This is a genomic window from Enterococcus malodoratus ATCC 43197 (genome assembly GCF_000407185.1).
In the GTDB taxonomy this organism is placed as follows: Bacteria; Bacillota; Bacilli; order Lactobacillales; family Enterococcaceae; genus Enterococcus_A; species Enterococcus_A malodoratus.
Genome location: NZ_KE136483.1, coordinates 576716 through 634386, shown reverse-complemented (window position 1 = coordinate 634386; position 57671 = coordinate 576716). Strand labels below are relative to the sequence as shown.

The 57671-nt window shown below is 38.9% G+C and carries 60 protein-coding genes and 1 pseudogene (1 of these 61 cut by a window edge); 16 read left to right on the top strand and 45 right to left on the bottom strand.

The window, feature by feature from the left end; all coding sequences use genetic code 11:
- Positions 1–614: the start of a beta-glucoside-specific PTS transporter subunit IIABC gene (locus I585_RS18480; RefSeq protein ID WP_010740508.1), read on the bottom strand. The gene continues 1246 nt to the left of window position 1, outside the view; the window shows 614 of its 1860 coding nt (coding positions 1–614); the start codon lies at positions 612–614; the stop codon falls past the left edge of the window.
- Positions 611–1462, bottom strand: a complete 852-nt coding sequence (locus I585_RS18475; protein WP_010740509.1) for a PRD domain-containing protein — start codon at positions 1460–1462, stop codon at positions 611–613. Before I585_RS18475 ends, I585_RS18480 begins: the two co-directional genes overlap by 4 nt.
- 389 nt (positions 1463–1851) lie before the next feature.
- On the opposite strand from I585_RS18475, the gene I585_RS18470 reads away from it, so the two are divergent.
- From I585_RS18470 to I585_RS18460, 3 genes are all read left to right on the top strand, one after another.
- On the top strand, positions 1852–2379 hold the full coding sequence (locus tag I585_RS18470; protein WP_034709531.1) for a PadR family transcriptional regulator: 528 nt from the start codon (positions 1852–1854) through the stop codon (positions 2377–2379).
- 122 nt (positions 2380–2501) lie between these two features.
- Positions 2502–3854: a DUF6056 family protein gene (locus I585_RS18465; RefSeq protein WP_257007095.1), complete on the top strand. Its 1353-nt coding sequence runs from the start codon at positions 2502–2504 to the stop codon at positions 3852–3854.
- A 113-nt stretch (positions 3855–3967) separates the two neighbouring features.
- Positions 3968–5176, top strand: coding sequence for an MFS transporter (locus I585_RS18460; protein WP_071879477.1), 1209 nt, complete (start codon positions 3968–3970; stop codon positions 5174–5176).
- Positions 5177–5230: 54 nt separating this feature from the next.
- On the opposite strand, the gene I585_RS23010 is transcribed toward I585_RS18460, so the two are convergent.
- From I585_RS23010 to I585_RS23950, 13 genes and pseudogenes are all read right to left on the bottom strand, one after another.
- Positions 5231–6079 (bottom strand): PRD domain-containing protein, encoded by an 849-nt coding sequence (locus tag I585_RS23010; RefSeq protein WP_172463176.1) that lies wholly within the window; start codon positions 6077–6079, stop codon positions 5231–5233.
- Between the two features lie 82 nt (positions 6080–6161).
- Positions 6162–8021: a glucose PTS transporter subunit IIA gene (locus I585_RS18450; protein ID WP_010740514.1), complete on the bottom strand. Its 1860-nt coding sequence runs from the start codon at positions 8019–8021 to the stop codon at positions 6162–6164.
- Positions 8022–8304: 283 nt separating this feature from the next.
- Complete coding sequence (locus I585_RS18445; protein WP_010740515.1) at positions 8305–9042, bottom strand: MurR/RpiR family transcriptional regulator; 738 nt, start codon at positions 9040–9042, stop codon at positions 8305–8307.
- Between the two features lie 97 nt (positions 9043–9139).
- The gene (locus I585_RS18440; RefSeq protein WP_010740516.1) at positions 9140–10585 is read right to left on the bottom strand and encodes a glycoside hydrolase family 1 protein; all 1446 of its coding nucleotides are present in this window, start codon (positions 10583–10585) and stop codon (positions 9140–9142) included.
- A 166-nt stretch (positions 10586–10751) separates the two neighbouring features.
- Positions 10752–11462, bottom strand: a complete 711-nt coding sequence (locus tag I585_RS18435) for a glucosamine-6-phosphate deaminase (protein ID WP_010740517.1) — start codon at positions 11460–11462, stop codon at positions 10752–10754.
- 74 nt (positions 11463–11536) lie between these two features.
- Positions 11537–12346, bottom strand: a complete 810-nt coding sequence (locus I585_RS18430) for an RnfABCDGE type electron transport complex subunit B (protein WP_010740518.1) — start codon at positions 12344–12346, stop codon at positions 11537–11539.
- A gap of 13 nt (positions 12347–12359) precedes the next feature.
- Positions 12360–12950 carry an electron transport complex protein RnfA gene (locus tag I585_RS18425; protein WP_010740519.1) on the bottom strand — a complete coding sequence of 197 codons (591 nt, stop codon included), beginning with the start codon at positions 12948–12950 and terminating at the stop codon, positions 12360–12362.
- Entirely contained in the window at positions 12950–13627 is a 678-nt protein-coding gene (gene rsxE / locus I585_RS18420) for an electron transport complex subunit RsxE (protein WP_010740520.1), read from the bottom strand. Before rsxE ends, I585_RS18425 begins: the two co-directional genes overlap by 1 nt.
- A gap of 13 nt (positions 13628–13640) precedes the next feature.
- On the bottom strand, positions 13641–14204 hold the full coding sequence (locus tag I585_RS18415; RefSeq protein WP_010740521.1) for an RnfABCDGE type electron transport complex subunit G: 564 nt from the start codon (positions 14202–14204) through the stop codon (positions 13641–13643).
- On the bottom strand, positions 14201–15142 hold the full coding sequence (locus I585_RS18410) for an RnfABCDGE type electron transport complex subunit D (RefSeq protein WP_010740522.1): 942 nt from the start codon (positions 15140–15142) through the stop codon (positions 14201–14203). The genes I585_RS18415 and I585_RS18410 overlap by 4 nt, the downstream gene beginning before the upstream one ends.
- Entirely contained in the window at positions 15139–16464 is a 1326-nt protein-coding gene (rsxC, locus tag I585_RS18405; protein WP_010740523.1) for an electron transport complex subunit RsxC, read from the bottom strand. The genes I585_RS18410 and rsxC overlap by 4 nt, the downstream gene beginning before the upstream one ends.
- A 399-nt stretch (positions 16465–16863) precedes the next feature.
- Positions 16864–17328: a WxL domain-containing protein gene (locus I585_RS23955; RefSeq protein ID WP_306453776.1), complete on the bottom strand. Its 465-nt coding sequence runs from the start codon at positions 17326–17328 to the stop codon at positions 16864–16866.
- Positions 17329–17406: 78 nt separating this feature from the next.
- A pseudogene (locus I585_RS23950) lies at positions 17407–18239 on the bottom strand (adhesive domain-containing protein); the annotation flags it as partial.
- A gap of 360 nt (positions 18240–18599) precedes the next feature.
- Here I585_RS23950 and I585_RS18395 point away from each other — a divergent pair.
- The 3 genes from I585_RS18395 to I585_RS18385 all read left to right on the top strand — a co-directional run bounded on the left by I585_RS18395 (position 18600) and on the right by I585_RS18385 (position 20833).
- The gene (locus I585_RS18395; protein WP_010740526.1) at positions 18600–19028 is read left to right on the top strand and encodes an LPXTG cell wall anchor domain-containing protein; all 429 of its coding nucleotides are present in this window, start codon (positions 18600–18602) and stop codon (positions 19026–19028) included.
- Positions 19028–19654, top strand: coding sequence for a WxL domain-containing protein (locus tag I585_RS18390; RefSeq protein WP_010740527.1), 627 nt, complete (start codon positions 19028–19030; stop codon positions 19652–19654). The genes I585_RS18395 and I585_RS18390 overlap by 1 nt, the downstream gene beginning before the upstream one ends.
- A 162-nt stretch (positions 19655–19816) precedes the next feature.
- Positions 19817–20833: a WxLIP family cell surface protein gene (locus I585_RS18385; protein WP_010740528.1), complete on the top strand. Its 1017-nt coding sequence runs from the start codon at positions 19817–19819 to the stop codon at positions 20831–20833.
- Positions 20834–20887: 54 nt separating this feature from the next.
- On the opposite strand, the gene I585_RS18380 is transcribed toward I585_RS18385, so the two are convergent.
- Positions 20888–22279, bottom strand: a complete 1392-nt coding sequence (locus I585_RS18380; protein ID WP_010740529.1) for an MATE family efflux transporter — start codon at positions 22277–22279, stop codon at positions 20888–20890.
- 228 nt (positions 22280–22507) lie between these two features.
- Here I585_RS18380 and I585_RS18375 point away from each other — a divergent pair, with 228 nt between their 5' ends.
- The 6 genes from I585_RS18375 (at position 22508) to I585_RS18350 (ending at position 26496) form a co-directional block, all read left to right on the top strand.
- Positions 22508–23032, top strand: coding sequence for a PadR family transcriptional regulator (locus tag I585_RS18375; RefSeq protein WP_010740530.1), 525 nt, complete (start codon positions 22508–22510; stop codon positions 23030–23032).
- Between the two features lie 30 nt (positions 23033–23062).
- Positions 23063–23878: a helix-turn-helix domain-containing protein gene (locus tag I585_RS18370; protein ID WP_010740531.1), complete on the top strand. Its 816-nt coding sequence runs from the start codon at positions 23063–23065 to the stop codon at positions 23876–23878.
- A gap of 57 nt (positions 23879–23935) precedes the next feature.
- Entirely contained in the window at positions 23936–24352 is a 417-nt protein-coding gene (locus I585_RS18365) for a VOC family protein (RefSeq protein WP_244266021.1), read from the top strand.
- Between the two features lie 127 nt (positions 24353–24479).
- Positions 24480–25100, top strand: coding sequence for a TetR/AcrR family transcriptional regulator (locus I585_RS18360; RefSeq protein ID WP_010740533.1), 621 nt, complete (start codon positions 24480–24482; stop codon positions 25098–25100).
- Between the two features lie 14 nt (positions 25101–25114).
- Entirely contained in the window at positions 25115–25915 is an 801-nt protein-coding gene (locus tag I585_RS18355) for a M23 family metallopeptidase (RefSeq protein ID WP_010740534.1), read from the top strand.
- An 11-nt stretch (positions 25916–25926) separates the two neighbouring features.
- Entirely contained in the window at positions 25927–26496 is a 570-nt protein-coding gene (locus I585_RS18350; protein ID WP_010740535.1) for a YdeI/OmpD-associated family protein, read from the top strand.
- Between the two features lie 76 nt (positions 26497–26572).
- On the opposite strand, the gene I585_RS18345 is transcribed toward I585_RS18350, so the two are convergent.
- Positions 26573–26956, bottom strand: a complete 384-nt coding sequence (locus I585_RS18345; protein WP_010740536.1) for a hypothetical protein — start codon at positions 26954–26956, stop codon at positions 26573–26575.
- A gap of 294 nt (positions 26957–27250) precedes the next feature.
- Here I585_RS18345 and I585_RS18340 point away from each other — a divergent pair, with 294 nt between their 5' ends.
- Positions 27251–27664, top strand: coding sequence for a GNAT family N-acetyltransferase (locus I585_RS18340; protein ID WP_010740537.1), 414 nt, complete (start codon positions 27251–27253; stop codon positions 27662–27664).
- Between the two features lie 523 nt (positions 27665–28187).
- Here the strand turns inward: I585_RS18340 and I585_RS18335 are convergent.
- The 15 genes from I585_RS18335 to I585_RS18270 all read right to left on the bottom strand — a co-directional run bounded on the left by I585_RS18335 (position 28188) and on the right by I585_RS18270 (position 41640).
- Positions 28188–28796 carry a DUF3267 domain-containing protein gene (locus I585_RS18335; RefSeq protein ID WP_010740539.1) on the bottom strand — a complete coding sequence of 203 codons (609 nt, stop codon included), beginning with the start codon at positions 28794–28796 and terminating at the stop codon, positions 28188–28190.
- Positions 28797–29365: 569 nt separating this feature from the next.
- Positions 29366–29575, bottom strand: a complete 210-nt coding sequence (locus tag I585_RS18330) for a helix-turn-helix transcriptional regulator (RefSeq protein ID WP_010740540.1) — start codon at positions 29573–29575, stop codon at positions 29366–29368.
- Between the two features lie 9 nt (positions 29576–29584).
- Positions 29585–29920, bottom strand: coding sequence for a DUF6442 family protein (locus tag I585_RS18325; protein WP_010740541.1), 336 nt, complete (start codon positions 29918–29920; stop codon positions 29585–29587).
- Positions 29921–29997: 77 nt separating this feature from the next.
- On the bottom strand, positions 29998–30738 hold the full coding sequence (locus I585_RS18320; protein ID WP_010740542.1) for an ABC transporter permease: 741 nt from the start codon (positions 30736–30738) through the stop codon (positions 29998–30000).
- Positions 30735–31589, bottom strand: a complete 855-nt coding sequence (locus I585_RS18315) for an ABC transporter ATP-binding protein (protein WP_010740543.1) — start codon at positions 31587–31589, stop codon at positions 30735–30737. Before I585_RS18315 ends, I585_RS18320 begins: the two co-directional genes overlap by 4 nt.
- A gap of 58 nt (positions 31590–31647) precedes the next feature.
- Positions 31648–31833 carry a DUF6440 family protein gene (locus tag I585_RS18310; RefSeq protein WP_010740544.1) on the bottom strand — a complete coding sequence of 62 codons (186 nt, stop codon included), beginning with the start codon at positions 31831–31833 and terminating at the stop codon, positions 31648–31650.
- 138 nt (positions 31834–31971) lie between these two features.
- Complete coding sequence (locus I585_RS18305; RefSeq protein ID WP_010740545.1) at positions 31972–32349, bottom strand: DUF3021 domain-containing protein; 378 nt, start codon at positions 32347–32349, stop codon at positions 31972–31974.
- A 48-nt stretch (positions 32350–32397) separates the two neighbouring features.
- A complete protein-coding gene (locus I585_RS18300; protein WP_010740546.1) occupies positions 32398–32853 on the bottom strand; it encodes a LytTR family DNA-binding domain-containing protein in 456 nt (151 codons plus the stop codon).
- Positions 32854–33034: 181 nt separating this feature from the next.
- Complete coding sequence (locus tag I585_RS18295; protein ID WP_010740547.1) at positions 33035–33754, bottom strand: hypothetical protein; 720 nt, start codon at positions 33752–33754, stop codon at positions 33035–33037.
- A gap of 454 nt (positions 33755–34208) precedes the next feature.
- Positions 34209–35363 (bottom strand): oxidoreductase, encoded by a 1155-nt coding sequence (locus tag I585_RS18290; protein WP_010740548.1) that lies wholly within the window; start codon positions 35361–35363, stop codon positions 34209–34211.
- Positions 35364–35382: 19 nt separating this feature from the next.
- A complete protein-coding gene (locus I585_RS18285; protein WP_276327152.1) occupies positions 35383–35922 on the bottom strand; it encodes an SDR family NAD(P)-dependent oxidoreductase in 540 nt (179 codons plus the stop codon).
- Positions 35900–36181 (bottom strand): SDR family NAD(P)-dependent oxidoreductase, encoded by a 282-nt coding sequence (locus I585_RS23905; RefSeq protein WP_010740550.1) that lies wholly within the window; start codon positions 36179–36181, stop codon positions 35900–35902. Before I585_RS23905 ends, I585_RS18285 begins: the two co-directional genes overlap by 23 nt.
- Positions 36182–36196: 15 nt before the next feature.
- Positions 36197–36946: an SDR family NAD(P)-dependent oxidoreductase gene (locus I585_RS18280; RefSeq protein ID WP_010740551.1), complete on the bottom strand. Its 750-nt coding sequence runs from the start codon at positions 36944–36946 to the stop codon at positions 36197–36199.
- Between the two features lie 322 nt (positions 36947–37268).
- Positions 37269–38972 (bottom strand): InlB B-repeat-containing protein, encoded by a 1704-nt coding sequence (locus tag I585_RS22770; RefSeq protein WP_010740552.1) that lies wholly within the window; start codon positions 38970–38972, stop codon positions 37269–37271.
- Between the two features lie 394 nt (positions 38973–39366).
- On the bottom strand, positions 39367–41640 hold the full coding sequence (locus I585_RS18270) for an AAA family ATPase (protein ID WP_016249956.1): 2274 nt from the start codon (positions 41638–41640) through the stop codon (positions 39367–39369).
- 303 nt (positions 41641–41943) lie between these two features.
- On the opposite strand from I585_RS18270, the gene I585_RS18260 reads away from it, so the two are divergent.
- Positions 41944–43134 (top strand): IS256 family transposase, encoded by a 1191-nt coding sequence (locus tag I585_RS18260; RefSeq protein WP_010739124.1) that lies wholly within the window; start codon positions 41944–41946, stop codon positions 43132–43134.
- A gap of 37 nt (positions 43135–43171) precedes the next feature.
- Here the strand turns inward: I585_RS18260 and I585_RS22760 are convergent, their stop codons facing one another.
- The 6 genes from I585_RS22760 to I585_RS18220 all read right to left on the bottom strand — a co-directional run bounded on the left by I585_RS22760 (position 43172) and on the right by I585_RS18220 (position 48463).
- Positions 43172–43678: an ABC-three component system middle component 1 gene (locus I585_RS22760; protein WP_010740555.1), complete on the bottom strand. Its 507-nt coding sequence runs from the start codon at positions 43676–43678 to the stop codon at positions 43172–43174.
- Positions 43675–45366, bottom strand: coding sequence for a hypothetical protein (locus tag I585_RS18250; protein WP_010740556.1), 1692 nt, complete (start codon positions 45364–45366; stop codon positions 43675–43677). Before I585_RS18250 ends, I585_RS22760 begins: the two co-directional genes overlap by 4 nt.
- Positions 45367–45426: 60 nt before the next feature.
- Complete coding sequence (locus I585_RS18245) at positions 45427–45678, bottom strand: helix-turn-helix domain-containing protein (protein WP_034709405.1); 252 nt, start codon at positions 45676–45678, stop codon at positions 45427–45429.
- 518 nt (positions 45679–46196) lie between these two features.
- Positions 46197–46904, bottom strand: coding sequence for a hypothetical protein (locus I585_RS18235; protein WP_010740558.1), 708 nt, complete (start codon positions 46902–46904; stop codon positions 46197–46199).
- Between the two features lie 235 nt (positions 46905–47139).
- Positions 47140–48042, bottom strand: a complete 903-nt coding sequence (locus I585_RS22755) for a hypothetical protein (RefSeq protein WP_010740559.1) — start codon at positions 48040–48042, stop codon at positions 47140–47142.
- A 145-nt stretch (positions 48043–48187) separates the two neighbouring features.
- Positions 48188–48463: a MerR family transcriptional regulator gene (locus I585_RS18220; protein ID WP_010740560.1), complete on the bottom strand. Its 276-nt coding sequence runs from the start codon at positions 48461–48463 to the stop codon at positions 48188–48190.
- Between the two features lie 195 nt (positions 48464–48658).
- On the opposite strand from I585_RS18220, the gene I585_RS18215 reads away from it, so the two are divergent.
- Both I585_RS18215 and I585_RS18210 read left to right on the top strand, forming a co-directional pair.
- A complete protein-coding gene (locus I585_RS18215) occupies positions 48659–49393 on the top strand; it encodes a helix-turn-helix domain-containing protein (protein ID WP_010740561.1) in 735 nt (244 codons plus the stop codon).
- Positions 49394–49457: 64 nt separating this feature from the next.
- Positions 49458–50621 carry a site-specific integrase gene (locus I585_RS18210; RefSeq protein WP_010740562.1) on the top strand — a complete coding sequence of 388 codons (1164 nt, stop codon included), beginning with the start codon at positions 49458–49460 and terminating at the stop codon, positions 50619–50621.
- A 96-nt stretch (positions 50622–50717) separates the two neighbouring features.
- Here I585_RS18210 and sufB read toward each other — a convergent pair whose 3' ends face one another.
- The 7 genes from sufB to I585_RS18175 all read right to left on the bottom strand — a co-directional run bounded on the left by sufB (position 50718) and on the right by I585_RS18175 (position 57581).
- Positions 50718–52112, bottom strand: coding sequence for a Fe-S cluster assembly protein SufB (gene sufB / locus I585_RS18205; protein ID WP_010740563.1), 1395 nt, complete (start codon positions 52110–52112; stop codon positions 50718–50720).
- A gap of 211 nt (positions 52113–52323) precedes the next feature.
- The gene (sufU, locus tag I585_RS18200) at positions 52324–52797 is read right to left on the bottom strand and encodes a Fe-S cluster assembly sulfur transfer protein SufU (RefSeq protein WP_010740564.1); all 474 of its coding nucleotides are present in this window, start codon (positions 52795–52797) and stop codon (positions 52324–52326) included.
- Positions 52784–54019, bottom strand: a complete 1236-nt coding sequence (locus tag I585_RS18195) for a cysteine desulfurase (protein WP_010740565.1) — start codon at positions 54017–54019, stop codon at positions 52784–52786. Before I585_RS18195 ends, sufU begins: the two co-directional genes overlap by 14 nt.
- Positions 54019–55296, bottom strand: a complete 1278-nt coding sequence (sufD, locus tag I585_RS18190; RefSeq protein WP_010740566.1) for a Fe-S cluster assembly protein SufD — start codon at positions 55294–55296, stop codon at positions 54019–54021. Before sufD ends, I585_RS18195 begins: the two co-directional genes overlap by 1 nt.
- Positions 55297–55309: 13 nt before the next feature.
- The gene (gene sufC, locus I585_RS18185) at positions 55310–56080 is read right to left on the bottom strand and encodes a Fe-S cluster assembly ATPase SufC (protein WP_010740567.1); all 771 of its coding nucleotides are present in this window, start codon (positions 56078–56080) and stop codon (positions 55310–55312) included.
- A 139-nt stretch (positions 56081–56219) separates the two neighbouring features.
- A complete protein-coding gene (locus I585_RS18180; RefSeq protein WP_010740568.1) occupies positions 56220–56642 on the bottom strand; it encodes a GFA family protein in 423 nt (140 codons plus the stop codon).
- Positions 56643–56810: 168 nt separating this feature from the next.
- Positions 56811–57581, bottom strand: coding sequence for a DeoR/GlpR family DNA-binding transcription regulator (locus tag I585_RS18175; RefSeq protein ID WP_010740569.1), 771 nt, complete (start codon positions 57579–57581; stop codon positions 56811–56813).
- Between the last annotated feature and the right edge of the window lie 90 nt (positions 57582–57671).

The window sequence follows — 57671 nt, the reverse complement described above, 5'->3', positions numbered from 1 at the left end:
GTTGGAAGGTTATAACCAAACAATTCCAACCCTTTTGCTCCATCGATATTAGTGGAAAGTAATCCCACCGCCAAAGCCATTGCCACATATTCGTTGAGTTTCATCCGTTTTGCCGCAGATGCCGCAATAAAAACTGGTAAGAAATGGAACACTCCACCACGTAATGTATCAAAAATCATATAAGTCGAACTGTCTTTCGAAACCAAGCCTGTTAATGAAATAATCGCCATGATCCCGGCGATCATTCCTGCTGCCAGCAAGACTTCAATAATCGAAGTCATCGTTTCTGAGATCATAACCAAGATCGATGAAGCAATTCCCTTGATTCCCTTTGCCCGTGGTTTTTCAATCTCTTCACCATCTGGTTTCAAACCAAGCATCGCCATAAATTCATTGTAGACATCCGTAACATGTGTTCCGACAATGATTTGATACGCCACTTCATTCGAAACAACGTCAATCACGCCGTCTAAATTCTTAATTTCTTCGGTTTTCGCTAAATCACGATCCTTTAGGGTCAGACGTAAGCGAGTCACACAATGCGCGACCGCTTTGATATTATCTTTACCGCCGACTAATTCAATCAGCTGTTTATTTAATTTTTCATAACTCATTTTTTGTCCTCCATTCTTTCTGTGACACGATTAATATGAAGCATCAGATAGGTTTCCTCATTAACTGAGATTTCTAAGTTAAACTGCGTTTGCACATAGATTTTCATTTTTTGAACTGCTTTAAATGAATCTGGATATAATTGACAGACTTGCTTATACAGTTCTAAGGTTTCTGAACCATCATTGAATATCTCGCCATCAATAATTCGCTGAACAAAATATTGTAAATGTGTCGTGAAGCGCATGTAATTCGTCGATTCTTCGTCCAAGGTTACATTGAAATGATGCTCTACGATTGAGACTAAATCCCCCAGTGTGCGCATCTCCAGTACATGATCCTTCTTGCTGTCGCGGCTTTCTTCCATATTGACGAAATGTAAACAAAGCGATACGGCCTCATCTTCAGGAAGCTGCAGCCCTTTTTGTTCCTCGATCATTTTTAGGGCTTTGAGTCCTACTTTGAAATAATCAGGATAAAAACGTTTTGTATCCCAAATTAAAGGGCTTTTGATGAACTGCTGCTTTTCTACTCGCTTCAGCAAAAATTCCAAGTGGTCAAGAAGAGCCAAACTTAGATAATCACTTGCTTTGATGCCTAATGTTTCCTCTCCATAGGAAATAATATTACTGATCAAAAGAATGTCATTGGGATCTGAATGAGATAATAAATAGCTGAAATGATCCAGCATATCAAAGGAATCGAGAATGTACATTTTTTCGACTTCCTCTTCCGCGATTTGCTGCCCTTTTTTCTTTTTGAAACCAATTCCTTTTGAAACGACGAAGACCTCATTTCCTCCCCGTTTCACCAATGCAACGTTATTATTTAAGATTTGGCTGATCTTCATTTTTTCCTCCTTTCCAGAAAAAAAACCCAAGAAAGTATACAAAGGGACCTTGGTCTCCTACTATACTTTCTTGAGTTCTGCCTGATTATTTTCAGTAACATACTCACAATCACCGCTCCAGCGCAGTGATCGGTCTTTTCTCTTATTTATTTTATAGTCCCATTCTAAGTGATGACCATATGAATGTCAACGCTTTCTTAAAATATTGTCATTTTCTCCTTTTTTATAAGACTTTAAAAAAATTAAAATACACTGTTATTTAAAGTAGCGACTGTCTTTCCTATTCGACACAACTAGCAAAAGTATCAAACAATGATACAATGGATACGAAGAAAATTGTAATCCAAGGTCACTTTATGAAAGTCATCCTTAAAAGAAAGGATCCGATGATGAATACTATCAGTTATGTTGTTTTAGCGATGCTTGTTCGATCGCCATTAACAGGTTATGATTTGAAACGTTTCTTGAATCTTTTTTGGGAGGCCCATCACAGTCAAATCTATCCAACCTTAAAAGAATTACGAAAACAAGAATTGATCGAAATTGTTGATATTCCAGATGGCAAGCGGAAAATCTATGACATTACTCCCGCGGGAAAAGATTTGGTAAAAGAGTGGGTCTTCACGAAAAGTCATGCTCCCTCGCAAAAGGACGAATTTTTGGCGAAAGTTTTTACGATTTCCGCCTTAGATCGAGATACATCGAAATTTTTGATTATGGAACGAAAACAGTACTATCAGGAACAACTAAACGAGTACTCAAAAGTCCTCAATAGTCTAAGCAACCTGAATAAAGAGGAACGTCGCAAAAATTTTGGTCGTGAATTAATTCTAGAACGGAAAATTCGGCTATGCAAAGAAGAACTTTCTTGGTGTGATTGGTCAGAAGCAAAAATCGAAGAATACTTCGCAGAATAATATATACTAAAGCAGATTTTTTATGATCTGCTTTTTCTGTTTTAAAATTGGTTTTACAGCACTTTTATTTTCATTATAATAGAATTGATAAATAAATAATATTTTAAAAAGGTTGGCTAAATATGAACTTTAATCAAAGTAAAAACAGACGAGGAATACTTATGGTCGTTGGTTTAGTATTCTTAGTGTGTTTAATTTTTAATTTGAATATCCACTTGACGGGTTTTAAGGATGATGGAGCTTTGTTCCTCAATCCTCTAAAAAATAAATTTGACGGTAATTTTCTTTCCTTTCTGATTTATCGTTACAACACATGGAGTTCCAGAATCGTCATTGAAATCTTTACTTTGATTGGCGTCACTGTGCCGATTGTCTGGAAACTATTGAACGCTGTCATGATGCTGATTGCTGCAATCTTACCTGCTTTTTTGGTTAAACAGTATAAAGATATTCGTTGGACTGATCTGGTTTTATCCGCTTCACTATTTTTTACTTTTCCAATATCCTTTTTTAGTGAAACAGGCTGGGTCGCCACGTCAACAAACTACCTATGGGTCTATTCCTTAGGCTTGGTCTCAATATACCCAATTGTGCAGTATATTCGAAAAGAACATGTTCCACAATGGCTCTATATCTTAAGTGCCTTCACCACATTTTATGCCTCGAATCAGGAGCAAATGGCTTTATTAATCTTGGGCTTTTTATTGATTTTCGGAGGATATCTATTCACCCAAAAGCGTTCTTTTAAACCACTTTTGCCAACGCTAGGGATTAATATCTTTAGTCTGATTTTTGTCTTCACTGCTAAAGGAAATGATATTCGTTATGAGCATGAACTAAAAAACTGGTTTCCGGATTTTGAACAACTTTCTTATTTTAAAAGGATTGAGTTAGGATACTCTTCTACCCTGCGTCATTTATTTTTTGATAATCAAATCACTATTTTGCTTTTTACACTGCTATTGTTTGTTTTCACTATTACTCGATTTATTTATAGTAAAAAGTTCTCGCTTGTCGGGGTCGTTGGCTTATTTCCATTCATAATCTCACTTTTCTTTAGTCTAAATAGTTTCATCAATAATGGTAGAGTCGTACAAATACTAAATATGTTTAATCAATATGGAACAACATTTAGCATTTATGATCCTAAGACTTGGATTCCTGATATTATTTTGTCCATTATTCTTTTCACCATTTTACTGTCAATTATCTATTTGTTGGATTATCAAGTAGCAGCTTACCTGCCAATACTCTTTATCTGTGCAGCAATAGCCTCCAGATTGATTATGGGATTTTCCCCAACTATTTGGGCATCAGCGACTCGTACCTATCTTTTCACTTATGGATTATTTATGATCGCTTTTCTATATATTTATACTCATAGTAAAGTTTTCAACGTGAGTAAGTTAGGGATGGTCTTAGTGACCACGGTTCTTGCTTTATATTCACTTTTTACTGCATTTGGGACACTTTAATAAAATTGGCGCACATCTTTCGTTAACGTTAGATGTGCTTTTTTTTGCAAAAATATATGTAAATTTATTTATGTAAATATTGACATAAATTCAATTCATGATTAAACTATTGAATGGAAAGTGGTGACCTAATGGAAAATTTAAATGAGAACATCGTTACGGAAAAGGAAAATGGTAAGGCCGCGTATGTCGTTGCTTTTGCCTGCATGATCGCCTTTATGGGGATCGGATTGGTGGATCCAATTTTGAATTCGATCGCCAGATCTTTACAAGCAACCCCTGCTCAAACAACACTATTATTTACAAGTTATATGATGGTGACGGGAATCGTCATGTTGTTTACTGGTTTTGTCTCTAGCCGAATTGGCATGAAGAAGACTCTGATGGTTGGACTATTTATTATTATTTTATTTGCACTTTTTGCTGGATTATCCAATACGATTGACGCGTTGATTTATTTTCGCGCTGGTTGGGGCCTGGGGAATGCTTTATTTATTTCTACAGCTTTATCAGCGATCGTCAGTGTTTTGATCGGTCAAACTGAAAAATCCATCATGCTTTATGAAGCAGCGATGGGGTTAGGGATGTCGATTGGACCCTTAGTGGGTGGGTCTCTTGGCTCGATTTCTTGGCGCTTGCCATTTGCTGGTGTTTCCGTTCTGATGCTGATCTCCTTCTTATCAATCTTAATTATGTTCAAAGAACCAAAGGGGGAAAAAGAAAAAGTGGCCTTTTTCGCAGGAGTCAAAGCGCTGAAAAATCATAAACTGCGCTCTATTGGCTTAATTGCATTGCTTTATAACTTTGGTTTCTTTACCCTGCTGGCTTATGCCCCATTCCTATTGCCAAACTTTTCAGAAATGGAAATTGGGATGACCTTCTTTGGCTGGGGAATTTTACTGGCGATCTCTTCGATTTTCTTGGCAACACGTTTTGAAAGAAAAATCGGGACCTTTTATACCTTGATGATTGGTTTTATCGGTTTCGTGATCTGCTTATTACTGATGGGAATTAATGCGGATCAGCCGACACTTGTTGCAGCTGCCTTAATTGTTGCTGGATTCTTCCAAGGAATCATCAACACTTTGATGACAACTATTGCTATGGAAATTCCTGGGATCAAACGCAATATCGCTTCATCAACATATAGTTTTGTGCGTTTCTTCGGCGGATCGTTAGCACCATTTGTTGCTGGATTAATTGGTGCGAAATTCGGCGGAAACTATACCTTTTACTTTGCTAGTGCGATGGTCTTTATCGGAATCGTATTGGTGGTTGTTCATTCGCAGTATTTTGAAACAGCGGAAGAGGAAGAAGTTTAAGAAACTAGATTAAAAAAGCCCATCTGATCCTATTGCTGATCAGATGGGCTTTTTCTATCCCTTTTTTATTTGTCGAATCCTTTCAATATGCATGGTTAAATAAACTTCTTCCTGTAAGGAGGCGTTCAGTGTATGATTCTTTTTTAACGCGGTGATGATTTTTTCCGCACATTGAAAAGAATCTTGATATTGGTGGATGATGAGACGGACCATTTCTTCACTCATATCCATCATATCGATTCCCTTTACCTGGCGAATCAAAAAATACTGCAAATGAGAAACCAGCCGTGAAAAAACGATTGAATTTTCATCAAGTGTAATTTGAAAGTGGTATTGGATGATCGCAATGATATCGGAAATGATTTTGGTAAAATTCATCGCTTGCTGAATAGAATCAAAGTTATTTCCATTGTTGATAAAATGCATGGCGATAGCGGTAGCTTCTGTGTCTTCTAATCGAATGGCTAATTCTTGATAGATACGGCTCACAGCATGCTCTCCGATACTAACTTCCATCGGATAAAGCTGCTTGATATTCCAATGCAGTGGACTGACTACTGAGATATTTTTCTTTTTTCTGTCAACCGCCGAAAAGATATGATCCGCTAATGAAATCAGCATACCCACGCCAAAATCTGTTTGAAGTTGTTCTTTTGCCTTCTTCAAAATACTGTCGCTTACAATAATATAATCCAGCGGTATTTCATTGACTAATGCTTTCACCCGATCAATTTCACTTTCCTCCTGATTCTTTAACAGAAAAGTCCGTTCAATTAAAGATTTATTGACCTTATTTCCAGGATAGGACTTAAACCCGATACCATTTCCCATGACGACCATTTGTTGGCCTGACTCGTTATCAACTAACACAACATTGTTATTGAATTTCTGTCTAATTATCATCCGCTTTCCTCCACTGCCAATACTCCGAATAACGACCTCATCTACTTTTTTCGGTAATGCTACCCGTTTAAAAAGATTCAACTTATCTAATAATACTGAATAGATCATTCTCCAAATTGATCGTTTCTGTTCGTTGATTTTTATCAACCGATTTAAACTGCTCTGAATTCGTCAAAACCACAAGAACCACATCATTCAATTGGTTAGAGCGGATTTTTGCTTTATCGAAAGTCAAAATTGTTTGGCCTTTTTCGATTTTGTCTCCTTGTTTGACCTTCAAATTAAACCCTTTTCCATCAAGTGTGACCGTGTCTAATCCCACATGGATCAGTATCTCCGCTCCTGTAGCCAGTGATTCAAGACCGATCGCATGTTTTGTCGGAAAGACGGCTTTCACCTCGGCATCAAAAGGTGCGTAAATCGTTCCATCAAGAGATGAAATAGCAATCGTTTTACCTAAAATCTCATTCGAAAAAGTCGCATCAGAAATCGATTCTAATGGAACGATCTCACCAATGACAGGTGATTGAATCGTGACATCGCCAATCCTTAAATCAATCGGAGTAGTTTGCTCGGTTTTTCCCGTCCGTTCTTCTGGTTCTTCTTTTTCATTGAAGCGATTCATCAAGATGAACGTCAAGACCGCCGATACAACAATCGTGACAATCATTCCTACAATGATCCCGAAGAAGCCTTTTCCCATAAATGCGGGTAGTGACAGCAAACCTGGCATAACGAAACCATAACAAACGCCACCCATGACGTTACTTACCGCAGCACCTACTCCACCTCCTATACAACCGGCGATCAGTGCACCGCGATACTTAATCAATACACCATAAATCGCTGGTTCAGTGATACCTAGGTATGCGGGAACTACCGCTGAAAGTGCCACCTGTTTTTCTTCCGTTTGTTTCGCTCGGAAATAGATAACTAATGTTGCGGTTGCTTGCGCGATCGTACTCATCAGCGCCATCGCCAACAATTGTGAGCCTCCAAAGCTGGAAATTTCTTGTTGCATGATTGGATTCAATGCATGATGCATCCCTCCTAAAACAAGCAGTGCCCGAGTACTTCCAATGATCAGACCAGATAGCAATGGTGAAAAATCAATCAGCCACTTGACGCCAAGTGCAACATATTCCCCGGTATAATACCCTAGCGGAGCGAGCAGACACATAGCGATCGGAGCCGTAATAACCAATGAGAGCAACGATGAAAAGACCATATTAACCATTTCCGGGATCTTAGCATCAAAGAAACGCTTCACGTGTTTCAGCAACCAAACGGAGAAGATGATTGGCAATACCGAAGCGCTGTAATCGACCACCGCGATTGGGACAAAGCCAAAAATTCGAATAATTTGCTGTCCATCAGCGATGGCAAATGGATACATCAATAAACCGGCTAATGCTAGCGCCATATATTCATTTGTCTTAAACTTTTTGGCCGAACTCACCGCTAATAGAAATGGAAAGAAATAAAACATACAATCAGATAATCCATTAAAAAAGATGATTGTATCTCCATTTCCGTTTGCCCAGCCAAAATTGATCACCATGAAGATCAATCCCTTGAGCAGACCTCCCGCAATAATCGGTGGCAATGCAGGCGTTAAAATCGACGACAAGGTATTCAAAACATTGGAAATGCCTCCCTTCTTTTTTTCCTCGACCCCGACATTTTCTTCATTATTCATCGGTACTAGTTCATTAAATTCATTCGCCACTTTAAGAACTTTTCCACCCAAAATAATTTGAAATTGATTACCTTGCTGCTGTGTTCCTAGAACACCTGCCAATTCGTTGAGTGCGGTTCGATTCGCTTTACTCTCGTCTTTCAATTGAAGGCGCAGTCTCGTCATACAATTTGCATACGAGTGAATGTTTTGAGCCCCTCCTACTTCTTTCAAAATGGCTTCGGCCAATTCTCGATTATTCATTTTTTCCTCCTTATCCTAAACTAAAAGTTACTTTCATACGCTTCTTGGATTTTGTTCTAAGGGATCTGTTTAGTTTTTACGCGGATTTTTTCCACATTCAAGACTGATCTCCCTCAATAAAAGTGTATAAAAATAGCCCGAAGAGAGTGTCCGAAAACACTTCTTCAGGCTTTGCCAGCTTTACCTGTAACGAATCCTACTAAATTAACATTTAATAGAGCGAGTTTTGCTTCTTAAAACTTTTTACTATTTTGTTAAACGGTCAAAGATAGATTGTTGAGATTTATTTTCCCATCACCTTGAGCATCTTTTTCGCCAGTGCTTCAATAATATAAATGCTGGGAATCTGAGTCGTCATATCGATTAAATATTCGTAAGTATCAATCATCTTATTTTCTTGCTGAACATAGTAGGCCAAGTTATAATCAGAAACTTTCGCTAACGGATTATTGCGGCTGTTCGTGATCGAAACTATTTTTGCCTCATTAGCCTTAATTAAAGGAATGCTTTTTAATAGAAATTCCCCCGATACAGAGAAAAAGAGAAAAACAGTTCCCGACGATACTGGCGGATTTAACGGAAACATCGGATTATCGACATTTACCGCAAACTTCCCAACTGATGAGAAATAGCGAGCAGCATAAACTGCCATTACTCCCGAATTTCCTGAACCAACGCAGATAATCATTTTTGCATCAGCAAGAACTTGTGCAACATTATCTAGTTTCTTCTGAAATTCTGCTTCCTTGGCACGTGCGAAAAAGGCTTCCGCTATGGAGATATCATTGATCGGCATCGTGTCATTTTCTTTATGTTCCTTTTTAAAAAGCAATTTGAACTCTGTAAACCCATTACATCCGACCTTCTTGGCAAAACGGGTGATCGTAGCTGTCGATACATGCGTCTCATTAGACAATTCTCGGATTGTCATGTAAGGAATCTTACTAGAATTTTCAAGAATAAAGTGATAGATCAGATAATCTAAATCATTAAACGTTGTCAGTTGTTCTACCGAAAACATAAACATCTCCTCCAGTACAATTTCACCTTAAATTGTACTGGTTGATGCCAATGAATGCAATCTGCAAAAGAACGGTTGATACAAACCAAGATGCTTTTTAAAGTCTAGCGCCATTTTCTTGAATCGTTTTTTGGAACCATGCAAAGCTGTCCTTTTTCAGGCGTTTCTTACTGCCATTGCCATAGTCATCGATATCGACATAGATGAATCCGTAACGCTTACTCATTTCATTGGAAGAACAGCTGACAATATCGATTGGACCCCAAGCATAGTAGCCACGAACATCTACGCCATCATAAATGGCCTCTTTAACTTGTCTTAAATGCTCTTCGTAGTAATAGCGACGGTAGTCATCATGAACGCCATCTGATTCCAATGTGTCAAACGCCCCTATCCCATTTTCTGTGATATAGATTGGGCATTGGTACCGGTCGTAATAATCATTCAAGGTGATCCGCAGACCGATGGGATCAACGGCCCAGCCCCAAGGACTCGCCTCTAAATTCGGATTAGGTAAAATAGAGCGATTATTATCGTTGGATTCTTTAGAAACAAGATTCGTGTAATAATAAGAAAAAGAAAGGAAATCCGCAGTGTTTTTAAGCGCTTCTTCATCTCCATCGTAGAACTTAATATCATATCCTTGTTCTTCAAAGAATCGGAAAGCATAATTTGGATACTTTCCTCGTAATAACACATCCGTGAAGAAATATTCCATTTGCGCATGCAGCATCGTTCCTAATGCATCTTCCGGTTTCGTCGAAGCAGGATAGACTTTGTCTGCAAAAACCATCATTCCAATCTCAAAATCGGGATTTATCGACTGTGCCGCTTCTTTCACTTTCGCACTGGCGACCATCATATTATGTAAGCCTTGATATTTAGCTTCCATTAAGTTTTCAACACCATCTTCAGTAACACCGATATTACAAAATGATTCGTACGTAATCAGATTGATTTGATTCACAACGATCCAATACTTCACTTTGTCTTTATAACGCTCCAACACCGCTTTACAATACTTAACAAAATGATTGATGACTTCCCGTGAATACCAGCCTTGATAATGAGTCGTTAGGTAAATTGGCATCTCATAATGAGAGAGCGTGATCATTGGTTCCATTCCATTTGCGAGAATCTCGTCAAATAACTGATCGTAGAATTTTAACCCTGCTTCATTCGGCTCTTCCTCGATCCCATTAGGAAAAATACGCGACCAATTAATTGATGTACGAAACGTATTTAAGCCCAGTTCCTTCAATAGTTTTAAATCATCTTTATACGTGTGATAAAAATCAATCCCGCGCAATTTTGGAAAACTTTGAATCTTTCCATCATTGATTTGTTTGACAGCTTTTTCAATAAATTCTGAAGTTATCTCGCCTTCCATTCTTTCTTCAGGAGGAATATCTGATACATACTCATTAATATCGGAAACATTTAAACCTTTCTCACCAACATCGTAAGCACCCTCCGATTGATTGGCAGCAATCGCGTCACCCCATAAAAAGTTTTTTGGAAACTCGCGTTTATTTTTTTTCATCCTTCTCGCTCCTTTCTTGATTAACTAAAGTATAGCTAGCGAGAGGGCAATATGTAATCCCTTTAGCGCTTTCAGTCACAGGAAACACAGGATGATTCTTGTGACAACTCTGATACATGTTGTGACAACAAAAAAGAGTGCAGTGAATCCACTGCACTCTCGAAAACTATTTTAATTTACTTGCCGCTTCTTGATCTAAAATCACTGTCAAATTAGGATGCAGGCGCAGAATAGATGCTGGTACATCTTCTGTGATTGGTCCTTCTAAAGCCTGTTTGATAATCTCCGCCTTCTTTTCACCATTGGCGATCAGGACTAATTTTTTGGCAGCCAAAACGGTTTGAGCGCCAAAAGTTACCATCTCTTCTCCTGGTGTATGCGGACTCGACTCATCAATCAACTTGTACAGTTCATCTCCTGGTTTGATCGGAACGCGATAAACGCCGTAATCAAAGGACGTGAACTCCGGCATATTGCCGCAAAAATGACCGTCACCGCCGATCCCCATCAACACAAGATCTAAACCGCCATCTTCAGCGATTTGGCGATCATAATCTTGATAGTTCCCTGCATCTAGTACTTCGATATTTTCTTCTACGATTCCCAACGGGTTGAACAACTCTTCGGTTAATGCTTGCATTGTCAGTCCGTATTCTTGATCCTTCAAAGTAATCTCATCAAAGTTATAAAAATGCGCCAAGCTTTGGTCGAAGAATACTTGGTTTAAGCGTTCTGCTAAAATCTCATAGGCACGTTTCGGTGAAGAACCTGCTGTTAGAGCTAAGTTTACACGTCGATTTTCGGCCCATCTCATTAAAACGATATCCGCTGTAATTTGGCTCAAAGTTTCATAATTTTCTGTTACCAATAATTTCATTTTTACACCTGCCCTTTTCTTTTAATGATAGCACAAAAAAATGAAAGGGCTTCCTGTTTTTTTGAAATAGGAGACTAAGAAACTTTTTCTTTTACCGGCATTTTTAAGATACAATTCTGCGGACAGACCTCTACGCAATCGCCGCAATCAATACACAGATCCGGGTCAATAACCGCCACATTATTTTCAATCTTGATAGCTTTTTGCGGACAAGCCTTCACACAACGATTGCAGGTAATACAACCGACATGACAGATTTTCCGCACGCCTCCGCCTTTGTCCTGATTCGAACAGGCGACAATTGATGTATTTTCTGCTGGCAGCATCTTGATCAAATTTTTTGGACAGGCGGTGATACATTTTAGGCAGCCAACACATTTGTCTGGATCGACTTTGGCGACGCCGTCGACAATGTGCAACGCATCATATTCACATACCGCTTCACAATCGCCGAAACCCATACAGCCAAAACGACAATCCTGCGGACCGCCAAATAGTTGATTTGCTCCATAACACGTCGTGGTTCCTGCATAATCCATTTTGCTATTAGTAAATTCACAGGTGCCATTACAGCGCACGAACGCTGCGACTTTCTCCACCTCGCCGACCTCCACACCCAAAATCTCCGACAAGGCTTGACGGGTCGTTGCACCGCCTGGAGTACAATTGGTTGCACCGGCATTTCCCTCAGCCATTGCTTTGGCATAGCCGTCGCAACCGGAAAAGCCGCAAGCTCCGCAGTTGATCCCTGGCAACGCTTCTCGTAATGCTTCTTCTTTTTCATCAACAGGTTTATGGAAAATGATCGTCGCGAGTGAAAGAATGACACCAGCGATCAATCCCATTGCACTAACGATGCCGATGGGTATCATGATTTCTGTCATTAATTTCACCCCCCTACTGGAATAATCCTTCTGCCAAACCGGCAAAACCTAGAAACGATAATGAAACAATTGCTGCAGCGATCAACGTAATCGGCAATCCTTGGAGCGACTCAGGAATATCATTACCCTCTAAGCGCCCACGTACGCCGGCGAAAATTACCATCGCTAATAGAAATCCGATCCCCGCCGCGAATGAATTGACCATTGATTGCATAAAGGAATAGTTTTTTGAAAAATTTAAAATCGTTACACCTAATACCGCACAATTTGTGGTGATCAACGGCAAATAAATACCTAAAGCATTATATAGTGGTGTCATATAGCGTTTCATGACAACCTCCACCAACTGTACCAAGGCCGCAATCGTCAGAATGAAGACGATTGTCTGCAAGTAATCCAAACCTAACGGCACCAGCAGCGAATCATAGATCGGATAAGTCACCAAGGTTGCCAATACCATTACAAATGTAACTGCCAGCGACATTCCGACTGCCGTATCCAATTTTTTTGATACTCCCAGGAACGGACAAATACCTAAAAACTGAGATAAAACAAAATTATCCGTTAAAATACCAGCAACTAAAATAGTTACAAAAATCTGCATTACTGATCACCCGCCTTTTCATCACAGACGATCGTACAGGCTTCCGCAATCGGACAAGCGTTACAATCAATTTCCTTAGTTTTGCGGTCGCTTAATTTATTGGCCAGCATGACCAGCATCCCAAAGATAAAGAAGCCTCCTGGCGGCAACAGCATGATTGTCATTGGCGGAATCACACCTGCTGTTATTGGAAAACCTAAAAACGTACCGCTTCCCAACAGCTCGCGAATCCCTCCCATACAGAGCAGCGTCATCGTGAAACCGACACCCATCCCTAGTCCGTCTAAGGCTGAATGAAGAACTGTATGATCCTTGGCATAGGCCTCCGCTCGGCCAAGAATGATACAATTCACCACGATCAACGGCAAGTAGATCCCTAATGTCGCATCTAGCGCTGGTGCTAAAGCCTTCACAACTAATTGAACGACTGTTACAAACCCAGCGATGATAGTGATAAACGCCGGAATTCTGACTCGATCAGGAATCACTTTCCGCAGAAGGGAGATCATGACATTGGAACCTAAGAGCACTACTGTCGCAGCAATCCCCATCCCTAGTCCATTCAAGGCAGAAGTAGTTACCGCCAAAGTAGGACAAGTCCCCAGAGTTAACCGCAGAACCGGGTTTTCGGTGATTATTCCCTTGCTGAAAATGCGCGATGCTTTTTCTTTTTCCATCTCTTCTCCCCCCTTATTTCTCTGATTTAGCAACTTGTTCAAATAGGACAAGTGCTTCTTTGACTGACGCAGCAACCGCATTGGAAGATTTGGTGGCTCCGGTAACAGCTTCGACCTGATTTTCGCCCGATGGGTCATTCTTCACAACTTCTAATGATTCATTGAGACCTGCAAACTGGTCAACAAAATCCTTTTTCGTAACATTTTGTCCGAGTCCTGGTGTTTCGTTCGAAGCATCCAAAACATCTACCCCGACGATTTTTCCTTCCTTGACTGCACTCATGACACTGACCTCGCTGCCATACCCATAGGCTTTAGTCACGAAAAGATACCCTAATGTCTTGCCCGATGAATCCAGTGCCTTATAGCCCTGATTTTCTCCGGATACTTTGACCTCTTTGAAATCTTCTGCCTTGATCAACTGACTCATCACACTTTGAGTCTGATCCCACTCCTGTTTTGCGATGCGCTCTTTAAACACGGAGCGTGTCCCGGCAACTGCAAAGGTAATTACCAAACAAATAATAAACAGGCAAAGGGCATCTGTAAAAATAACTTTGGAGCTGGCTCGTCTCATTTCACCTTCGCCCCCTCACCAAAGACCTTTGGAATCGTCAAATTCTCAATATGAGGAACAAGAATATTCATCAATAGAATGGCGTAAGAAACTCCTTCCGGCAGTGCCGCAAAGAAACGAATCAGAACAGTGATGATTCCACAGCCAATCCCAAAAATAATCTTGCCATTTCTTGTAATAGGAGATGTCGTATAGTCGGTCGCCATAAAAATCGCTCCCAGCAATAATCCGCCAGACATCATTTGATACAATGGATCGCCTCCCAACAAGGTGGAAAAGAGAACCACTGTGCCGATAAAGCAAAGGGGAATGATCGGTGAAATTACCTTTCTGGCTACTAAATAGACGCCGCCGAGAAGCAAAGCCAAGGCGCATGTTTCACCTAAACTACCTGCTCTGATTCCTAAAAACATATCTAGCAATGAAGGAATTTTTTGCCCTGTTTGAGATGCTGAAAAATAAGTGGCTGAAGAGATGACATCCGGCCGAAACATATAATAGTTTAGCGGCGGCTGCCAAGTACTCATTTGAGACGCAAAGGACATCATCAGAATAATACGGGCCGTAATCGCCGGATTGACGAAATTTTGACCGACACCGCCGAAAAACTCCTTCACGATCACAATGGCGATCACACCGCCTAAAATAGCCATCCAAAAAGGCAATGTAACCGGCAGATTCAAGGCTAGTAAAATCCCTGTAACAACAGCCGTCAAATTATGGATCGAGTCTGGCCGTTTTAAAATTTTTCTTGTTAAATACTCGCTGATGACACATGCGGCCACAGTAACAATGATCAAGATAAGAGCACGAAAACCAAATATAATAGTAGAAGCAATGATTGCCGGAACCAACGCGATGATCACATCCAGCATGATACTCCGGCTGCTGCGGCCGCAATGGAGATGCGGCGAGATGGAAACAGGTAATTTGTTCATTTGGCAGCCTCCCTTTCTAACTGTTTTGCTCGTTTCATGGACTGAACCAGTCGGCGGCCAGCAGGACAGACGAAGGCGCAGCAGCCGCATTCCATACAAGCGGATACATTTAGCTTCTGCAGACCAGCGACATCATTGTTTCGTGTACAGCGTTCGATCTGGACCGGCAGCAAGGACATCGGACAAGCTTCCACACAACGACCGCAGCGAATACATGGCGATTCTTCCGGCAAACGCTGCGCCTTTGATAAAATCGTAATGGCGTTCGTCTGCTTCGTGATCGGCAGCTCCGTTGAAAATTGCGAGATTCCCATCATCGGTCCGCCCAAAATTATCTTGCTCGGTTCATCAATCAACCCGCCGCAGAATTTTATAACATCTCCGATCGGTGTCCCTACAGGAACGACCACATTTTTCGGCTGAGCGATATTTCCGTCTACCGTTATCCTTTTATGCGTTAAAGGCATGCCGATTTCGATATACCGCTGCAAAAGCGAGATTGTCGAGATATTCATAATCAAACAGCCGACTTCAGACGGTAATTTTCCTGGCGGAATCTTGCGTCCAGTTGTCGCATAGACCAGCATTTTTTCCGCTCCTTGCGGGTAAAGCGAAGGAATCTCCATCACATCGATCGTCGGATCGAGATCTGCCAGTTCATTTAGATGATCCCGCAGTCTTCTCAGACCTTTTGGTTTATTGCTTTCGATCCCAACAACACCATGTGCGATATTCAAATGCTTCATTACAGCCTGCATCCCGGCAATAATTCGATCAGGATACTCCAAACTTTCTCGATAATCCGATGTAATAAAGGGTTCACATTCCGCGCCATTAATCACTAAGGTATCGATCGGCGCCTCCTCGCTGACATTCAATTTCACGTGCATCGGAAAACCTGCCCCGCCGATCCCAACGATCCCGCTTTCACGTGCGGCCTTCAAAAGGTCTTCCTTTGAATGGATTTCGATCGGACTTGGTTCCGGAAATTCAACCGGCAGGCCATCGCTTGCGATATGAATCGCATCGCAAGTTTGACCATTTGCCAGCAAGATAGGCTTGATCCCCTTCACCTTGCCGGAAACAGATGCATGAATCGGTGCCGAAACAAATGCTTCTGAATCAGCGATGACTTGACCGACGGTGACAACGTCCCCTTTCTTAACCGTTGGTTTGCAGATCCCTCCAATATGTTGCTGCATTGGAATGGTAACCAATTTAGGCGGCTCCATAAAAACGCTTTCAAATTCTGCCGTGTTTTTATTATGAGGGACTTTGACACCTCCTTTAAATTTTGCGATTGCTTTCGTTAATGTATCCATAGACAAACCTCCCCTGTGATCAAACGGACTCGTTCATGTTAATTATCCATTTGAGACCACTTGTTTTCAATGCCAGCAACCAAATCTACGACCCTAAATACTCGAAAAAAGAAAAATAAAAGACCTGCTTATCCACTTGCTCCTTTGGATTGAGTGATTCAATTGAGATAATTCTAGCGATTCAGAATAATTAATTCACAAAGTATTTCGTTCGTTACTGATCCAATTTAATCAGTAAACTCCTATATTTATGATAGCATAGTGAAAAACAAATGTAATTAACTTTCACAAAGTTCGTCAAAAAAAGCGCCTAGTTTTGAACCGACCTCCAAAAGACAGATTTTTAGTCTACCTTTTGAGGATCACCTCATTTCCTAGGCGCTTTTTCTTAAGCTTGTTTTATGGTGTATTTGAAATCGTCCATTGCAACGTGGTTTTATAATTTCCTATTTGTTTCGGTGTGTTTTTTGGAACGAAAAGTTGAAATTGATTTAACGGCATCTCTACATAACCTGGGGCGGTCGTATTGGAAAGATTCACTAATACTAGCTGTTCATTTGGTATCATATGGATCATTTGATTTGCGATCGAAGAATAGTTTTGAAAATTGGTGCTTAAGGCTCCTAAAGCAATATCAAGTCTGGCATTAGACAAGTTCTTTTGTCCGCTTGTCCAGTTATTTGATTGTGCGACTTTTAATTGCCAGGCCTTTGCCGTAGTACGTGTATCATCAATTCGAATCGTCCCAGTTTGCAGAGGATTGGCACTGTTTCCACCAACATATGCATTCCAGGTTTCATCGGCCTTTGTTTGGATTGGATGTGTACCAAAGTTTAAGTTGCCCGGCAGCAGTTCACTCTTCATAGCTAGGGAACCAGCGGAGAAATAAATATTCGTATTGCCGCCAAAGTTGCTTAATAGTTGAATCGTCAGATCGTCTGTCTGTACGATCCCGCCACGAATCGCGGCCGTATAATCTTGCGCCAAACCCGCTGGACTTGTCACAAATGTCGGGATTGAGACATTGGTCGAACCTAAGATCGATGCGGAAACTAGATTTGTACTGATCACTGAATTGGGATTACCTAAAGAAGTAATCAAACCGTCTACACTCGATAGTACAGATGTGAGAATTGCACCGATTAATCCAAGCGGCAGTGTATTAAGAATATTTTTCAAATCCGTCAATCGATTGGATAAGGTGCTAGTTAAGATCGGTAATAATCCCTGACTGATATTTACTCCTAACAAGGTAGCCGATAGCTGTTCTGTCGCAATCGGCAGATTATGATTGCCATAGTTTTCATTTTTCAAATTATTGATCGCCTGATTGAGACTATTCAAGGGCGCCTGTAACGAAGGATTTAATGGCAGTAATGTAGTTATCGTAGTTACTAAGGTTGACAGCAGACCTAAAACACCTGAGAGCGGCAGATCCGCTAATGGGATTGTGACGGTCGTGGTAACGGTGCTGTCCCATTAGGTGTTACTTTTCCTGAAAGCGGCGATGGAACTGAGATCAACGCATATTTTTTCCCGGTCTTGATCAATCCAACACCCGTTGTAGTCCCATTGACGGTAAACGTCACTGGTTTTTGACTGACATTTAAGTACGGTGCCGCTGCCGTGGTCCCACTATTGTTATTCACCTGTGTATTAGCAAATAAATCAATTGAAACCGCACTGACTATAATATTAGAACTTGTTAGAAAAAGAAAAAATGCGAATACTGTAATCCAGATTTTTTGAAGCAAACGAGACCGCGTTTTCTTCATTTTACTTCCCCCTTCATTCTCCGTTATTTTGAACCTGTCAAAAATTTCCAGCACGAGAAAATAATAGATTAACACTATTTCAAACGAACAAAAAATAACTTTTTTTGGTGAGCAAACAGCACCTATTCCCGCTGAAGATCGCTGTATTCCATTGCCTTCTCTACCCATTAAACATGGAATTGGAAAATGTGAAAAATGTTTTGCTTAACTGTGAAGAAAGCGTGAGCAATTTTATGGCAATTTTTTTTAACAGCGCTATATAATGCCGACATAAGCTTCAAACTCTTTTCTGCGCAGGAAAGAAATGCTTTGTTTTGAATTTGAAAACGTTCCGCTGAGGACGGGGAAAGGAGGAGGCAATTGAAGAAACAGATTGTAATCCTTTTGAGTTTTCTGTCGCTCTTCGTTGTTCTTTCTTCACAAACCGAAGCTACCGTCACTGATGGCAAGGTGCAATATTATTTTGAAAGCAGTACCGCCAACACGGAAAATTCTACCAGCAGTACAAGTTCCGAATCACAAACAACCAATAGTTCTACAACAACGAACAGCACAAATGATTCAAGTACCACAATGGAATCTGATACAGGCAAAGGAACGTCAGGCAATAATTATTCTAACGGTTCTCCTGGTTCACCTTCCAACAGCGGTAAAATATCAAGTTCTGGTATTTCCCGCTATTTGCAAACAAATGATCAACGAAATCTATTCTTAAGCATCATTGGAGTACTGATTGTCGCAATTGCTCTTTTAGGATGGCGAATCGCCAAAAATAGGAGGAAAAACTAATGAAAAAACAATTTGCTTTGTTAATTGCTGGACTTTTTGCTGGTAGTATCTTCGCCTTTTCAACAAGTGCGCATGCAGTGGATACTACTGGTACTGTCGACTATACCGATGGCGGTATTACTTTTGACCCGCAGGTTCCTGGAAATGCCAGTGCTTCATTACCTAAAAACTTGAATTTTGGTTCACACGCGATTCAAACAAAGGTTGATGAAACTTGGACGGCTACAAGCGATGGGGTACAAACATCCCCTGCAACTACTGGTCAAGTCGCAATCAGCGATAACCGCGGCAGCACATCGACTGGCTGGTCTGTAAAAGTAAATGAACCAACTCAGTTCACCGCAAATTCAACTCCTTTGACTGGTGCCGCTCTAAGCTTTACAGCAGGCACACTGACAAATAATGTTAACTCTGCACCAACAGGGACTCGTGTCGCTAATGGAGCAAAAACAACATTGCTAGTGAACCAATCTGTGTCCGTTCTTACCGCACAAGCGAATGAAGGTGCTGGTGAAACAGCCTTGCCAATTACAAAATTCGAATTAGCTGTGCCAAAAGATACGGCTAAACAACAAGCACAATACCAAACAACTCTAGTTTGGACATTCTCTGCAACACCAAGCTAAAAAAATTAGGACGGAATCTCATCGGCAGCTGCGCTTACTGAGAAAGCGACCCCAAGCTGTTTGACTATGATTCTGTCCTTTGACTGATATACAGGGGAAAGAAAATTGAGAGAGACTCTTCCATTACGCGGAAAAATACAATTGAAGTGAAGGAGATAGAAAATGCTGAAGAATTTATTGAAACCATTTATACGAGGAGTGTTTTTCATTCTGGCTTTTTCATTTTTACCGATTGTCGCTCATGGAGAGTCGTTAGATAGTTTCGATGCGGTGATTCATCCTTCGGAACATCAAATTGATAAAAATCAACTTTATTATGATTTAACATACCAACCAAATGAATCCGATCGATTGACCGTTACCTTGACTAATCGGACAGATAAACCGATCAAGTTGAAAACAGCCTTCAATCGCGCGATCACTAACAGTTTGGGCGTTATTGAGTATTCAGGTATGAATCAGGATAAGAGTGATTTTGGTCCAAATATCACTGATTACGTCAAACTCAGTGACAAGGAAATTGATTTGGCTGCAAATGAGTCAAAGGACATTTACCTAGATATTAAGATGCCGGATAAAGAATTTGAGGGAGTTCTAGCCGGCGGTCTTTATATGGAACAAGTCTCGACAGAAAAAGTCGAGGGCAACATCAAAAATATCTTCTCACGGGAAATCGCGGTTTTGCTCCATAACAATACCAACGAAGTCAAACCAGATTTGAAGATTACGAAGGCTAAGGCTACACAGGCCAATAGCCGCAATGCGATAAACGTAACGGTTGATAATCAAAAAGCGACCTATGTCAAAGATGTAACGATTGATTATCAAGTCGAAAAAGACGGCAAAACGATTGCCAAGGATACAAAGAAACAGTTGACATTAGCACCGAGCTCACGCATGCCTTACTTGATTCAGATGGATAACACAGAATTTACACCAGGCACATACACGGTCAAAATGAATATTAGTGCCGGGGGACAAAAATGGAACGCTAGTCCATCATTCAAAATCAATCAAGCAAAAGCCAAAGATTACAATGAGAAGGATGTCTCGATTAAAGAGAAATCAACGAATCCTTGGATCTGGGTCGGCATCGCAGTGATCATCGTTCTGCTAGCTGTGGTAATCTTCATGTATAACCGAAACAGAAACTTGAAGAAGAAATTAGATGACAAATAAGAAACTAAAAAAAACGGAGTTCCTCTCTTTCGAGGAACTCCGTTTCGTTTTGCTTTAAAGTGAATCTGGAGATTCTGAAACAACCGCTAATGTTTGCTGCTGCTTTTCCGATAACTCTTTTTGCAGACGAAGCGCCATTAGCACTGTGATCGCTACAGACAAAAGATCAGCAATCGGTTGTGCATACAGAATCCCTTTCAACGGCCAGAAGATCGGCAGAAGAAAGACTACTGGGACAAAACAAACTCCCTGACGACACGCGCCTAGAAAGAAGCCTTCTTTCGCCTTTCCCAACGCTAGAAAAAGTGAAGAATAGACCGTATAAAAGCCGAAAAGTGTGAAGGTCAAACCACTGGCTTGCAAAGCAGTTTGACCAGTCCGGATCAACTCTGCATCTCCTCTAGTAAACTGCGAAATGATCTCTGTCGGAAACAGAACCAGCAGCAGACCAAAAAGTCCGCAAAATACCGTTGACCAAATAACTGAAAGTCGAATCGCCGCTTGTAATCGCTCAAACTTTCGAGCCCCATAACTATAACCTGCCAATGGTTGAAATCCTTTAATAAAGCCGAATACCATCAAGCTGCCCAATGAAGTCACCCGAGTCACGGCACCCATTCCCGCAATCACAGAATCCCCATAGCCCCGCGCCTGCAGGTTGATCAATGAAATCGATAAGCTGGTCAATACTTGAAAAACCAACGTAGGAATACCGATTTTCAAAATCTCCGATAAAATTTCCTTTGAGAAATGACAGTCTTTCATTCGGAAGTGAAAAACACTTTTCTTACTGCTTATATAGCGCAAATAAATTCCTGTCGACAAAACTTGTGCAATTGCTGTCGCCAGCGCTGCTCCTGCGACCCCCATATTAAAAGTATAGATCAAAATAGGGTCCAAAATTATATTGCAGATAGCCCCCGCCAACAATGCCAGCATCGTTGTTTTAGCAGCACCCTCACTAGTTACGATGCTGTTCATCGTCACATTGAACACGTTAAATATCGAAGCCAAAATATAGATTCTCGTATAACTCAAAGCATATGGCAGAATGCTCGGTGTTGCTCCCAGCATTTTTAACAGCGGTGTAAGAAAAATCAACACACCAAGAATCACGACTCCGCCGACCAATAGACTGCCATAAAGTGCTGTACTAGCCACTTGATTCGCCTGCTCCTTCTTACCCAAACCCAATAAACGAGAGATATACGATGCTGCCCCACTGCCAAATAAAAGTCCTAACCCAACAACCACTTGACTCAACGGAAATGCTACGGAGATCGCGCCCATCTGACTAGTTCCTAAACCGCCGACAAAATAGGCATCCACCAAATTGTAAAGGGCATTGATCATCATTCCGATCATCGTCGGAACCCCCATCGCTAACAAGGCTTTAGCAATCGGTGCAGACCCAAGTAAAACCATTTTTCCACTTTGTTCTTTCATACCTTCCACTCCTTCTTTTTCACTCTTCCTTAAACTGCGGAACCATCCAACCTCATTTCTTGTCTCAATTTTGCATAATGAAGAAAAATGAGCTGCACTCGAAAGGTTCGACCGGCCCAACAGCCTTGACATGACGGCAAAAAACATATACTATAAATTATAGTAACGAACACGATACTACTCTAATTTAGAGTACATGTCAAACATGATAGAAAGAAGGCTATTCCTATGCGAACGATTGACTTGATTGTCTTAGGTATTCTAAAAAAGGAATCCCTGAGTGCATACGATATCCAAAAACTAGTTGAGTACCGCAACATCTCTCAATGGGTAAAAATCAGTACACCCTCCATCTACAAGAAAGTGATCCAATTAGAAAAACAAGGCTACGTAAAAAGTACATTAAAAAAAGAAGGCAACATGCCTGAAAAAGCTATCTATTCACTGACAAAAAAAGGTAAAACAGAATTCGAAAAATTAATGCTGGGCATCGCCGCGCGTCCAATCAATATCTTCCTCGATTTCAATGCAGTCATTGTCAATCTCGACAGCCTGCCTCCTGCTGATCAAAAAGCTTGTATCAGTATCATCGAAGCCAACGTTAAAAAGATGAAGGCTCAGCTGGAAGAAAATATTGAAGCCAAACAGGACCTGCCTGAAATTCCAGAAACTGGGAAAGCTGTCATGCAGCAGCAATATCTCTTAGTCGAAGCAATTGAGAAATGGATTAGAAGTGTGAAAGAAGGCTTTTAGTAGTCAGTTGTTGTCAGAAGGGAGATTCCCATGCTAAACAAAGAAAGTATTTATCAAAGCTCACTGCCTAAGATTGATGAGAATAGCATTATTGTTGCTCCGCATCAGTTGCTGCGCCCTTATATCGCGACTTATATGTTTACCAATCCTAGCACCATGCCCGATCAGCAAACGATCCTGCCAACTATCAGCTCGACCTTGGTTTGCACGTTTCAAAACGGTCAGTTCACTGCAGGATTGCGAGGTGTCAATACTCGACCTGCAATGATCGCGGATTATGCGCGGCAATTTGATTTTATGTTTCTGGTAGAATTTCACGCTGCCGGACTCTTTCCCTTTATCAGGATTGATCAAAACCATTTGATGAATGAAGGGTTCTTACTTGCCGACTTAAATCAAGCGCTATATACAGAAATCGCCGAGGCCTACTACACTGCGGCAGACATTCCTGATTTGGCTGGTAAATTGGATGTAATCTTTTTGACGCATTTATCGGAAAATGAAATCAATTCGACCTTTTCCTTGGCCTTTGAAAAACTGCTTGCGGCAAACGGCGCTATTCGCGTGAAGGACTTGGCTACTGAGACCTACTACAGCGAAAAACATCTGAATCGTTTGTTCATGAAATATGCTGGAACCAAAATTAAAACTTGTTCTCGGATCATTCGCATGAAAAACGCCGCTGATTTATTGAAGGCCAATTATCCGGCTGGTCAGCTTTTTGAACAAACTGGACACCACGACTATGCCCATTTTGTCCATGACTTTACAACCATCTATGGCATCACACCGAAGGAATATTTGGCTAAAATGTCCCTTTTTTACAATGACCCCTATAAACTGTGAGTGTATACTTTTCAAGTGTAGAAACGAAATCAGAAAAGGTGGTTTGATGATATGTTGATGCCTTATATTAGATTCAACGGAGATTGCCAAGAAGCATTTTTGTGGTATGCTCAAATTTTTGGCGGTGAGATCCAGCACTTGGCGAAGTATGGTGACATCCCTGAAAATCCAGCGATGCCCATGAGTGATGAGCTGAAAGACAAAGTTATGCATGCTCAAATAGTTTTGCCTAATTTGGGCGGAATGAGCGGCGCTGATAGTCTAGAAACAGTTCCAAAAAGTGGGAATATTTTAATCCAAGCTCATATGCCAAAGGAAGACTTGGCCAGAAAAATATTTTCGGAACTAGCCGTTGACGGAAATATCATAGGTGAACTGGCTACAAATCCTCCACCGGATGATAGCGGTATTAGCGGTTGTGTGGAGGATAAATATGGTGTAACTTGGATCGTGTCTGCGATGAAGTCGGTCTAAATCAAAAAATCCTAAAAGATAGTTGCTAGTAAAATTTGCTGGCGGCTATCTTTTTTTGCGTTTCATTGACCTATCAGGTAAATTCTGTTACAATTTTATTGACCTAATAGGTAAAGGAGTGATGACGTTGTCTGAAATCAATACGAATGACCCGAAAATCCAAAGAATCATTAATGCGGCGTTGCAGGAATTTTCTTCGCGAGGATACGATGAAGCTTCAACGAATCGAATCGCTAAGGCGGCGGAAATATCGAAGGCGTTGATGTTTCACTACGTCAAAAGCAAAGAGGATTTGTTTTTATTCTTACTGAACTATTGCAGAAAAACGATTGATAGAAACTACTTGAATAAAATGGATTTGCAAGAAAAAGATCTATTTAAACGGCTGCTGCAATCATATTCCTTACAAATCGAATTGATGAAAAGGAATCCCTGGATTTTTGATTTTACTAACTTGTCGTTCGCAACAAAATCGGAAACGATCAATCAAAAACTAGCGGAAATGGCTGCACAAGAGCAATCAGTTTGTGCGGAGGACCTATTTCGATCAATCGATTCTACAAAGTTTCGTACAGGACTCAATGTTGAACGATGCAAACAATTGATTCTTTGGGGAAATATCGGTTTTACGAATGAAATTTTGGAAGAATTGAAGCATACGGATTATGAACAGATCGACTATCAAGCGATCAGCGATAGATTATCCCAGTATCTCGTGGATCTTCAGATGGTTTTTTATGGTGAATAATTGGGGGAACCAGTATGAAAAGAGTTCTGATTTTAGTTGGTGGTCTCCTGCTTCTATTGATTGTTATTTCGACAAATGTACACGAAAATAAGCCACAACAGAAAGAAGGTTCTGTGATGGAAAAAGCAGCAACGACGATCGCATTTCCTCTACGCGGTGAATGGTATACGGAAACAAGCCCTGCCGATCGAGTTCCGAGTCATGGTACCGATCGCTTTGGGTTGCGCTATGCGTTTGATTTTATTCAAAAAGATCAAAACGAAGCCTCCCATACGGAACGTTCGGTTGATTATCTCTTTGGCGGAATTCCATTGGAAAAATATTATTGTTTTGGTCAACCCGTTTATGCGCCCTTTGCCGGCGAGGTGGTGACGGTGAAAAACAATACTTCTGATGGTGAGAAGGCTTCTTGGGTTCACGATCAGACATCCGCGATTCGGCATTCGCTTTTTTTCGATCAGGAACGAGATGGCTTTGAGGCGATCGCCGGAAATTATGTCGTCATCAAACAAGCCTCGGGTCTTTACGCAGCTTTTGCTCATCTGCAAAAGGATTCTTTAGCAGTTAACGAAGGCGAACATATTTCGCAGGGAACCTACCTTGGCAATGTCGGGCATTCAGGCAACTCGACTGAGCCTCATCTGCATTTCCAGCTGATGGATTCTGCTATAATCGAATCAGCAAATGGGCTGCCCTTCGTTTTTTCGGCCTATGAAAAATACAATGGGCAAACATGGGAGATCGTCAGTAACCAAATTCCCGCCGTGGGTGAACGCATCCGCTCTTTGAAAGAAAATCAGACAGAAACTAGGTGAATCCTTTGGAGATGAACAACTTATTCAAGCCGCAAGATCGCCAAGCTTTACGAGCATGGCTGGCTGAAAATGCTGCAACTACAAAAGATTGCTGGGTCGTAATCGATCGCGACCAGTCAAATCTGACCTATTTAGACATCGTTGAAGAAGCCCTTTGTTTTGGCTGGATCGACAGCACCAAAAAGAAGCTTTCTGAAACGGAGGTCGCACAGCGTCTATCGCCCAGATCAAAAAAGAGTCAATGGACCGAGTTGAATAAGGAGCGTGCACGCCGCCTGATCTATTTGGATTTAATGACTGAATTGGGACATGCCACCTTGCCGGACCTATCACCTGAAAGTTTTGTGATTGATGCTCGGATTCTGAACGAACTCGCATCCGATCCGGAAATCCAGAAAAAATTTGCGGACTTTCCTGAGCTTTACCAGCGAATTAGAATCGACAATATCCAGCGCTATGGTGCGGATGGGGAACTCTTTGAACGACGATTGGAAAAATTGCTGCTCAATACCAAAGCCAATAAGCTTTATGGCGCTTGGGATGATGGCGGACGTCTAAGCCATTATAAAAAAGATGAATGATTGCTATTTCGGAAGTGAATCCTATTTGCTTCCTTTTTTTATTGCTTTCAGTCGCCCCTTTTTTTGTCACTCATCGTCAAGATCCGACCAGCCCTTCTAAGGGTTCTTTGATGAATTTCGTATATAATTGCTCAAGCTTTTCAGCGATATAGGTTTTGATGGGAAATAGTCGTAGCGTAAGGAACTTCCATTCCTTCTTTTCAAAATAGTCTTTGAAATAGACGTAATAACGACGTAGTGCCCGAGTTATTTTGGTTTTCATAAATAGATGACGGACAAGATCCTGCATGAAGAATGAAAAATCGGATTCGGTCAGCTCATCTCTCACCTGAAGCGCTATCATAATTTTGACTGTCTGTGCTTCATCGTGGGTCTCTTTGTAATACTTCATCGTTCGTTTTTCAAGGGTAGTACGTTTTAGCGTAAATAATTGATTGGGAGTGAATAAAATTTCTGACATGCTGTTGGCTCCTTTCGTTTTTATTTTTCAGTCGGTCTGTGATCACGCCCTGACTATAATCCTAAAATTTGGGTCCTGTCAAACAGCTTTTTTCCTTAAATTGATTTTCACAAATGGGAAGCATCAGTACTAAAGGAATCTTCCATTAAAATAATTTATTTTTCTTGTTTTCTTTTAAAAAAAAGTAAAAAGTCCATCATTGTCCTTTCACGTACCTTACCTTTTGTTTTCTTAGATAAGTAGCGTAGAATGACCCTATACTGTGATTACACACTTTTGTTAAGGAGAACTGCAATGGAAAACTATGTCATTCGAATCGATATTCCTGAAATAGAAGAATACTTGGCGTTGCGCAAGGATTGCGGCTTGTCTCCCCGAGGCAAAGAGGCTAGTAAAATAGGGTTAAGCAACAGTATCTACTCGGTGATCATTAGACAAAGCAAGAATCAGAAGCTGATTGGGATGGGACGAATCATCGGCGATGGCGGTACCGCTTATCAGATTGTCGATATTGCCGTCCATCCGTCAAAACAAGGAAACGGTCTGGCAAAAAAGATCATGGAATTATTGATGACCCATATTCACAACGAGATCGATCCGCAGGCTTACGTTAATCTAATCGCGGATTGCCCGGCAGATAACCTTTATAAGCAGTTTGGTTTTGTTGAAACGGCACCGGAAAGCTTAGGTATGTACTTGAAAAGATAAGAATATTCAAAAAAGATCAGAAAGAATTGCTCGAAAGGCATCTCTTTCTGATCTTTTTTTTTACTGGAAAAACTAGTCAACATCAAAATCAATTATCAGATTTTTTACAATCCAAAAAATCTTCGGGTTTATTCATATGGGTATTCGTTTTACAATTATATTAGGTAAACAATTGTACACTCTGAACTTTCGAAAAAAATAGAGAGTAGGACAGAAAATGAATATAAAAAAAATTAAACGTTTCTGCAATCTGTTAAGTATTTTTAGTCTAGTTATGCTAATAATTGAGCTTATACCAAATACTAATCCAATTTTTACAACTTTCTTTTGGATTAGTATGTTTGCACAACTACTCCTTAGATCGGCACTTTTTTTTAAAACAGAATGATAAAAATCTGATATCAGTTATTCCCTATTCCCAAAAATATACTTTTTAGAGAATTTATATATTGGCCTATTCTTTTGTCTACGAAGTTAAAAAAACGGGATTTCTATCGAAGAAATCCCGTTGATTTTTTTATTTTTATTTCGTAAAGACCACGAATCCTGGCAATTCAGGATGATCGATCACGACTCCCGTGCGTACCGAACGGGCTCCCCAAAAGATCAGTAAATCACCCGCCGCCATGAAGATGTTAAAGGCCGAAAGCAGAATCAGCTCTGTGTTTGGATATAGCAGCGCTAGGAAAAAATACCCGCCCCCGAGTATCACTACCGGTGCTAATACACCAATCTTATAAGCCTTTGCTTCCAACGCTTCTTTACAGTGACAATACGGCATCAGCTCTTTGACATTAAAGCCGAAGCTGATGCTTTTCAGTTTGCTTTTTGCATAATTCGCCCAAGCCAATCCATGAATCACTTCATGAATTGGGAGTGACGCCACAAAAAGAAAAGAAAACAGCGGAAAATTGATTTCCCATAGTGGTGAAGCATCCGCTCCCCAGCGCCAATAATAGCCGAACACCACTAATACAATAAATGGCAGCGGCAGCAGCATTCCCTGCGTCCCCGCTTCTTTAGCGGTAAATGTATGGTCCCGCTTATGATACTTTTTTTCCCGCATCTCTCGACAAAGTGCATCGAATTCTTGGTACTCCTTAGCCTTTTTACCCTGTTTATCTGTTTCCATAACTTAACCCCCATTCTCTATGTCCGCACATAGAATACCCTTTCATTTTTAACAAACCCTATTATCATAATAAAGGGTTTGTCCCCGCCGCGTCAAAGGTTGAAGGAAAATGATCGTTTTAATAAAAAGAACAGCCCGAAACCTTCCTGTAATTAGGTCTCCAGCTGTTCCATTGATGCTGCTCTCTTGCAAAAAGGACTCCTACACTACCGATTAAGACTTAAGAGATCATTGTTAACGGCCAAAGATTTATGCATTGGCAAAACCAAGCAAGTCAATGATCCGGATTAGTGTACTGGATTATGACTTCATGGTTTTCATCTCTTTCCAGATGAACGCGGGACTACCTATCAATGGTTCAACTCGGCAACAAGAAAATGGTTTTAGTGACTGTTTCCAATGCTATATAAAAACCAATCTCCCCTTACTTATATTATATACGATTGCTCACTGTTTCACTTTTCCGTTTTTTTAGATATTTTACTAAAATATTGGTTTTAAGAGCTGATTTCAGTCTGGCAATCAAGAAAAAAGCCAGCGGTACAAGCCGCTGGCTAAATAATTGGCTATTAGAAATAGAACAGGTCTTCAAACTTTACATCCAAAGCAATACATAAAATCAACGCCAATTTGGCTGTTGGGCTAAATTGTCCGGTCTCGATCGAACTGATTGTCGTTCGCGAGACACCTACCAGCTTGGCTAATGCTGCTTGAGAAAGCTGCTTACTTTTTCGCGTTTCTTTTAAACGATTTTTTAAAACTAATTTTTCTTCAGACATACGGCTCACCTAGACTACTTTGGTTCCGGAGACCAGCTGAGTGATGTGCAAGACGATCAGGACGATCGTAATCACTAAGTAGATCAAACCAAAAACCAGTTCTCTGCGTCGTCTCATGTAAAAATACCTAACGAGGAAATCCGTTGTTCCATAAGCAAAAGCCACTGCGTAAAGACCGAAATTGAATCCCTTATCCATGACCAGTTGAATCACGAACAAGATGGTCGATAATAAAACCACCACCACACCGCTGAAAGAACTGGAGCGTCGTTGAATCTCCGCTTGGTAAGGATCATTTTTTCGATTTTCTTCTCGGCTTTTAGCCAGTATCTCTTCTTTTTTCACAGGTGACCCCCACTTTCTAATTCACTATTATAGCGAACTTTCCGCAGAATGGACAGCTTTAGCCGACAAGCCATTAATCAGATTCCATGCCGCGCTTTTTGTAGCGCTAAGATAAAAATCACGATTCCTAAAATGAACCAAATCGCAACAGTCACTAAATCGTGGCTATTTAGCGCATAGCCTTCTTTGCTGAAAATACCATCTACATAACTCGCGATCACACCAGAATAAGTATAACTTGAGACCTTCTCAATTGTAGAGCTGAAAAATCTGAGCTGCGGCAGCATGGTGAAAACTAAAAGGATCGGTGTACAAATCACACCCGATTGCGTCTGATCCTTCGTCAAAATCCCGATGACAAAGCCGATAATAATACTGATCAATGTCCCACTAGCTGTAATCAAAAGAAATGTTGGCAGGTGGATCGCCGAATAAGAAATCCCGCTGGCTGGAATCAGCAAGAGATTCACGATCATAATGATGCTGAAGGTAGGAATCAGCGACCCGATCAAATACTCATTACTTTTTACAGAAGAAGTCATCAAGACTCGCAACGTGTTCTTCTCCTTCTCTTCGGCGATAGAGGTACTGCTGATCAACAGACCGCCAGAGACGATATTCATGATCAGACCCAATCCCAGCAAAAAGGCATCCACCCGAAACGCACCACTGCCCTGCGGCAGATTTGCCATTACTTTCCGAAAAACGATTACTAGAAACAAAGCGATCAGCGGATTGCTCATCATACTGAGATTGCTGATTATTGTTTGAAATTTTAACCCGGTGATCGCATTGATCCGTTTTACTGTGCTGCTCATACTAAGTTCCTCCCTGTCGCTTCCAAAAAGACTTTTTCTAAGGTTGGTTCACATGAATGGATCGTCTCCACCTGATCGGCGGCGACCCATTTTTCGATGAGTTTCGCTGAATCAACCGATTGCTCCAAGACAACCTCCGTGTGATCCGTCAATTGAATCATGAACCGTTTTTGCTTATTAAATTTAAGCCGTAAATTTTCTGGTGTATCTAGTTCAGCGATCTGTCCCTCATTCAGTAAGGCCACACGATCACACAATTTATCGGCCTCCTCCATATTATGAGTTGTTAAGAAAATCGATGTTCCATCTGCCCGCAGTTCTTCCATCATCTTGTGAACCGAAAGTGCAGAGACCGGATCTAATCCGCTCGTCGGTTCATCTAAAAAGAGTAATTTTGGCTTATGCAAAATCGCCCGAATCAGGACTAGCCGCTGTTTCATTCCCTTTGAAAGTTTTTCAGCTGGCTTTTGACGATGCTCATATAAATCGAATCGTTTTAACAGTTCATCGATAGTCGCTGGATCAACGTCTAATAACTTCGCAAAAAATTTCAAGTTTTGATACACCGTTAATTTTTCATAAAAACCGCTCATATCAGAAACGATTCCAATTTTCTTATAAATATCTTCATCAACCTTTTCCACGGGAATCCCCAAAATACTCGCTTGTCCCGAGGTTTGTTTAAGCTGACCAGTTAATATCTTGATCGTAGTCGTCTTGCCTGCTCCTGATGGTCCTAGGAAGCCAAAGATTTCTCCTTCATAAACACTAAAATCCAATTTTTTGATTGCCTCATAGCCTTTAAACTGCTTGGATATGTCCTTTGCTTCAATTAAAACTTTTCGTTCCATACTCTGTCTCCTCTATTTTGATAAGTTTACTTGTCAACCGTATGTAAAAAAAATAGTCCTATTTTTCAGTATCTGCCAACATCGGTTTGCCATCCTGATCCACCAATACTGCCATGCCTGAACCCATATTCGGTACGATCGCCAATAGATACTGCACACCTGAATGTTTGTCGGTCACAACCGTCGTGATCCCTGATCCGCTTGTTTCAATCGTCTTTACATCGAATCTTTTTTCCTTCGCCATTTTCATACACTCCCTTTTTGACAAGTTTTATTGTCAAACACAGTATAAGACTGACAAGTAAACTTGTCAACACAAAAATACTCACACCTACAAAAAAAAGCCAGCAATCTAAATCACTGACTTCCCAATAAACCTATTCTAGCGCAGTTTTTGATTGATCTGCTGAATGTCTCGTTTGTACTTTAAGTAATAAAAGATCCAAATGGCAAAGAAGATCAAGAAAAATGACAGAGAGGCGGACACGATCACCTGCCATTTGAAGGGAAACCAATCATTCACTCCCGCCGTGATCAAAAAGGCGATAAAACTGCCGCCCATATGGATCAGCGTTTGCGCCAACATCGGCAAACGTTTTACGCTATAAACCATTCCTAATAAACCAATTACTACCGATAGCAATACAAAGCTCGCCACGATTTTTCTTACATCGTTGTCCGCAAAGATAAAGGCAAACAACATACAGATCGTACTGCCGATCCCGATCGCTTGTCCTAAACGCTTAATTACTTTTTTCATTTCAATTCCTCCTTTAATCATTCTAACGAAAAACTTTCCACGATTTTCCTATCCGACCATGCCTAAATGACGTTTCAACTGGTCGACAAATCGGCGAGAGACCGTGATCTTCTGGCCATTTTTCAAGTAAGCATATAAGCTGCCGGAAAAGGCGACCTCCAGCCTTTGAATTTCCTTGGTATTCACTAGTGCCGATTTTGAAACCTGTAAAAAAGCTTCGTCGGAAAGCTCTTCTTTTAACGCGACCAATGATTTGCGGAAAGAATACTGTTGATTAGCAGTGTAGAGCGTTACGATTTTATTGAATACTTCTAAATAAATAATTTCTGATTTTTTTAATAGGATAAACTCATCCTTCAGCTTAATGACTAATTGATCCTCTCGATCGTCTTCCAGCCGACTGGCGATTTGGTCGCCCAACATTTCTTCCGCCGCCCGAATCCGAACCTCTGGCTCCGTCCACTTTTTCCCGATCTCCATTTGAATCTTCAACCCTTTAAACATCTGCCCCGCCTCCATCTGTATCCTTATAGTAAGTCATTTTCCACTGAGAAAGTAGCCTTTTTTCCTTTCCGGTAAGCTGAGTGTCCTAAGCGGTTTTACCAATTGATCTCTTGTACAATTCCAGCAATACCGTTTTAGTGCAACAAAAAAAAGAGACCTTTTTAAGGTCTCTGAGTTCACATTATTCTTGCACCATCTTAACACCAGCGGGTTCAGTTTCGTACTCGCACTCGCTGTCTGTTTCGATCGGTCTTTCTCTTAACTCAATGTCCAATTGGTGCTGCTGCATCGTACCAATCTTCTCTGTGATCAACACTAAGAGCTGTTTCAAGCTTTCTTCAGAGTTGATTTTATTCTCGACAATCGCCTGACACAGGTATTCGACTTGATGACTTTGTTCAAACAGTTCCAAATAGCTCTCACTGTAGCTGTCAACATCACGAATAATCTGCCAATCGGTATCATTATAATAGGTGTCATACATGATGAAATCCAACCGATATACCGCTAAAACAAATAGATCCCGCACTTTTTGATTTTCTTTCAATAACCTTGCCAGCTCAGTCGAGCCGTTTGCGATCTCTCCGCCTAAATCGATTAGAACCGAATAATTGTTTTCGTATTCCTTCTTCAACTTAGTGAATAGGCGTGCTGTTTTATGAACTTCCTTCTGCTTCTCACGATATTTCAAAAATTGAAACATCAAAAGCGCTGCTAAAAATGAAAAGAAGCAGCCAAAGAAAGCCGTCGATGCATTGACAAATGTTCGGATGATATCGAGGTGACTCCCGAAGAATTCTCGATTAAAATAAATCAGACCGATACTTATCACCGCAATAACTTCACCGACCAATAAAACGGACAAGGAAACAATCGCTAGTTTTTGTTTTTCTGAAATCATTTTTCACCACGCATTCAGAATGAATGCTTCTCCTTATATTTTTTCTCCCAAACCCCTAAAAATAAGTTCATTCGCCTCCTTAATCCACTTAATAAGCGTTTCAAACACTCTGAAAACTATTTTTTGTATATTTTCTCAACTAAATTAACATTTTTATAATAAATAATGTATTTTAGTTATTCGACAACGTGGTTTATTATATCATTTATTGATTCTTCAATAAAGAGTTCTCAAACATTTTGAATAAAAAATTACTTTACAAATTTTATTCAAAATGAATTTGAGACGTTCATTGCTGCGCGGCATCTATAAATAAGCATCATTAGTCGTTTCATAGATAATTTTCCCCGAGATAATATGCCGCAAAAAATCTACTCACGGAATCCATAAGTAGATAACCAATTCATAAAAAAACTCGAAACGCCGGACGATCAGCGTTTCGAGCAAATATCTATTATTTTTCAACCAATCCTTCGACCTGCGGCAGCCCGATCCCAGCCGTGTAAACTTCGACCAGGCCTGACGGCAGCTCAAGATCATCGGTATGACCTTTGACATTCATATGGATCGTATCCTCTTTGTCCGCCAAGATTTTTTCTTTAAAATCCGGATCGGACAATGCCGCCACACCCATTGAAGCAACATCGCCATATTTCAGCGCATCTAGTGCTTCATTGGCGGAGCGGATCGTTCCTGAAACGACTACTGGAACTCTGACAGCGACAAAATTTTTAATCACTAAGCTGGCTGGTTCTGTGTAGTCACCCTTTTGCGGCATCGCTTTATAGGCGTCTTTGCCAAAATTACCGCCGGCTGCTGAAGAAAGATCAAGGAAATCCAGGTCTTGTTCTAATAGCTTATCGATCAGCTTCAACGAATCATCCAAGTCGTAACCAACCATTTCGCCATGAATTTCTTCTGGAGAGATCCGATAACCCACGATCGCATCGGGATTTTCCGCCCGCGCGGCTTTCAATACTTCCTTCGTCACCTCGATTGCAAAATTCATGCGCTTCTCAAACGATCCACCCCAATAATCCTCGCGCTGATTCGAATAGCTGGAGAAGAATTGCTGGATCAGATAATGATTCGCACCATGAATCTCGACACCATCAAAGCCAGCTTTCAACAGACGCTGCGCCGCCAAACCGAAATCCTTCACGACTTGCCAGACTTCATCTTCGGTCAATTCCGTCACCTTGTATTGTAAAAACGGAAACTCGATCGCACTCGGCGCATAAGCTTTCCCCGTCACATAACAGCCATAGGCACCTTCACGACCGGGATGCTGAATCTGACCGATCGCTTTACTGCCGTTGCTCTTCATTGCCGCGGCCAACTTGCTATAAGCTTCGATCGCGTCATCATTGTAAAGCGCCAATTGTTTCGGGTGACCTTGGATATTTTCTTGAACCGTGATTGCTCCGGTTAAAAGTAAATCCGCAAACTTGCTGCGGCGTTCAAAATACTTGATGTCTTCCTCTGTCGGATTTCCCGTTGCCGGATCAGCCGCAAATACCACCATCGGACACATGCCGAAACGATTTCTCAAACGTCCACCGTGCTTCAACTCGATCGGTTCAAATAATGGTGCATACTTTTCTTGCATTTCGATTCCTCCCTTTCGATTAAACTCTCGCGTGTGTCGTATACCAGCCGCCATCGATTGCGATCGTCGCACCAGTAATGAAGCTGGCTTTTGCCGAAGCTAGAAAGGCAAATAATTTTGCCGGCTCCCAATCCTCACCGATTCGGCGACTAGGGATCGCCTTCAATGCTGCTTCCGTTCCTAGCATTTCCCATGCTTGATCCGGCATCAAATTCGTGCGGATCAAGCCCGGACAGACAGCATTTACCCGAATAAACGTGTTGTCGCCTTCATCGATTTCCGTCACTGCTTTTGGCCGGCCAAACATATCCGCTGGGTTATTATTTAAGAGTGCCGCCGCACTTTGTCGCGTATAATTCAGCAACGCCGCTTTCAATACATTGTAAGGAATCGAATCGCCAATCATGAACGAAGCCACCGATGCTGTATGAGTGATACTCGGATTCTTTGACTTGCGCAAAAGCGGCACACAATATTTGGTAAACATCGCCGCATGCAATACATAGAGCTGAAACGCTCGTTCAAATTCGTCAGCATCAACATTTTTCCACTGTTCCAACGATCGCGGAACCCGCATTACATATCAGACTGTCCAGTCTGCCAAATTTCTCCTGCGCAAAAACCACCGCGGCTTTGATCTGTTCCTCATCCGTCACATCACATTTGAAGGGTAAAAAGTTCTCACCTAAATCCTTCGTCCGACTAAAATTCCGCCCGATCCCGATCACCGTCGCGCCCTGATCCAAAAACTCCTTTGTCGTTGCCAAACCGATGCCAGAAGTCGCGCCAGTAATCAATACGATATAATCTTTTAACATCTCGATTCCTCCTTGTTAGTTACTGACCGTCATCAAGCCGCCATCGATCAACACATCGGCGCCGTTGATATACTGTGCATCCGTCGAGGCTAGAAACGCGATCAAATCCGCTACTTCTTCCGGCTTTCCTGTTCGCCCGCAAGTGACCTTCGCCATCCGGTCATACATCGCCGACACATCAGCTTCTTCCATATTGACACCTTCGCGCTGGAAAATCGGTGTCTGGATAAAGCCCGGCGACACACTATTGCGGCGCACACCAATAAACCCCATAGCTTGCTGCTTGGTATACAGCACCACGGCGTTCTTCGCTAAATTATAAAGAGGATTTTCAGAGCTGACAGTTCGACTGGCTGCAGAAGCGGTGTTGATGATACTTGCGTTGTTTTTCGGAGCGTTTACTAAAAGAGGATACAATTCTTTGGCAAAAAGCATCGGTGCCCGCAGCAAAAGATTGAAACTACGATCAAATTGATCAACGGTCACATCTCGAATCGTGGTATTTTCACCAAAACCTGCATTGTTTACAAACACATCCAGCTCATTGTCAAAGGTTTCTTTGATAAATTCACAGGTCTTCACGATCTCATCGGCATCCCGCACATCACAGGTCCGAGGAATAAACCGATCGCCTAGATCCTTCGTCTTGCTAAAATTCCGTCCGATCCCAATGACCGTCGCACCTTCGTTGATAAACAGTCGAGCCGTGGCCAAACCAATACCCGAGGTCGCACCAGTAATAACGACTTTGTAATCTTGGAACATCGTTCTACCTCCTAAATTATTTTCAAAAATAGGCAGTCGAATTTGTTCAAATGAGTTGCAGTTTGTGGATTTTTGGTGCATACAGGTGTCAGGATGACACAAATAAAGATTGAGGATTTTTCTACGATGCTAGGTTAATCATATCATTAAATCACCCAGTTAGAAAACGCCTTCACAAAAAAAGCATATTTTGTATGAGATATATCAGACAATTCTTAACGCTAGCAAATGGCGCCCACAAAAAAGCCAGTGACATAGGTCATTGGCTTTAAAAATAATGGGTTGGATTTTACATAACAATCACTTCGCTAATACTTTCAATCTATTCATAACTAATCTTAAATACGATTCTACCCTCATAACTCCCAGCCTGGATCTGCTTCGGCTCTTTCAAAGAAATGACCCCCGCTTCCTGAACGACTCCATTACCTGAAGGAATAAATAAAACTGGGGAATCAGGGTCTGAAGTAGATCCATTCCAGCTCAATTGGCTCAGGCTTTCAATTGAAGAGTCGCTCTTATGTTTTAGAATTAATTGATTATCATCGGAGATTGACGTTTCATTCTTATTGATCCTAACTGACAAATCTTCATTCCCACGATTTATTCCGCTGATCGCAACTTCAGTTTGACTGTTCAAAGAAATCCTCATTGGAATGTTCACGGTGTAATTTTCAAGCCATTTCGCATAAATAGTCCGCGACTCTGTTGCTGGCTGACTAAAATCAAAAGGTTCAGTACACTCTCTATCGATGTACCAGCCATCAAACTGAAAATTTGCCTTTGTGGGAGGAGCTGGTTTGGCCCAATGAGAATTGACCACTGCTTGTTGAGGCAATATCTCACTACCCCCATTTGTTTCAAAAGATAGATCGTAAACGGCTAATACATTGACTACTACATCTCTTACTAAGTTCTCGTAATAGTATCTGATATCCCAGCTCCCAGGTCTGGATGTATCTACCTCATCGCTTGATAGATAGACATGTTCGTGCTTATCGACAACATTACCATACTTGTCCGTAACAAAAGAAATGTTTTCATAGAGGTCCAAATTAGTATACTGAGGAATTTCTATATAGTGTTTTTTTATTTCAAACGCCGTTTCATCCATATCATAATCTACAGAGTAGACTCCGCTATAATTAATTCTATTTCCGTCAATAATTGTAGTGAGTGCAAAATTAAATGTGAATGGCTCCCGTCTGCTCCCTCTTGTAAAAATCCCAGTACTAGCATTGTAGGTAACATGACTACTCGAAATATTCGAAACAGCTATGGCCGAATTTCCTCCACCTGTGGACATCGCTGTTTGAACGACCTGATTATCACTAAACAAAGATTGCAGAGAGATCGTCTCACTAGGGGAAAACTCTTTCGAAAACTTTTGATTTCTAAAAGCATTTATGTCTATACTGTCCAATGTCTTACCGAAAGAAAGGTTTTTGATTTGATTTCCTGAGAACGCGTCACTTTCTATTCTTAAAACATTTGCGCCTAAAATTTGCACTGAGGTAATTTCGTTATTCATAAAAATCGCTCTTCTATATCTGCGCATCAGTGATCCACCGCTAACAGAAGTAATCCCTTTATTGGCAAACACCATTTCATCAATATCTGCTAAAGCCATAGCATTAGCATACGTTGGTAAATTAATATCAGTCACTTTCCCTGGAGTAAAGGACGTAATTTTATAAGAAGACATATAAGTCATAGACATTCCGCTATCCTCAGCAGACACATACCCCCCGCTTGAATATCCGATTCCCGTATTCTGATCAACAAAGTCATAATATGGCGCCACGCTCTCAATACTGTCTTCACTAGCTTGGTTAATTAAATCCGCCCCATCATGTAATTTTACTTCATCGTCAATCAATTGGTCACTATCCAACTCATCTTCTTCAATAAGCTTAACGCTTTCTCTCACTTCGCTTGAATGATCAGCCACAGTTTTCACAGGTACCATCACCCCTAATAACATCATAGATAGTATACCTATCGATATCACTTTTCCAGTTCTCATGGAAACGCCCCCTCAAATGATTATTTAAAAAGCATAACAAAAATATCCTGCTTCATTTGTCGACTTATTTTAAATAATTAAAATCTTGGAACACTGCATCAGAGAGGTTGATCAAAAGGAATACAGTAAAAGAGTAAAAAGTCGAAGAATATGAAAAAAGCTAGAAACCTATACGTCAAGGTTTCTAGCTTATAAACAAGTATTACCCCACAGAACCTTCCATTAGATTTTTTAGCCTTTAATGGATAGCAATAGGCTTTAAATTAACATTTAATCATTTCACTTACTAAAATAAGAATAAATAATATTCAACTAAACTAAACTAAATGGCATTTAATTTGGCATTATTTTTTTGAGGAGCTATTTCAGAAATTAATGTTTTAACAATACACTTTTAATCCTTTAAATATTCTAACTGCATATTATAATTGTTAGTAGTCTTTTTACCCTGTTGGTATTTATATTGAATTAATCTACTCTTATCTTCTTCATGTGTTGATAGTAACACTTGAGTATTAGGAAATTCTTCTACTAGTATATCAGCAAAAGAATGAGCACTAACATCATCTATTGACTGTAAAGGATCATCAATCATAATCAAATTCAATTGGTCTTCTTTAGAATAGATTTTCCGAATAGCTAGTAGAATTGATATAATTACACCATTTAACTGTCCGATACTTAATATATTAAAAATATCTGTGTTCATTTTTTTATTATCATGGTTTACTTTAAAAACAACTTGTGTCTCATTTACCTCTGCATAGATACCTAATCCAAGTTGATAATTTTGAATAATTCGGCCGCTTATCAGAAATAGAGGTAATTGGATTTTTTTTATAAACTGTTCCTGATAATTCTTGTACGCCTTACTATTATAATCTCTAATCAATTCTAATAATTTATTAATCTCCGTTGCACGCTCGTGTTTTTTCAAAATTTCTTTTATTTTTTTACTTTTTTCTTCATTTTTTTGTAATTCATTTTCATATGTATCTCTATATTTACTTTGAATATATAAATACTTCGTATTTAAGTCTTCTACTGAAATATTTGGTTTATTATTATCAAAAACTTGCTTATGAATTTCGTTTAACTTAGATAACTCATTATCAGGTAATACCTGTTCATTACCTTTTAATTCGTCTAATTTCGAATGAAACTTTTCTAATAAATAAGTAAAATCATTCTCTTCCTTTTTTGTTTCTTTAAATACATCTGAAAAATTTGAAATTACTTTTTCTATACTAGTAAGCTCTGCATCAGTAATTGATTTTAAATTTTTGATCTCATGATATAATATTAATTCTTCTACCCATGGTTTTAATATATCATTGATTTTATTTAATATAGAACTTTCCAACTCTGCTATTGATACTGTGTACTGATTCAACTCTTTTTCTTTATCGCCTAGCGATGATTCTAAAATAATCGTTAAGTCATTATAAGCTTTATCTAAGTCTTGAAGAAATGTTCCACAAAAAGGGCAGTGTTCAATATCAATAATATGTTGATGTTTTTGTTGCTCTTTCAATTCCATTCTTTTTTTATTCAAACTAATTATCTCAGATTTATCCCCCACAATAGTTTTACTTAATGTATTTTTTTTATCCAAAAGTATATGGTACTCTGTTATTTCTTTACTAACTTCTTTATCTTTAATTATCTCATAAGTAACAATTTCTGATGATATTATTTTTTTTTCAAAAAAATTATTGAGATCTGACAGTTGCTTCCACCATACTTTTTTTTCTGAATAATCTTGAAGTTTATCTCGATAAAAAAAACCTTTTAATGACAACGTTGAAATATTATTTATTTTATCAATTGCCTTAATTCTATTTGACTCTATAAGTAAGTTATAATTCTCAACTAACTTTTTAATTGATTCTAATTGCTCCTTATATTTATCAATTGGAATAGTTATATCAATATTTTTTAAATCAAACAAAAAATCTTTTTCTGGAAATATTTTTTTATACTCGACTAGCTGATCACCGATTTGAGTTTTACCAATTATTTCTTTTAATCTTCGGTTCTCAGACCCTATTTTCTCTTCCTGTTCTTGTAATTTTTTCTCAATATTATTTATCTTTTCAGAAAAAGAGAGTTTCAATTTTTTTATAAATTCAATTCTTTCATCGATTTCTTTCATATCTAAAATACTGGTTAAAATTTTTTTTCTTTCACCATATTTTTCTTGAAGAAATAGCAATGAATTATTTTGTGAAATATACATTCCAATTTTAAAGAAATTATTATTTATATTTAACAATTCATAAACTCTAAAATCATCTATATCTTCAGTAACACCTGAGTCATCAGTATACTTTAATTTACTATTATTTCCATTCTTCCAATCAAAGATACGTTTAATTGTAAAATCTTTATTTTCTTTAGTAAAATATCCAGTAATTTCAGTAGGTTCAGAGTCTGTGTTCGCTATTATTGATAAGAATGTGGTGTGTCCATTTTTTAACTTAGATTCAAAATGAACTATATCTCCTGTAATTAATAACTCTAATGAATCAAAGACAGTAGATTTACCGTATCCATTAGGACCGTCTAATATAGTAGCATCATTATTCTCAAAATAAAACTCTTTTATCTTTTCTGACGAAAAGCTTTTGAAGTTCTTAACTTCCAATTTATTAAGATAGATATCCATCTATATCACCTCCATAAACGTCTTTTATGATATCATTAACTAGATCTATTATATTTTTTTCGATTTCTCCATCTTTTTTTATACTGGGAAAAATGATATCTTCCATTTCTGTTATTTCTTTTAACGAAAATGAATCTGTTTGTTTCCTTACTGATGTATATATATTATGAAAATCATCTAATTCTTTTTTTTCAAATCGCATTTTTATTGAGAGTGTAAAATATTTTGTGTAAATAGAAAAAAGGAAGTCCCTTCTGTAGAATAGAGTTACCACAACACATTCACAGAAAAGAGGGCTTCCATATGAACGATTTTACTACAGAAATTCTAAAGACTCTAGCGAACAAAGGCGATTTGAATGAATTATTCCGTGTCCATTTGGAAAAAGCTGTCAATACGCTTCTCAAAACGGAGTTAACGGCTTTCCTCGATTACGAAAAGTACGATCGCATTGGTTTTAACACGGGTAATTCTCGTAACGGCTCCTATGACCGTACGGTCAAGACCGAGTACGGGGAACTTCATCTCCAGATTCCGCGCGACCGCAACGGCGAGTTCAAGCAACAGACTGTTCCTGCTTATAGACGGACGAATGATACCTTAGAGGAGACCGTCATTCACCTCTTCCGAAAAGGTATTACCATGTCGGAAATCGCAGACTTGATTGAGAAAATGTATGGGCATCACTACACGCCCCAAACCATGTCCAATATGACTAAATCATTTACGGAAGAAGTCACTTCATTTAAGGAACGTGAGCTTCATGACCGTTATGCCGCTATTTATATGGACGCAACCTATATCCCTTTAAAGCGGAAAACCGTCGCCAAGGAAGCCATTCATATCGCAGTTGGCATTCGCCCGGACGGTTCAAAGGAAGTGTTGAGCTATGCGATTGCACCAACTGAATCTATCACGATTTGGGAAGAGATTTTAATAGACCTCCAGGAACGTGGCGTGAAAAACGTCCTCCTTTTCATCACGGATGGCTTAAAGGGGATGGCAGGGGCCGTGCAGCGGTTCTACCCCAAAGCCCGTTTTCAACATTGCTGTGTGCACGTTTCCCGTAATATCAGTCACAAAGTGCGTGTCGATGATCGTAAGGAAGTCTGTGATGATTTTAAAATGGTGTATCAAGCGTCATCTAAAAAGGCGGCATTGGAAGCACGTGGTGCTTTTGCGGAAAAATGGAAAACCAGCTATCCAAAAATGGTGGAATCGATCCTTTCGAACGATTACCTGCTCACTTTCTATGATTTCCCATTAGCCATACGCAAGACTATTTACTCTACGAACTTGATTGAATCCTTTAATAAGCAAATCAAGAAATACAGCCACCGCAAGGAACAGTTCCAAAATGAAGAGTCGATGGAACGTTTCTTAGTCTCGTCTTTTGATACTCACAACCAAAAATTCCTAGGTCGCAGTCATAAAGGTTTCCAACAGGCCGAAGGCGAGCTCGAACAAATGCTGAGTCAACCGATGGAGAATTAGAAACAATCTACAGTAGGGAAGAACCATTTACACAAAATTATTGACGCTCCCTTTTTATTAATGGTATTTTTATTATCATTCTATATAAAAGTGTAAAAGAAATATCTTTTTTATATTCAGGATATGATTTGAAAAAATTACCATCAATATTAAAAATCTCTTCACTTTTACTTCTAAGCTCTTTTAATTCATTTTCTGTATAATAGCAAACATATTTTTTATAACAAAACTCATTTTCTTCAACTTTAATAATCTTTTTGTAACTTTCAGTAGTTAAATCTGGGACTCTTGAAAACAATATCAAATAAGTATCTTGGGGAATAACTTCATGTTCTAAGTATGTTTCAATAAATCTATCAGCTTGTTCTAACTGCTCTTCTGGTTCTTGGTTACTCCATAAGAAGAGATATTCTTTTGAAATTTCTTTAGGTTGGTAGGAACTAAATAATACTTCTTCTTCTAAATTTGAGTATATCTCTTTCCATGTTCCATCTTCTAAACCAAATTTTTTTGTTACTGATAATAGAAAATTTCCATCATTCATATTTTTTTATTCCTTTCTATAAATATATCTCTTTTTATTAAATTAAAATTAATGTCTGGGAAAATACTTTTTTGTGATTCTATTTTTTTATCCTCAAAAAGGCTGCCAGGTATTAAATTAACTTTTTGCTCTTTATACCCAACTTTTTCGTCCTGCATATCTACAATTACGGAACTATTGGCGTAAATTTTTTTTACCTCATTGTTTTCCTTGATCCCACTTAATACTCTAGGGAGTGATTGTTTTCTTTTTAAGGTTATTGCTGAAGGAATAATTTTTTCACAATAATCTTCAAATTCGTGACTGTTAGCTATATAAATATGTTTTTGGTCTGAAAATAATGATTCTGTATCAACGTTTTCTAACAGTTCTAACAGTTCTACTATTCGAGCTCCACTAAAAACTTCTGTAATAAAAGCATGTGTTTCATCCTCTACAACAGTGGGATCTAAAACCTTTGCATAAATTTCACGTTCTATGGGATCAAATATTGCTCTTAAATCTTTCAACGGACAATATTCGCAGGTTGGTTTTTCGCAATCTTCGCAATAAGACAAAATTTCTCTTTCAATGTTCTTTAAAACTTTCTCATCTAATTTCATTTTAGTAAAAAAAATATTAAATAATTCTATGTTGTCAATAACTTCTTTTATTTTTTCACTAAATTTATCAAACTCTATTTTGTATCCAACCTCTTTATTACCACGTTTTTCATGTAATTCATTTATTTTTTCAATAACTAAATAGCTTACATTTGCAAAGGCTAAATCAATCTCTAAATCATCGTACTCTTTATCTTTATCTAAGGACTTTAAAAAAATTTTAATTTCTTTTTTTATATATTTGACTATGTCTCCAGTTTCAATAAAATCATCTTCATTGTATCCATAAAGAATAATTTTTTCTGCATATTCAGATTTAGACCAGTCAGAAATTTCAGATGCAGTTGCCAAATAACATTTTGCACTTTTTGAACCAATTTGTTTTTTATGATTAATCAATTTTTCACATGCTTCAATGTAAGAAGTCAATTTCTTTCCAGCTACATAAGCTTTAACCTGAAATATTTCTATTGGTTTATTATTTTTATAAATGATAAAGTCTTCGTATTTTTCTATTTCAACTGAATGATTTTTTATGTCTTCTTCAGAAAATTCATTTAATAATTCCAAAACTCTTAAAATCGTTATAAAGCCTTGATAATTAAAACCATTCCAAGAAGGTGTAGCATCATTTGATTTAAAAACTAAATTCATGATAGGTTTTCTTTTAAATGTCTTCAAATAGGCTTCCATTAATATTCCTGATGTATATTCTCCCTCAGTGGATTCAATAAAACCAACTTTAATAATGTCTTTATTTTCAATCTGATTAAAGATAATTTCAGGTTTTCTTGAAGAGTCTGATATATTTTTTTTAAATTTTTTTACTGCAAATCTGATATTTTTTTCATATTTTATATACAAAATATTATCACTAGCTCGCTCCATAGACTCATTCAATAAGAATGTATCTACACCTTTTCCTTCAATGGAGCATTTTCCAAACTTAATATCCTTCTCATTTTCTACAAATATTAGAATAATCCCTTCAGAATTGGAGATATCTTCAATATCAATATCTTTAAAATAAAAAGAATTTTTTTTACATGCCTTGATTTTATCCACTATATCATTAACTTCTTCCAAGTTTTTCACTCCTTTGAATTTTATAACTAAAATTGAGTAATTACGGTTTTCGAAAATGTTTTAAATATAATTTAAAATTAAATCAAATTCAATTTTAAAAACTTTTTTTATTCCTATAAGTTGTTCTAACTTTATATGTTGCTTTCCACTTTCAATTTTAACAAGTGTTTCCCTTGTAATATCTATATCCATCAATTGTAATTGTTTAACCAATTCAGTCTGCCCTATACCTTTTTCAAGGCGAATTCGTCTTATATTACTTCCAATTATATTATCATTATCTATAATTTTCTCTTCCCTCAAGATTAACACACTTTCTGGACTAAAATTAGTCCTTTTTTATTAATCTTAGAGAATTAATATGTTACAATGGGACTAATACTAGTCCACTTAAAGGAGAAGATTATGACTTACAATGATATTAAAATTTTTGAGAAAAAAAGATACTCTAAAGTAGTTTTTTCAAAGATTATTATTTCTTTAATTATTGCTTTTTTTCCAATATCAAATCCCTATAATTCAAAAATAGGAACTATTTTTCTTACTTATTTAGCTACTTCTATTATCTACACTTGTTTTGCAATATCTAAAAACTATCTGGTAACTAGTATTCTAGTATTCCTTGTTCCTCTCATCTTTGTTTATCTTGATAACATTACAAAGCAAGGTTACATTTCAAATAAAACATATATGTATACTAATGTATTCCTACTACTTTTACCTTTTTTATACGATTCTTACACTTTAATATCGCTCGTAATAATGAAAATAAGAGAGAAGAAGCTAAGATAGATCACTTTATCCTAGCTCCTTCCCTCTTATTTTATTTCCTATTCCTCGTAATCATCTAATATATCAACTAAATCAAACCAATCATCATCAGAAAAATGATAATCAAGATTAAGTTTTTTTCGTCTCAAATTTTCATAGTATTTGAGTAATCGATTAGAAAATTCTGTTAGTCTCTCATCACTTAAATTCTTGATGAAATCATTATTTAAGTAAATCCAAAGGTACTCTTCTATTTCTTCATCTTGATATTTAGATTCTCGAATCATTTCAGTTATAAAAACCAACGAATCATGTATATTCTGATAAACATCTTGAAGTAATACAAATTTAGGGATAGGCAGATGGTTTTCCTCATATGCCTTTATTATTTTTACAACCTCATCCTCTGTTAAATCATTACTTGTAAAATGAAAAGCTACTTTTTCTAACCGATCATATTCCTTTTCCATCAAGCTATAAATTTCATCCATTCTTCTCTCCAGATGTTCGACTTCTAAATCACTATAAAATTTTTCTGAATTTATTCTTCGAACTATGGAATTTATATTTTTTCCAATGTAGTTTACTTCTCTATATAACTTCCTATAAACAGACATATCTACATTCAACATAAAATGAGAATTAGCGGAATCTATTAGGAATGCTGATATCGTTGCGTATCCAAATAGTTTAGTTTTTTCTTTAATATATTCTTTCTCTTTAGGTTCTAAAGATATCTGTAAATACGTCTTTTTTCTTTTAGTCATTTCCATTCTCCTTTCGAGTAAAACGACAAAAATATTACTTAAATTTCATCTGAAATTTGAGCTATATTTCAGCGGTTTTAGGTGTAACCTAACAAGTAAAAAATCTCTGATTTTTGGGTTTGTCATGACAAACCCGTTGCTTGCCCTTTTAATAATAAGAAAATATAGCTAGAAATCTTTCTTAAAAATATCTAGCTATATGCTTTTTGTAATTTCAACTCAAAAATGTTAATTTTTACTTTACATTAGAACCCTCGTAAATAAAGTCCTTTCTATTTTTACGCCATTCCTTTTCATTAGAAAAATAAGTTTTAGATTCAAAAAAAATATCTTCCAATTCTAATTTATCTTCTAAAAATAATTCATGTAAATAACTACTTCCATACTCCTTCTCCATTACAAAAACATTCTCCCAAAAGGTTTTCATTGTTGTGTACCAATATCCTTTTAAATTCTGAATCTCTTTTGATTTATGCTCTCCTTCTTTCTTCTTAAAAATAAACCTGTATGCCTCTTTTTCAATTTCCTTTGACCATGTTTCACCAGTAATTTTGTATCCTTTATTTTGCTTGTTTATTTCTTTTTCCACTACTGCTTTGGTCTTGAAAATAATATCTAAATAATCCTTACATTCTAATTCATTTCCAAAATTCAAAAATAAACTTACAGTCTGTTTAGTTAAAAACAATCTATTAAATACTTTTAAAAATAATTCTTTAGTATCGATTTCTGTATCAATAGTATTTGTATTATTAGTATTTGTATTATTAGTATTTGTAGATGGCGTTTTTCCGGAGTTCGGATTACCAGATACCGGAAAATCCACTTCCGGTATCTCAAAACTTCTATCATCACATACATACCAAATATAACTTTTAAATTTTCCATTCTCTTTAATCTGAACACCTTTGATATAGCCAGCTTTTTTTAATTCGTTCCAACCACTATTAAAACTATCACGCTTATCAGTTGAGTGTTTCATTATTTCATTTTTATAAATTTTCCAATCTGAAGGTAAACTTGCCAAATAAACTAATATGCCTCTTGCTTTCCAAGATAAACTTTTATCTTTAGCTGCTGAATTTTTTATTTGAGTAAAATTTCCACTAGAGAAATTTGTAAAAATTCTTTGTTCCATTTCAATCTCCTTTTCTAGGTAAATACAATTGATAAATACTTTTGTATTTACTCAAGTATTTATGATAAAATAGGAACAGAATAATTGGATTAAATTCCTATTTCATAAGACTTGATGTTTTCTGCCAAGATTACACATCAAGTCTTTATTTTTGTCTAGATAATAAAAATTTTGATACTTCTTTTTTTGAATATAAATTCCTCCCTCCAATTACAATCATTGGCATACCTTCATCGACGTATGACCTTAACGTATTTGAACTAACTCCAACCCAACTAGACATTTCTTTTTGGTTCAAAAATTCCTTGTCTGTTCCAGCATTATGAATCGCTTGTTGTACCGCTTCATTCGTTAATTCAAAAATATACCTCTGTAATTCTTTTGTCTGAGTTTCATTAAGCATAACTTGAAATCCTGACATTTTTACCATTCCTTTCTTTATTAATTTCTGAGTAGCTCCTCAAAAAAATATGTCATTTATTGACACTTTTATATTATCAACAATAATTCCACTAGTCAATACGTTCAACATAAAATATGGTCTTTTTTGACACTTTTGCTATCAATATGCTTCGTATTCATTTATACTTATAATTAAAAAGGAGGTTGAGTCTATTTGAACTCATTTGACAATATACAAATAGGTAAAAGAATTAATAAAATAAGAATGACTCATTTTGGGAAAAAACTATCACTTGAAAAGTTTGGTTCTTTACTTGATCCTCCTGCTGACAAAGGACTAGTTAGGAAATGGGAAAAAGGATTTAATTTACCTAATCAAGATAGACTAGAACAAATTGCAACACTAGGAGGGGTTACTACAGATTATCTTCTTTTTGGAAAAGAAAAGTTTGGTATTGGAGAACGCATAAGAAAACAAAGAGAAGTAGTTAGTTTATCTAAAGAAGAAATGGCAAGATATGTGTCTCCCTCAACTACTGTTGATACAATAGATTCTTGGGAAAATGAAGTAACATTTCCATCAATGGAAGAATTACGAAGAATAGCTGAATTACTTCACACCCACTATTTATTCTTTTTAACTGGTGAAAAACGTCAACATGAAACAGATGCTTATCATCTTAGCCCGTATAAATTTTTAGATGATGTAGAAGATGAGTTAGATAAGTTTAATTTTTCTCCTGAAGATAGAATTAAATTAGATAGGGATTCAAAAATATTCATGGAAAGTCGTTTATTAAGCGTAAGAAATCCTGAAATGTATACGTATGTTACCCACCTCCTGAAGCACATCAACTATATTAGTTTGGGTAATTTTGATAAAGATTCTGAGTACCAAAATATTATTAACTGTATTGACCATATTTTTGATTCATTAGAGGAAAAATAATTTTTAACTCCTAAATTGATTTTTGAAATAGCTCCTCAAAAACAATACAACTAGGAGGTACTACATGGCTTCATTTAAGCAATACACACTAAACAACGGTAATAAGCGTTGGAAATTTCAAGCATATCTAGGTACTCATCCTGTCAAAGGAACACCTGTAAAAACAACTAGAAGTGGTTTTAAGACCAAAAAAGAAGCTCAAATTGCCTTAGCACAACTACAAACAGATTTTGAACAAAATAATCGTGAATTAACTAATCAAGAAAAAATAACTTTTTCAGAACTTTACGATTTGTGGTTAAAACAATATCGACTAAAGGTTAAGCCTTCAACGGTTGCTACATCACGTCGATTTGTAGAAAATTATGCATTACAACACTTTGGCAAGTTAAAGTTGGATAAAATCACTGTTAGATACTGTCAAGAAATAGTCAATCTTTGGCATGATCAGTACAAACAGTATCATTATTTTAGAAAAGTAGTTGGTCAGGTTCTTCAGTTTGGTGTTCAAATGGAGTTAATCGATTCTAACCCTATGAGAAAGACTGTACTGCCTCGTAAAAAAGAAGTGGAGGAATTCCCTAACTTTTACACCAAAGAGCAACTAGAGGTGTTTTTTGAGCATTTAGAGAGTCACACTAAACAAGTTAGTCGTACTAGCACCAAAATTCTAACTTTTTTCCGTATTTTAGCTTTCACAGGAATGAGAAAATCAGAAGTTCTTGCTTTACAGTGGAAAGATATAGATATTTTCAATCAAAAACTAACTATTGGAAAAACTCTTGCTATGGACGAGCATAATCAAATCATCATTCAAGAGCCTAAAACCATTAGTTCTCAAAGAGTTATCGCTCTTGATGTTAAAACCATTAAAATCATAGAACAATGGCGATATAATCAAAAAGAATGGTATTTTAAGTTTGGTTATAATACATCCAAAGATACTCAGTTTCTTTTTACAAACAAATTCAATGAATTGTATTATCCTCAAGCTCCAAATGACTGGTTATATAATATTCTTGAAAAGTATGACTTACCTAAAATTACTTTACATGGTTTTAGACATACCCACGCTAGTTTGCTTTTTGAATCTGGAGCAAGTATCAAAGAAGTTCAAGAGCGATTAGGGCATAAAGATGTTAAAACGACTATGAATATTTACACTCACGTTACTCCTGAAAAAGTTAGAGAAACAGGAGAACGATTTGCAAAATATGTTAATTTTTAACAAATGGCATTTAATTTGGCATTTACTCTTAAATCACGTAACAAAAAAAGAGCCCAAAACATTGTTATTTCAATGTTTTGGTACTCTTTAAATTTATTATCCCACTGACCCTTCCATCTCATACTGAATCAGACGGTTCAATTCCACAGCGTATTCCATTGGTAATTCCTTCGTAAATGGTTCCACAAATCCCATAACGATCATCTCAGTCGCTTCTTGTTCGGAGATACCACGACTCATTAGATAGTAGAGTTGTTCTTCAGAGATTTTTGAAACTTTCGCTTCATGCTCTAAAGAAACATTCCCATTCAAAATTTCATTGTACGGGATCGTATCTGAACTTGATTGATCATCCATGATGATCGTATCACATTCGATGTGGCTGAATGAGCCAGCACTGTTCCGTCCGAAGCGTACAGTACCGCGGTAGTCTACCGCGCCGCCATCTTTAGCGATGGATTTTGAAACGATCGAGCTGGATGTGTTTGGTGCGTTATGAATCATACGGGCACCGTTATCTAGCACGATGTTTTTGCCGGCTACAGCGATCGATAGCATTGTACCGCGTGCGCCTTTGCCTTCCATGTAAACACTTGGGTATTTCATGGTTACTTTTGAACCTAAGTTTCCGTCGACCCATTCCATTGTCGCGTTTTCTTGGGCTTGCCCACGTTTCGTTTCCAAACTGTAAACGTTGTTTGACCAGTTTTGAATCGTGGTGTAACGGCAATAGCCGTCTTTTTTAACGAAAACTTCTACGACTGCGGCATGCAAACTATCAGAAGAATACGTTGGAGCTGTACAGCCTTCTACATAGTTGATACTTGCGCCTTCGTCTACGATGATCAACGTACGTTCGAATTGTCCCGTATTCGCTGAGTTGATTCGGAAGTAAGACTGGATCGGAATTTCCGTTTGTACACCTTTTGGTACATAGATGAAGGTTCCGCCTGACCAAGCAGCTGAATTCAGTGCTGCCAATTTGTTATCTGATGGTGGCACCAATGTTCCAAAGTATTCTTTAAATAATTCAGGATATTCTTTCAACGCTGAGTCGGTATCAGTAAAGACGATTCCTAGTTTGGTAAACTCGTCTTTCATGTTGTGGTACACCACTTCTGATTCGTATTGGGCAGAAGCACCGGCTAAGTAAGCCCGTTCTGCTTCGGGTATTCCTAAGCGTTCAAAAGTCGTTTTGATTTCTTCTGGTACATCCTCCCAATCGCGGGCTGGTTTGTCGCTTGAACGGATGAAGTAGTTGATTTTATCGTAATCCAGTTCGGCCAAATCTGGTCCGTAACCGGGCATGTCTAATTTTCTGAATGTTTCTAGGGACTTCAAACGGAAATCCAACATCCATTCTGGTTCTCCTTTTGCGCGGGAGATTTCGCGAATGACTTCTTCCGATAGACCTTCGCCAGTCGTAAAGACGGGTTCGATGTCATCGTGGAAGCCAAATTGATATTCCTCTTGCATTTCAGGTACACTCATGTAATCCCGCTCCTTATTCATCTTAATGTATTCATTTTTCAAGAGTGAAAAATGAGTCCGATTCTCATGCCGTATATCATTCTACTAAATCTGCTAAAGCAGAAAGTAGAACTGACATCCTTAATCATACTAATGTATTTATTTTTCTTTTCAGAAAAATAAGTTTGATTCTCATGCCGTATGCAATCAGTAAAATTCGCAACGGACATTTTTAATCTTTATGATACTGCCCTTCGCGTGCTTTGCCTTGTTCGTTGGTCAAGGCTTTGCCTAATGCTTTCCATGCTAATGTGGAGCATTTGATGCGGGCTGGGAATTTTGCGACACCGCTGAGCATCGCCGCGTCTCCCAAGGCTTCTTCATCTTTTTCAGGGATCTCATTACCTTGCACCATTTGGGCAAAAATCACTGCTAAATGTTCTGCTTCAGAGACTGGTTTGCCGACGACTGCATCCGTCATCATCGATGCACTCGCTGTTGAGATCGAACAGCCGCTGCCGGAAAACGCGATATCTGTGATTATGTCGTCTTTGACAATCAATTCAAGTTCGATCACGTCACCACAGGTCGGATTATTCATCTCGATCGTTTGCGTGGAATCACTCAACTTGCCCCGATGATGCGGATGAGAGGAATGATCCAAGATCACTTGCCGATATAAATTGTCTAATTTAGATAGCGCCATCTTTGAAAAACTCCTTCGTCGCCTGAATTGCTTCGATCAAACGGTCCGCGTCTTCTTTCGTATTGTAGAAATAGAAGCTGGCCCGCGCCGTTGCTGGCAGATTCAAATAATTCATTAATGGTTGTGCACAATGATGTCCTGCTCGCACAGCGACACCCTCCATATCTAAAGCGGTCGCCACATCATGCGGATGGATCGCATCCAAATTGAAGGCGATCACGCCAGTATGATGTTCCGGATCTTGCGGTCCGTAAGTGGTGATCCCGCCGATTTCATGCAGTTTCGGTAAAACGTAAGCAACTAGTTCTTGTTCGTAACGGTGAATGTTCTCCATGCCGATATCGTTCAAATAATCAATCGCGCCACCCAAAGCAATCGCACCTGCGATGTTCGGTGTGCCGGCTTCGAATTTCCATGGCAATTCTTTCCATGTACTGTCGTAGAGATTCACGAAATCGATCATCTCGCCGCCGAATTCGACTGGTTCCATCTGCTCTAGCCATTTACGTTTTCCATATAATACACCGATTCCTGTTGGTCCGCACATCTTATGCCCGCTAAAGGCAAAGAAGTCTGCATCCAATGCTTGAACATCAACCACCATATGCGGTGCTGCTTGTGCACCATCTACGATCATTACCGCATCATTGACATGAGCCATTTCCGCGAATTCTTTAATCGGATTGATAACCCCAAGGACATTAGAGACATACGCCAATGAGACGATCGCTGTTTTTTCGTTGATGATCTCTTTTGCGGCAGTCATATCAATGAAGCCTTCATCCGTTAATGGCAAGTAACGCAGTGTGGCGCCTTTGCGCTCGGCAAGCTGTTGCCATGGAATGATATTGGAATGATGTTCCATATAAGAAATCACGATCTCGTCGCCTTCCTTAATAAAAGCATCGCCATAGCTGCGGGCTAACCAGTTCAACCCAGTTGTTGTTCCGCGAGTGAAAAGAACCTCAGCCGTTTCTTTGGCATTGATGAATGCACGGACTTTTTCGCGACTATTTTCATAATCTTCGGTCGCCCGTTCAGCTAACGTATGCACACCGCGATGAACGTTGGCATTATCGTTTTCATAGTAATGGCGCAGCACGTCCAAGACTTGCGTCGGTTTTTGTGTTGTCGCCGCATTATCTAAATAAACAAGTGGTTCATCATTTACTTCTTGGAAAAGAATCGGAAAATCTTTTCTAATAGTAGAAAAATCCCTCATTATTTACTCAACTTCCCTTCGATCGTTGCGATCAATTGCTCTTGGGTGGCTTTGACTGGAATAGCCGTAATCACTGGCCCTAAGAATCCGCGGATAACCAAACGTTCAGCTGCCGCTTTTTCTAACCCGCGACTCATCAAGTAGAAGAGTTCATCAGGATCGACCCGGCCAACACTGGCCGCGTGTCCGGCAGTTACTTCGTTTTCATCGATCAATAAAATCGGATTGGCATCTCCGCGCGATTTTTCAGACAGCATCAATACACGACTTTCTTGTTGTGCATCGGCCCCCTTCGCTCCTTTTAAGATATGCCCGATTCCGTTGAAGGTCAAGGTTGATTTTTCAAGAATAACACCATGCTGCAAAATGTGTCCGATCGTATGAGGGGCTTTATTGGTTACCCGGGTATCGATTCCTTGAATTTGTTTGCCATCGCTGATCGCCACAATCTTCACTTCTGAATGCGAACCTTCGCCAACTAAGTCAGAATCAAAGTCCGCGATCACATTACCGTCGTTCATGATACCGATCGCCCAATCAATCATGGAGTCACGCATCAAGTAGCCGCGGCGGTTCATGTAAGTCGCGATGTTCGCACCTAATGAATCGACCGCTGAGAATTTCACACGAGCACCTGGTTTGGTGATCACTTCGACAACCACGTTACCAGAAAGTTTCTTCGCCGCATCGCCGTGTGATTCAAAGCGTTCCAAGTATGAAAATTCACTATTATCTTCCGCCACGATTAAGACGTGTTTGAAGAAATGTGCATCGTCATCGCCATTATGCAAGAAAAGACTTTCAAGCGGTTCTTCGATCACGACATTTTTTGGTACATATAAGAAGACCCCGTTGTTCATGAAGGCCGCGTGCAGTGCCGTCAATGAATTTTCTTCAACCGGTACGGCTTTTTGCATGTAATATTCTTTGACTAGTTCGGGATGTTCTTGCATCGCTGTGACTAAGTCTGTGAAGATCACGCCTTGGTCAGCTAGTTTTGGTGAAATTTGTTCGAACACCGTTGTTTCACCAGCTTGCACAACCATCGGATTGTCTTTCATTTGATCAAAGCTGGGAATCGTTCCCGCTGCTTCTTGATGTTCAGGTTTTACATTATAGAGATTCCAACGAGCGAATTTTACTTTTTCAATTACAGGTAAAGGCAGCTCGTCGATCTTGTTTAGCGCATTAACACGCAAATCAGTCATCCATTGAGGTTCGGCCCATTCGGATGAGTAAGCTTTGACGGCCTCAAGATATTCTGTCCATTTTTTCATCTATCTTGCCCTCCTAAACTTCTTCTTTGTAATCGATACCTAATTCAGCAGAAATCCCTGCGTAGCCTTCAGCTTCTAAACGTTTCGCTAGTTCTGCGTCACCAGTCAAGACTACACGACCATCCATCATAATATGCACCACATCCGGAACGATATAGTTCAATAGACGTTGGTAGTGAGTGATGATCAAGGCACCGAAGCCTTCGCCGCGCATTTCATTGATCCCTTTTGCTACGACTTTCAACGCGTCGATATCTAGACCTGAGTCGATTTCATCTAAGATCGCGAAAGTTGGTTCGATCATTAATAATTGCAGGATTTCATTGCGTTTCTTTTCCCCGCCTGAGAAGCCTTCATTCAAATAGCGTTCAGCCATTTCTTCCGGCATGTTCAATAGATCCATTTTCTTATCTAGTTTTTTCAAGAATTGCATCACAGAAATTTTTTCATCTTCTTCACGACGAGCGTTGATTGCGGCACGCATGAATTCTGCATTACTGATCCCTGGAATTTCACTTGGATATTGCATCGCTAGGAACAGGCCTAGACGTGCACGTTCGTCGACTTCCAAGTCTAAAATATTTTTACCATCAAAAAGAACTTCGCCTTTAGTGACTTCATAGTTTGGGTTACCCATGATCGCTGCGGACAAGGTAGATTTACCTGTACCGTTCGGCCCCATGATGGCATGTATTTCTCCCGTCTTCATTACTAAATTGACGCCCTTTAGGATTTCTTTATCTTCAATGGCAACGTGTAAGTCTTTAACTTCTAAAACTGACATGAAAGTACCTCCAAATATTTTTTCTCGTTCTCACATATTTTAATCTAAATGAGAATGGAATACAAACCGATTCACCGAATTTCTTCTAAGAAACAACCCTTTATTTAGAATAATTATAAATTTGTTCGGTCGTACCGCCTTACTCTGAATCATTAAAAAGTTTTTGTAAAAAGGCTTCTTCCGTTAATTTTTCCGTCGCTTCCTGATAATGGAAGAACGCCGGCTTCTGATCATAAAATATTTCTCCTACTAATTTTGCTTGGTCGATCTCATCAAACAAGCCCGCAGGAAAATAATATTCATCATCCGCCAAGCTATGATAGAACAAACTGCTGCCGCAGGTCTTGCATGAACCACGCTCCGCCCATTCAGAAGACATGAAGCGTTGAATTTGTTCTTCTCCGCGCAAAGAGAAATCTTTTGGTAAAACACCCGCTAATGACAAAAATGGCCCGCCGAAAAACTTTTGACACATATGGCAATGACAGACGGTAATTTCTTCTGCTATCTGAGGAATATTAATTTTTACCGCTCCGCATAAACAGCTTCCTTTTACTTTCATATAAAAACTTCCTTCCTATATAATGACGTTTTTTGGGAAAACATTACGTTCGTTCAGTCTATTTTCTACTCTTCTAGTTTAGCAATAAAACTATTCTTAGGATATTTGTTTTTCAAATAGACAAAAAAAACGTTGAAAGGAACGACCCCTCCAACGTCGCAGATAGCTTCAATACAAACATTTGATATGATGATGATTTAACTTAGCCATTTTTTCAGCTGACACAGGATTTTCGGTGATCAGGTAATCGATCTCGTGACAAGCAATGGCCTGATACATGTATTTATGATCCAGCTTATCTTCCGTAGCCAATACGACTAAATGATTGGCTTGTCTGCGAAAGGCTTTTTTGATCAACGCTTCGCCTTCATGTGTCTCGGTAACACCATGATTGAAGTCCAATCCGCGACAGCCGATAAACGCAATATCCGCATTATAGGTTAGGATATCGTTATAGGCCTTTGAGCCATTGATCGTTGCTCGTTTTGGAACGATCGAACCGCCTAATATCGAGACATGAGCTGTAGTAAACTCACTCAACATCGCCGCTGTGAGGACGCCATTCGTAATCACTTGTAACCCATCAAATTTGCTTAAATTCTTGATCAGGTGCAAACTCGTTGTACTGGAATCTAAAAAGATAACCATATCGTCCTTTACTAACGTTTCGGCGACGTCAGCAATATATTGTTTATTGTCCTCTTCATTCAAACGAGTGACTTTCATCAAGTATGGTACATCAATCTTTTTATTATCAATGATCATTGCGCCGCCGCGCGTTCTCCGAATCAGTCCATTTTCCTCAAGCAAAACCAAATCTCTTTTGACTGTGGCTTCACTATAATTAACCAGATCAATCAAATCCGCGACAGTCGCAAACTGATTGACCTTTAAATAATTGACAATCTGCTGTTGCCGATCTTCAATCGCACTTAGCATCTCTTCCCCTACTTTCCTCTGCATTTTATCTAATTATAACTTTTCTAAAGGAAAAGAAGACAGCCCTTCCAAAGAATTTGAAAGTTCTGC

What these genes read in the sequence shown, in the direction of transcription:
- I585_RS18415 (WP_010740521.1), bottom strand. Translation starts at nt 14,204, where the DNA reads ATGAGACGAGCCAGCTCCAAAGTTATTTTTACAGATGCCCTTTGCCTG.
- I585_RS18295 (WP_010740547.1), bottom strand. Translation starts at nt 33,754, where the DNA reads ATGATTTCAGAAAAACAAAAACTAGCGATTGTTTCCTTGTCCGTTTTA.
- I585_RS18470 (WP_034709531.1), top strand. Translation starts at nt 1,852, where the DNA reads ATGAATACTATCAGTTATGTTGTTTTAGCGATGCTTGTTCGATCGCCA.
- I585_RS18465 (WP_257007095.1), top strand. Translation starts at nt 2,502, where the DNA reads ATGAACTTTAATCAAAGTAAAAACAGACGAGGAATACTTATGGTCGTT.
- I585_RS18235 (WP_010740558.1), bottom strand. Translation starts at nt 46,904, where the DNA reads ATGACTAAAAGAAAAAAGACGTATTTACAGATATCTTTAGAACCTAAA.
- I585_RS22770 (WP_010740552.1), bottom strand. Translation starts at nt 38,972, where the DNA reads ATGAGAACTGGAAAAGTGATATCGATAGGTATACTATCTATGATGTTA.
- I585_RS18365 (WP_244266021.1), top strand. Translation starts at nt 23,936, where the DNA reads ATGCCTTATATTAGATTCAACGGAGATTGCCAAGAAGCATTTTTGTGG.
- I585_RS23905 (WP_010740550.1), bottom strand. Translation starts at nt 36,181, where the DNA reads ATGTTAAAAGATTATATCGTATTGATTACTGGCGCGACTTCTGGCATC.
- I585_RS18380 (WP_010740529.1), bottom strand. Translation starts at nt 22,279, where the DNA reads ATGAAAGAACAAAGTGGAAAAATGGTTTTACTTGGGTCTGCACCGATT.
- I585_RS18345 (WP_010740536.1), bottom strand. Translation starts at nt 26,956, where the DNA reads ATGTCAGAAATTTTATTCACTCCCAATCAATTATTTACGCTAAAACGT.
- I585_RS18180 (WP_010740568.1), bottom strand. Translation starts at nt 56,642, where the DNA reads ATGAAAGTAAAAGGAAGCTGTTTATGCGGAGCGGTAAAAATTAATATT.
- I585_RS18220 (WP_010740560.1), bottom strand. Translation starts at nt 48,463, where the DNA reads ATGTCAGGATTTCAAGTTATGCTTAATGAAACTCAGACAAAAGAATTA.
- I585_RS18340 (WP_010740537.1), top strand. Translation starts at nt 27,251, where the DNA reads ATGGAAAACTATGTCATTCGAATCGATATTCCTGAAATAGAAGAATAC.
- I585_RS18375 (WP_010740530.1), top strand. Translation starts at nt 22,508, where the DNA reads ATGCGAACGATTGACTTGATTGTCTTAGGTATTCTAAAAAAGGAATCC.
- I585_RS18305 (WP_010740545.1), bottom strand. Translation starts at nt 32,349, where the DNA reads ATGAAAAAAGTAATTAAGCGTTTAGGACAAGCGATCGGGATCGGCAGT.
- sufU (WP_010740564.1), bottom strand. Translation starts at nt 52,797, where the DNA reads ATGGCGCTATCTAAATTAGACAATTTATATCGGCAAGTGATCTTGGAT.
- I585_RS18430 (WP_010740518.1), bottom strand. Translation starts at nt 12,346, where the DNA reads ATGACAGAAATCATGATACCCATCGGCATCGTTAGTGCAATGGGATTG.
- I585_RS18290 (WP_010740548.1), bottom strand. Translation starts at nt 35,363, where the DNA reads ATGCAAGAAAAGTATGCACCATTATTTGAACCGATCGAGTTGAAGCAC.
- I585_RS18195 (WP_010740565.1), bottom strand. Translation starts at nt 54,019, where the DNA reads ATGAGGGATTTTTCTACTATTAGAAAAGATTTTCCGATTCTTTTCCAA.
- sufB (WP_010740563.1), bottom strand. Translation starts at nt 52,112, where the DNA reads ATGAGTGTACCTGAAATGCAAGAGGAATATCAATTTGGCTTCCACGAT.
- sufD (WP_010740566.1), bottom strand. Translation starts at nt 55,296, where the DNA reads ATGAAAAAATGGACAGAATATCTTGAGGCCGTCAAAGCTTACTCATCC.
- I585_RS18320 (WP_010740542.1), bottom strand. Translation starts at nt 30,738, where the DNA reads ATGAGCAGCACAGTAAAACGGATCAATGCGATCACCGGGTTAAAATTT.
- I585_RS18435 (WP_010740517.1), bottom strand. Translation starts at nt 11,462, where the DNA reads ATGAAATTATTGGTAACAGAAAATTATGAAACTTTGAGCCAAATTACA.
- I585_RS18310 (WP_010740544.1), bottom strand. Translation starts at nt 31,833, where the DNA reads ATGGCGAAGGAAAAAAGATTCGATGTAAAGACGATTGAAACAAGCGGA.
- I585_RS18445 (WP_010740515.1), bottom strand. Translation starts at nt 9,042, where the DNA reads ATGTTTTCGGTAGAACAACTGACAACGTTTAATGATTTAGATTATCTG.
- I585_RS18330 (WP_010740540.1), bottom strand. Translation starts at nt 29,575, where the DNA reads ATGTCTGAAGAAAAATTAGTTTTAAAAAATCGTTTAAAAGAAACGCGA.
- I585_RS18210 (WP_010740562.1), top strand. Translation starts at nt 49,458, where the DNA reads ATGGCTTCATTTAAGCAATACACACTAAACAACGGTAATAAGCGTTGG.
- I585_RS18450 (WP_010740514.1), bottom strand. Translation starts at nt 8,021, where the DNA reads ATGAATAATCGAGAATTGGCCGAAGCCATTTTGAAAGAAGTAGGAGGG.
- I585_RS18335 (WP_010740539.1), bottom strand. Translation starts at nt 28,796, where the DNA reads ATGGAAACAGATAAACAGGGTAAAAAGGCTAAGGAGTACCAAGAATTC.
- I585_RS18315 (WP_010740543.1), bottom strand. Translation starts at nt 31,589, where the DNA reads ATGGAACGAAAAGTTTTAATTGAAGCAAAGGACATATCCAAGCAGTTT.
- I585_RS18410 (WP_010740522.1), bottom strand. Translation starts at nt 15,142, where the DNA reads ATGAACAAATTACCTGTTTCCATCTCGCCGCATCTCCATTGCGGCCGC.
- I585_RS18460 (WP_071879477.1), top strand. Translation starts at nt 3,968, where the DNA reads ATGGAAAGTGGTGACCTAATGGAAAATTTAAATGAGAACATCGTTACG.
- I585_RS18440 (WP_010740516.1), bottom strand. Translation starts at nt 10,585, where the DNA reads ATGAAAAAAAATAAACGCGAGTTTCCAAAAAACTTTTTATGGGGTGAC.
- rsxE (WP_010740520.1), bottom strand. Translation starts at nt 13,627, where the DNA reads ATGGAAAAAGAAAAAGCATCGCGCATTTTCAGCAAGGGAATAATCACC.
- I585_RS18350 (WP_010740535.1), top strand. Translation starts at nt 25,927, where the DNA reads ATGAACAACTTATTCAAGCCGCAAGATCGCCAAGCTTTACGAGCATGG.
- I585_RS18175 (WP_010740569.1), bottom strand. Translation starts at nt 57,581, where the DNA reads ATGCTAAGTGCGATTGAAGATCGGCAACAGCAGATTGTCAATTATTTA.
- rsxC (WP_010740523.1), bottom strand. Translation starts at nt 16,464, where the DNA reads ATGGATACATTAACGAAAGCAATCGCAAAATTTAAAGGAGGTGTCAAA.
- I585_RS18385 (WP_010740528.1), top strand. Translation starts at nt 19,817, where the DNA reads ATGCTGAAGAATTTATTGAAACCATTTATACGAGGAGTGTTTTTCATT.
- I585_RS18260 (WP_010739124.1), top strand. Translation starts at nt 41,944, where the DNA reads ATGAACGATTTTACTACAGAAATTCTAAAGACTCTAGCGAACAAAGGC.
- I585_RS18300 (WP_010740546.1), bottom strand. Translation starts at nt 32,853, where the DNA reads ATGTTTAAAGGGTTGAAGATTCAAATGGAGATCGGGAAAAAGTGGACG.
- I585_RS18370 (WP_010740531.1), top strand. Translation starts at nt 23,063, where the DNA reads ATGCTAAACAAAGAAAGTATTTATCAAAGCTCACTGCCTAAGATTGAT.
- sufC (WP_010740567.1), bottom strand. Translation starts at nt 56,080, where the DNA reads ATGTCAGTTTTAGAAGTTAAAGACTTACACGTTGCCATTGAAGATAAA.
- I585_RS23955 (WP_306453776.1), bottom strand. Translation starts at nt 17,328, where the DNA reads ATGAAGAGTGAACTGCTGCCGGGCAACTTAAACTTTGGTACACATCCA.
- I585_RS22755 (WP_010740559.1), bottom strand. Translation starts at nt 48,042, where the DNA reads ATGGAACAAAGAATTTTTACAAATTTCTCTAGTGGAAATTTTACTCAA.
- I585_RS18475 (WP_010740509.1), bottom strand. Translation starts at nt 1,462, where the DNA reads ATGAAGATCAGCCAAATCTTAAATAATAACGTTGCATTGGTGAAACGG.
- I585_RS18270 (WP_016249956.1), bottom strand. Translation starts at nt 41,640, where the DNA reads ATGGATATCTATCTTAATAAATTGGAAGTTAAGAACTTCAAAAGCTTT.
- I585_RS18425 (WP_010740519.1), bottom strand. Translation starts at nt 12,950, where the DNA reads ATGCAGATTTTTGTAACTATTTTAGTTGCTGGTATTTTAACGGATAAT.
- I585_RS18390 (WP_010740527.1), top strand. Translation starts at nt 19,028, where the DNA reads ATGAAAAAACAATTTGCTTTGTTAATTGCTGGACTTTTTGCTGGTAGT.
- I585_RS22760 (WP_010740555.1), bottom strand. Translation starts at nt 43,678, where the DNA reads ATGAATGATGGAAATTTTCTATTATCAGTAACAAAAAAATTTGGTTTA.
- I585_RS18280 (WP_010740551.1), bottom strand. Translation starts at nt 36,946, where the DNA reads ATGTTCCAAGATTACAAAGTCGTTATTACTGGTGCGACCTCGGGTATT.
- I585_RS18355 (WP_010740534.1), top strand. Translation starts at nt 25,115, where the DNA reads ATGAAAAGAGTTCTGATTTTAGTTGGTGGTCTCCTGCTTCTATTGATT.
- I585_RS23010 (WP_172463176.1), bottom strand. Translation starts at nt 6,079, where the DNA reads ATGATAATTAGACAGAAATTCAATAACAATGTTGTGTTAGTTGATAAC.